The organism is Synechococcus sp. CS-1333 (assembly GCF_025128015.1).
Lineage (GTDB): Bacteria > Cyanobacteriota > Cyanobacteriia > PCC-6307 > Cyanobiaceae > MW101C3.
The window spans coordinates 1-49,718 of record NZ_JAHLYO010000030.1; the positions used below are offsets into that span (position 1 = coordinate 1).

The window sequence follows — 49,718 nt, forward strand, 5'->3', positions numbered from 1 at the left end:
CGCTGCTGAGGATCCTGAATTCGAAACCTTCTACACGAAGAACATTCTTCTGAATGAAGGTCTGCGTGCCTGGATGGCACCGGCTGACCAGCCGCATGAAAACTTCGTCTTCCCTGAAGAGGTTCTGCCCCGTGGTAACGCTCTCTAGTCCTTCTCTTACGGCCGTCGGCGGCAAAGACCTGGACTCCACCGGTTATGCCTGGTGGGCCGGCAATGCACGCCTGATCAACCTGTCCGGTCGTCTGCTCGGGGCCCACGTGGCCCACGCTGGCCTGATGGTGTTCTGGGCCGGCGCCATGATGCTGTTTGAGGTGAGCCACTTCACCTTCGACAAACCGATGTACGAACAGGGTCTGATCCTGTTCCCGCACGTGGCCACTCTTGGCTATGGCGTCGGTCCCGGTGGTGAGGTCACCAGCCTCTACCCCTTCTTCGTTGTCGGTGTTCTGCACCTGATCAGCTCGGCCGTTCTCGGCCTGGGCGGTCTGTACCACGCCCTGCGCGGCCCTGAGATCCTGGAGAACTACTCCTCGTTTTTCTCCCAGGACTGGCGGGATAAGAACCAGATGACCAACATCATTGGCTACCACCTCATCCTGTTGGGTGTGGGGTGTCTGCTGCTGGTGTTCAAGGCGATGTTCTTCGGCGGTGTCTATGACACCTGGGCCCCCGGCGGCGGCGATGTGCGCATCATCACCAACCCCACCCTCAGCCCTGGTGTGATCTTCGGTTATCTGTTCCGCGCCCCCTTCGGTGGCGAGGGCTGGATCATCGGGGTGAACTCGATGGAAGACATCATCGGCGGCCACATCTGGCTCGGCCTCATCTGCATCTTCGGTGGCATCTGGCACGTCATCACCAAGCCGTTCGGCTGGGTGCGTCGCGCCTTCATCTGGAACGGTGAGGCCTACCTGAGCTACAGCCTTGGCGCCTTGAGCTTCATGAGCTTCATCGCCTCGGCCTTCATCTGGTTCAACAACACCGCTTACCCCTCTGAGTTCTACGGCCCCACCAACGCCGAGTCCTCGCAGGCCCAGAGCTTCACCTTCCTGGTGCGTGACCAACGCCTGGGTGCCAACATCGGTTCAGCCATGGGTCCCACCGGCCTTGGCAAATACTTGATGCGCTCCCCAACCGGCGAGATCATCTTCGGTGGAGAAACCATGCGCTTCTGGGACTTCCGCGGCCCTTGGCTGGAGCCCCTGCGTGGTCCCAACGGGCTCAGCCTCGACAAGCTCCAGAACGACATTCAGCCCTGGCAAGTGCGCCGGGCCGCTGAATACATGACCCACGCTCCGAATGCGTCCCTCAACTCCGTGGGCGGCATCATCACCGAACCCAACTCGGTGAACTTCGTGAACGTGCGTCAGTGGCTCTCTGCCACCCAGTTCGTGCTCGCCTTCTTCTTCCTGGTGGGTCACCTCTGGCATGCAGGCCGAGCCCGCGCCGCGGCGGCCGGCTTCGAGAAAGGCATCGACCGCAAGGCTGAGCCCACCCTGGCCATGCCCGACCTCGACTGAGCTCCACGTCTTGTCCGAGCACCACTGGTTGCTCTCTCTGCCCCCGGCTTCCACGGGGGCTTTTTCATGGGCTGCCTGACCAGAAAGACTTGGTGATGCTTTCCGGCCAGGCGGACACATTCGAGAGATGCCGGCTTACCCAGCTCTTCGTAGCTTTGGGGACCACCGGGAGGTTCCCTTGTCCATCCGCCTAGCCGCCGGCCGCATGGTTGCCGCAGCAGCCCTTCCCCTTGCGCTTCTGCCGTTCGTGGCTGTTCAGCCTGCAGCCGCCAAGAGTGCCTCCATCGACTACCCCCGCCAGGGCGTGGTCTGCGACCGGGCCACAAAAATGTGCTTCGACAGCACCGGGGTGTCTGTGACCCTCACCAGGGAGTATTTCGGCCGCAGCGCCGAACGGGAGCTGATCCGCAAGCTGTCGGGCAGCAACCGCCCCACCCAGTTCCAGTTGAGCAACGGCGATGTCTGCGATGTGCGGCGGCAGACCTGCTGGGACGACGGCTGGGATGGCAAGAACATCAGCAGGGCTCTGAGCAAGCAGCTGTTTGGCAACAACGGCGCTTGGCGCAACCCGGGATCAGGCAACACCAGCAACAACTGGAACAACAACAGCGGCTGGAACAACAGCGGTGGCGGTGGCTGGAACAACAACAGTGGCAATAACGGCAGCTGGAACAACGGCAATAACTGGAACAACAACAACTGGCAGCAAGGCCAGGGCAACACCGCCTGCGAGCTGCGTCAGGGAAACCGCCGCCTCTTCAACGGCAGCTGCGTCCTCAATCGGCGTGAATCGTCGAACGGCATGGCCTACAACGTGGAGCTTGGGGATGGGCGCCGTTACAGCTTCTTCAACCGGCAGGGCAACCTGGTTCTCCGAGACGCCACTGGTGTCTGGCCGGTGCAGGTGAGCAACAGCAACGGCAACGTGAGCTTCCGCTGGGCCGACCTGCGGCTGGAAGCCCAGGACAGCCGTTGGAACAACCAGGGGCAGCAAGGTGGTTTTGAGGACGTCAACCCCACAGGGGTATTCCTTCAGAACCTGTTCAACAACCTGTTCCGCTGACCCGCGAGGCTGCTTCATCCTTCAACCAGCGGCGCAATAGCGGCAGGCTGAGGCCGATCACATTGCTGACGCAGCCCTCGATCGTCTCCACCAGCAGGCCGCCGCGGCCTTCAAGAGCAAACCCACCCGCGCAACCGAGCGGCTCACCGCTGGCCACATAGGCCTCGATCTCAGCGGCCTCAAGCTGAGCAAAGCGCACGCGGGTGGTGACAGCCGCCAGGCGGGGGGCTCCGCTGCCCAGCAGGCAATGGCCCGTGTGCAGCTCCCCCCAGCCTCCGGACATGCGCTGCCAGCGCTCGATCGCCTGCAGGGCATCCCTGGGTTTGCCCTGGATCTCGCCCTCAAACACGAACAACGAATCGCAGCCCAGCACGAGCTCCGGGCAGGGGTCGGCCGGGGCGCTGTCGGCCAGGACGGTGGCCACGGCCTCAGCCTTGGCCCTGGCCAGGCAGACGGCCAGCTCGCAGGGATCCGTCGCCTTGATCGTGGCTTCATCGAAGCCACTCGCCAAGACGCGATGGGGGATCTGGGCCCGATCCAGTAGCAGGCGGCGGGCCGGAGAGGCGGAAGCAAGCACCAACGGAACGGTGGACACGGCGGCAGCGCAGGACAACAGGAGGGCGAACCAGGGGTACGGCGCCGGCCTTCGGCTGGAACCGCCGCAGGCTGGAGCAGGGATTGGAGAGAATCAACGCATGGACCTCATCCTGGACAACCCTCGCTCCCTGGCTCGCGCTGCCAGCGCCATGCGCTGCCTGCCATTTCGCCTCGGTCTGTACCGCTTGCTGGAGCAGGAGGCGATCAGCAGCGTGGCGCTGTGGGCCCGCACCGACGCGGAAACGCTCTGCAGCACCAGGCTGACACCCGACGACACTGAAACCCTGTTCATCTGGCTGATCCGGCTCGGCGTGCTGCGCCGCGAAGTCGATGGTCAGGGCCTCACCGAACGGGTAAGGCTCACTCCCATGGGTCGTCAGTTGCTGGCGGGCTGGAGCCAGGAGATTCCGCGAGCCGGCTGGAAGGAACAGCTGCGCCATGCGATCAGCCGCTACCGGCCGCGCCTGTGACAGCACCGGCTGCGGGTTCCGGCCCTGTGCCGCCGGCGTTGATGGTGCTGGGCACCAGCAGCGGCGCCGGCAAATCCCTCATGACGGCGGCGCTCTGCCGGGTGCTGCGGCGTCGCGGCGAAACACCGGTGCCCTTCAAGGGGCAGAACATGAGTCTCAACGCCTGGGTGGATGAGGACGGCGGCGAAATGGCCTACAGCCAGGCGCTGCAGGCCTGGGCCGCGGGCCTGGAACCGCGGGTGGCGATGAATCCGGTGCTGCTCAAGCCGCAGGGCGACAGCACCAGCGAGGTGATCCACATGGGCCGCGCGGTGGGCACGGCCCGCGCCGAGCACTACTACCGCGACTGGTTCCGCCCCGGTTGGCAGGCGATTCGCCAGGGGCTGGAAGACCTGCGCTTCAGCCATCCCGGCGGGCGGTTGGTGCTGGAGGGGGCCGGCAGCCCGGTGGAGGTGAACCTGCAGGCGCGGGATCTCACCAATCTGCGCCTGGCGCAGTTCCTGCGCGCCCGCTGCCTGCTGGTGGCCGACATCGAGCGCGGCGGTGTGTTCGCCCAGATCGTCGGCACTCTGGCCCTGCTCAGACCGGTGGAGCGCCCGCTGATCCGGGGCATCCTGATCAACCGCTTCCGCGGGCGGCGACAGCTGTTCGACGCAGGCCGCCAGTGGCTGGAACAGGAAACGGGGATTCCGGTGCTGGGCGTGATGCCCTGGCTCGATGAACTCTTCCCACCGGAAGATTCGCTCGATCTGCTGGAACGGCGGGCCCGCAAACCCGAGGCGGAGCTGGAGATCGCCGTGGTGCGGCTGCCGTCGATCAGCAACTTCTCCGACTTCGATCCGCTGGAGGCCGAACCGAGTGTGCGCCTGCGCTGGGTGCGGCCGGGGGATCCGCTCGGCCAGCCCGCTGCGGTGATCCTGCCCGGCAGCAAGCAGACCCTGCGGGATCTGGCCGCGCTCAAGGAGAGCCCGCTGGCCGACGCGCTGCTGCGCTTCGTAGCTGGCGGCGGCCACCTGTTCGGGCTCTGCGGCGGCCTGCAGATGCTGGGAGAACGACTGGAGGATCCGCACAGGCTGGAGGGAAGCGCCAGCGCGGATGGCGAGGAGGGACTCAGGGGGCTGGGGCTGCTGCCGCTGGCCACCTACTTCATGGCAGGGAAAACCCTGCGACAGCGTCGCGAGTTCGCCTGTTGGCCCGCAGCGGGAACACCGCTGGAAGGCTTCGAGCTGCATCAGGGCCGTACCCACTGCCTCGATCCGGCCAACTGTGAGCCGCTGGCGGCTGGTGAATCAGGTGCCGGGTTGGGCTGGTGGTCGGGCAGGGTCGCCGGCTCCTACCTGCACGGTCTGTTCGAGAACGGCCGCTGGCGGCGGCAGTGGCTCAATCAGCTGCGCGAGGCGCGCGGCTTCTCCGCCCTGCCGCTGGATGTGCCGCACCACGGCCTGCAGCGCGAAGACTTGCTCGATCGCCTGGCGGAGGCCTTCGAAGCGGAGGTGAACCTGGCCCCGCTGCTGGTCTAGGGAAACTCTGGCCAACAGGGATTTGACAAGCAGCCGTGCCCAGAGATCCCCGGTAGTGGCCCCTCTCTGCGATGAGGGGCGGTCGATACTCGTTGAAGCGGCTTGACTCCTTCTGGTGGTCTGGAAATATCCCTATGAGCGGCTCCTTTTGACGCCCGAATTCCCTTGTTCATGGTGTCGCGAGCAACTGGCGCCGTGCCAGGAACGGGTTAGTCAGTGCAGCCAGCACATTGCTCTTGCAGCTGTTCTTGGTCATTCCCCGCAGCCGGGTCTTCTGAAAGCCAAACGGCTGCATCAGGTGAATCCGCAACACGTCGCCAGCAGATACGGCGGGCGGCTTCCATTCATGCCGCTCTTGGGGTAGCGGGGCTCAACCAGATGGATCAGCGCCTGCCAGGGCACGACCGGCTCAATGTCGGCCAGAAACTTCTCGCCTTAGGCGCGCTTCTTTGCCGTGATCTGCTCGCAGTCTCCGTAGGCGAAGCCTTCCGCGAAGAGGTGGCCAAGCGGCTTGCCGCCCGTGAACCCAGTGCTTACCTGCAATCAGAGGGTCATCCTCCTGTGAATGGGGCGGATTTTTCTGAGTCTCCTTAGGCGTAGGCCTTGATGCACAACAATGGACAGCGCTAACGATGAGCAAACAACGGCATTGACGAACGGGAATGACATCGGGTGATCTGCAGCGGAGCGCTGGATAGAACACACAGTTGCACATAGCCGATCGCAGATATACACAGCCATCAATGCCGATTGGCTCTAAAATCAAAGCCTCATCACAGTCCAGACATGACAGCCAAACCCAAGCAGGATTTCTTCCTGTTTCTAGTTGGCGGTGCCTTTTTCGCCGCCGGCATCTTTCTGTTCACCAATCAGGTGATGGTGGGATCGGCGTTGCGGTTCTCCGGCAGCGGTTTCGGAGGTCGCACCTTCGGCGGGGGATTCGGTGGCGGCTTCAGTGGGGTGGTGGCCCAGGGGGTGGGTGAGGGCTTCGGTCTGCTGGTGTTGCTGCTGGGCATCGGCGTCTGTCTGCTGTTCTCCGGCACCTACCGCCGGGCCGGCTGGTTTCTGGTCTGGGCGTCTTCAGCGGCCGTGGGGGTGGGGGTGCTGCACAGCCTGTTCATCAGCTTCCGCCCCACCACGCTCTGGAGCCTGGCCACGATGGTGGTGATGATCGCCGCCGGCGGTGGTCTGATGTTCCGCTCCCTCTCCAGCTATGCCGGCGAGGGGAGCAGCCGCAGAACCCACGCCGATGGGCTCGGTGCTTCTGGTGATTCCAGCTCCAGCGCCGAAGAACTTGCCGCCGCCGAACGGGAACTGGAACGTCTGCGCCGGGAGCTGGAGCGTGCTGGCAAGCGCTGAATGCCAGCACGGCTATGGGTCGACCACCCCGACAGGAATCCTGCTGCCAAGCCGCATCCACTGGAGGCCGGATCAACTGGTGGCACGATCAACTCGAAGCAGAGGTGTAGAAGCGCAGGGCATAGCGCCAGATGGCGCGGCTGATCATGAGGCAGGCGGCGGCCACCGCCACGCTGGCGACCATCCAGCTGCCGGACGCCCGCCCCAGCACCGCCTCGGCCGGCACCGTGGTGAGGAAGGCCACGGGCAGCACGAAGGTGAAGAAGGCCCTCAGGCCTGCCGGGTACACGCTCACCGGATAGCGGCCGGCCACCAGGGTGCTGCGCAGCACTTCGGTGGCGTTCCAGACCTTCACGAACCAGATGCTGGTGGCGGCGATCACGAACCAGAGGCTGTAAAGGATGGCGGCGCTGGCCAGCAGCAGCACCGCAGCGGCGGCGACCGTGTCCGGCCCCAGCACCGCACCGGCGCGCAGGGCGGCCACCAGGATCAGGCCGGCACCCATCACCATGCCCGGAAGCCCCCAGGGGGAGAAGGTGCGCAGGGACAACCAGAACTGGCTGTCGATGGGTTTGAGCAGCACGAAATCGAGGGTGCCGTTCTGCACGTGGGTGACGATCGTGGACAGGTTGGGCTGGAACAGTGTGCTGGTGAGGCCTTCCAGCAGGGTGTAGAAACCCAGCACCACCAGCGCCGCCTCCCAGCTCCAGCCGCCCAGGTTCTGGCCTGGCCCGTATAGCAGCGAGAGCACGAACAGGCTGCCGGCCAGGTTGCCCACCTCGGCGAGCAGCTCCAGCACGAAGTTGGCCGGATATTCCATTTCCGCCGCCAGCGAGGCGCTCCAGAACTGGGCCAGGGTGCGCAGGTAGCGGTGCATCAGGCCCCCATGGCCGAATACCGCCGGATGCCGAAGCGCCAGAGCAGCAGAAACAGCAGCAGGAACAGGCCGCTCCAAAGTGCCAGTCCCAGGAAGCCCGCCGCCAGGTTGACCTCAGCTCCCATCAGCACGCGGGCGGGGAAGGCGATCGTGTAGGGGAAAGGGGTGGCCAGCGCGAAGGCGCGCACGCCCGGCGGAAAGGTTTCCAGCGGCGCCACCAGGCCCGAGAGGAACAGATAGGGAATCAGCAGCAGTCGCTCCAGCGCCAGCGCCCGTTCGCTCCAGAAACAGGCCATGGCGATCACCCCCTGCAGCAGAAATCGCAGGATGAACGCCGACACGGTGGCCAGTACCCCCCAGAACACATCCGCGGGATGGGGCCACCACAACAGGCTCGGCTGCAGCAGGAACAGCAGCGCCAACAGGGCCGCCACGAACGGCACACGGGTGACCTGCTCGGCCACGTGGGCGGCCAGGTAGCGCCAGAACGGATGCAGCGGTTGGAGCAGGTAGGGCGAGAGGCGACCCTGCAGGTTGTCTTCCTCGAAGACATGAATCACCCACACCACCGTGAACTGGCGCACGACGAAGGCCGCCAGGAAATAGCGGGTGAGCATCGCCGGCGTGAAGCCTGCCGCCGCGCCGGCTCCTGAGCCGGTCCAGACGCCGAGCATGATCAGCGGCAGCACCCCGGAAAGCGCCCACAAGGCGATTTCGGCGCGGTATTCGAGCATGTACGCGTACTGCGTGCTGAGCAGCACCCGCGCCAGCGGCAGCACAGGCCTGGCGCGGGGTTCAGGCGGCACTGTCATCAACCCGCCCCCGCTCGAACAGCCCGCCGATGATCTGCTCGATCGGCGGGTCGCTCACTTCCAGATCCACCACGGCGAACCGCTCCAGCAGCTGGGCCACGCTGCCGGTGAGCTGGGCCGCCGGCACCCGTAGGCAGACCTGATTCCCCTGCAGGGATTCCACGGTTCCATGGGCGGCGAAGGCGGAGGCGGGCTGGGGCACGTTCAGCTCCAGCCGCACCAGCCGGTAGGGCGCCAGCTGCTCGCTCAACCCCTCCAGGCGGCCGTCATAGAAGAGCCGGCCCTGATGAATCAGCAACACCCGCTCGCACAGGGCGGTGATGTCGCCCATGTAGTGGCTGGTGAGCAGCACGGTGGCGCCGGTGCGCCGGTTGTAGTCGGCGAGGAAATCCCGCACCCGAGCCTGGGCGTTCACATCGAGCCCGAGCGTGGGTTCATCGAGGAACAGCACGGCGGGACGGTGCAGCAGGGCCGCCAGCAGCTCGGCCTTCATGCGCTGGCCCAGTGACAGCTTGCGCACCGGGCGGGTCAGCTCCTCCCCCAGTTCGAGCATGTCGGCCAGTTCGGCGATGCGGCGGCGCGCTTCGGGCGGGGTGAGGCCGTAGACCGCTGCGTTGACCCGAAACGAGTCCAGCGGCGGCAGATCCCAGATCAGCTGCTGCTTCTGGCCCATCACCAGGGTGATCTGGTGCAGGAAGGCGGCCTGGCGCCGTTTCGGCTCATGCCCCGCCACCCGCACCGTGCCGGCGGTGGGATGGATCAGGCCGGTGAGCATCTTCAAGGTGGTGGTCTTGCCGGCGCCGTTCGGCCCCAGAAACCCGACCATCTCCCCGGGCGCGATCGCGAACGACACCCCGCTCACGGCGGGCACATCACGATGGCGGCGGCGCACGAAGTGGCGCAGGGTGCCGGCCATGCCGGGTTGCTTGTCGGCCACCCGGTAGGTCTTGCTGAGCTGCTGTACCTCGATGATCACCGGCAGGCTCCGATCACTGGCCGACTCCAGCGGCTGGCTGAGGGGCCGCGTGCCGCTGGGATCGGCACTGCAGAACAGATGGCCGCCAGCGTGGGAGTGGCAGGCGTTGACGCCACGGAGGTGAGAGCGGCAGCGGAGGTTTCACTGCAGGGTCAGGCGTCTTCGGGCAGCAGCACCGTGGTGTGCAGGCTGTCCTTGCCCAGATCACTGGTGATCACCCACACCTGCAGCCCACGGCCGAGGTTGAACACGCTGCGCAGCCCCCCCTGCTGGCGATAAGCGGCCAGGGTGTTGTCGCGGGCATCGCGGGCGTCCACATCGCCCCAGTCACCGCGGCGGTGGCGAGCCACCAGGCGCTGCAGGGTTTCGGCATCCACCCATTCGCGCACGACGGGGTCGACATCGACAGGACCGATGGCGAGACGGGCGGACAAGGGCGGATCCACAGGAGGGCGAAGGCTGTTCAGCGTAAGGGGGCTGGAGGGGCTACCAAGGGGGGAGTGCGGCAGATTGGGGCTGGGGTGTGGCCTGGCGGACTGGCAGGATCCTTCCTCGCAGCTGGACTGCCGGCAACAGGAGAGGGCCACCAAGAGGTGGTGGACAGAGGATCGGGAGGCCAGCGGGGCACTTGGCTGAAGATGAAGGCATCTTTCGTTTGTTTACGGGATCAGAAGTTGGCCGTCTTTTTTTGTTCTGCTCTTAAAGTTGTGCGAGCCAACAGGTGCTGATTCAGGGATTCTGACACCAAAGATTCCGACCCAGAGCTTCTGCCTGAAGAAGTCTGAGCCAGGAGTTCTGATTGAAGAATTCTCATCAATGGCGTCGGGTCCAGGGATTCGGATCTGTTGCTTTCTCCCTTCGCTGACCGTTTCACCATGGCACTGCTTCAGGCGCCCTCGCTGGGAATCGAGAGGTTCGAGAACGACAGGAACAAACAGAGTTGGTCACAGGCCTCCGACGACGACAACACCACGATCATCCGGGCGGTGTATCAGCAGGTGCTTGGTCACCAGTATGTGATGGCCAATGAGCGGCTCACCGGGGCCGAATCCCTGTTTCGCAATGGTTTCCTGAGTGTTCGCGAGCTGGTGCGCACCGTGGCGAAGAGCGGGCTGTACCGCGAGCGCTTCTTCGAGAACTGCAACCCCTACCGCTTCATCGAGCTGAACCACAAGCACCTGCTCGGCCGCGCGCCGCAGAACCGCGCCGAGATGCTTCACCACTTCACAATCCTGCAGGAGGAGGGTTTCGATGCCGAAATCGACTCCTACATCGATGGCGATGAATACCAGCAACGCTTCGGGCAGGACACGGTTCCCTACCTGCACGGCTGGGATTATTCGACAGGGCATGAAGGCCGGCAGTTCTCCTGGCTGATGCAGCTGGCCCGTGGCGCTGCGGCCTCAGTGAAGGGCGATCCCTCCGGCACCCAGTTCCGCCTCGGCAAGGCACTGCACCAGGACCGGGCCGTGCCGGTGCGCGGCTCCATGGGCCGGGTGGTGATCGTGTCCACCGAAGGCCCCTTCAAGGCACAGGTGAGCTCCGCCACCAACCTGTTCAACGACGACGACTGGGGCAGCGCGCGCCGGGCACCGTCGCAGGAGCACCGGGCGGAAGCACTGCGGGTGTCAGCCGGGGACCGCTCCACCAGCGGCAGCGGTGCCCGGGTGGTGACCATCTCCGCCACCGGCATCGCCGACAACGGTTATGTGCGCACCAGCGCCTACGTGCTGCGGGTGCCCTACTCCCGCATGAACGAAGCCCTGCGACGGGTGCAGCGCCTCGGTGGCCGCGTCACCGATGTGACTGTGAGCTGAGGCCCCAGCCCCGGGCCGCTGCCGGGAGCGGGTGGGGCTGCGGCCCTGCCCGCCCCCGGCAGCTCATGGGGCACCCCGGCCAGGCATCGCCGGCGCAGCCGCCGGTGTTGGAGCTGGCATGGCTGCCGGTGATGGGGCTTCAGGTGATGCCGGTTCCGGAAACACCCTCGAAGCACCGGCGGGCCGGCGGGGCTGGGGGCTGCCCACCCCGAGCGATTCCAGCAACTGGTTGATACGACGGGTCAGCAGACGCACTTCCTCGAGCGTGTCCACGAGCGGAGGGTGGGCTTCACGCATCAAGCCCAGGGCTTCCTCGGTGGCCTGGCGGGCCGCGCTGCCAGTGGTGTCAATGCGCCGGGCGGTGCTCTCGTACACCTGCAGGGTCTGGCGAGTGGTGGCAGCGGTACGGCCTGTCTCCAGTTCCAGCCGCCGGCTCAGGCGCTGGAGGTCGAGCAACGTGCTGCGGAAGCTGCCCACGGCCCCGGGCACATCACGCTCCGCCATCCTCGCCGTGCCTTCGAGGGCGCGATTGAGCTTGATCCGGGTGGTGCCGATCTCCTCCAGCAGCTGGGCCAGATCGGCCGACGGACGGAAAGGAATCAGCAGGTCGCGCCGCGGCGTTTCTTCTCCAGGGGAGAGGACGTCGGGGGTGAGGGCGATCTGGCTGGCACCGATCAAGCCCTCCTGGTAACGCTCGGCGTGGCTGCCAGGGCCGATCAACCGCCGGTAGCGGTCGGCGATGCGCAGGTCGACGGCCACCGTGCCATCGCCGGCCAGCGTGACCCGTTCCACCCGCCCCACCCGGTAGCCCGCCACCGTGACATTCACCCCCGGCCAGATGCCGCTGGCATCGGTGGTGCGGAAGCGCACCCCGAAGCTGCTGGTGAGCCAGCTCTGCTGCTGGACGGCGGCTCCCACCATCCACACGCCCAGCACCACCGCCCCCACGGGCACGGCCCAGCTCAGCGCTGTGGCCAGCCCCTCCAGCGGTCCATCGAACCGCCGGCGGGGTGGGGCGGTATCGCTCGCCGGCGGTTCGGCTGGCGGCTGAACCTGTGGCTGCAGTGGCACCTGTGGCGGCAACGGGGTCTGGGGTGGCTCCTGTGATGCCGGCTGGGGGGTGGATGAACTCATGGCAAGCCCAGGGCCGCGGGGGGGAGGACTGTCAGCCAGAGGGCTTCCAGCGCCACCACGCCGAGCGCGCAGCACACGATCGCCAGACTGATCAGGTTGGGCAGGCGCTCCGGATGGCGGCGGCTCTGCTTGCCGATGGCATGGGCCAGGCAGGCGGAAGCGGCCGCGAACAAGGCCGTCCGAACCATGGCGGACCCCAGTCGCTCCGGCGTGAGCGTGCCCAGGAAGAGCGGCAATTGTTCGCTCAGATCCGGCCGGGGAGAGAGCATCACACTGGCCAGCACGACCGCCAGCAGGAAGTAGGGCAGCAGCAGCAGAGAACCCAGCATCGCCGTGGCCACACGGGCCCCGAGCAGGTGGCGGCCCACGGAGGGCTGGATCCGGCCGGCGAGCTGCACCCGCTGCGGCACGCAGCACCCGATCCAGATCAGGTTGACCACCAGCGGCGCCACGATCTGGACATTGGCCAGCGTGGTGGTTTCGAGCGCGAAGGGCGTGCTGAGGCTCAGCGGCTCCAGCAGCCACTGCGTCACGAAGGCGCCGATGGCGCCGCCCAGCACCACCGCCAGCGGCGCCGCCCCCACCACATCCCGCCGTAATTGCTGCAGCATCCAGGGGCGCAAGCGTCTGGGAGCCTAGGCACAGCTGGCGGATCGGCTCAGCCTCGCCCATGCTTTCGACACCGTCTCCCGGTTGATGCCATGCCCCCCTCGCTCAACCGCCGCCAGTTCCTGGCCCTGGGCGGCCTGGGGCTGGCTGGTCTGGCCTGCGGCGCCCTGCGCGGCGTGGCCGCGGATACAGCCAGCCGCCTGCCGGCCGGGCTGAGCCTGCCGCCCCGCGGTGATCTGCGCGTGGTGCTGATCGGCGATCTGAACGCCAGCTACGGCTCCACCACCTACATCGAGCAGGTGCACCGGGGGGTGGCCCTGATCCCGGCGCTGCAGGCCGATCTGGTGCTCTGCGCCGGCGACATGGTGGCGGGCCAGAAGGCCAGCTTGAGCAGCGCGCAGCTGCAGGCGATGTGGGCCGGCTTCGATCGCTCCGTGCTGGTGCCGTTGCGCCGCGCCGGCCTGCCCTTTGCGCCGGCGATGGGCAACCACGATGCCTCCAGCCTGCGCCAGGGGGACGGCTACCTGTTCGCCCGCGATCGGGCCGAGGCAGAACGGTTCTGGACGCGTCAGAAACAGGCGCTCGGTCTGACGTTCGTGGACGGCAGTGGCTTTCCGTTCTTCTATTCGTTCCGTCAGCAGGATCTGTTCGTGCTGGTGTGGGACGCCTCTTCGGCGGTGGTGCCGGCGGAACAGGTGCGTTGGGCCGACCGCAGCCTCGGTTCCGCGGCGGCCCGTGCGGCGCAGCGGCGGCTGGTGGTGGGGCACCTGCCCCTGCAGGCGGTGGCCCAGGGGCGCGACAGCGCCGGCAACGTGCTGCGTGATGCCACCAGCCTGCGTCAGCTGATGGAACGCCACGACGTGGAGGCCTACATCAGCGGTCACCACCATGCGTTTTTCCCCGGCCGGTTGGGGGAGCTGGATGTGATCGCCCTGGGGGCGCTGGGCAGCGGTCCACGCCGCCTGCTGCAGAGCAGCGCCGCTCCCTTTCAGACGCTCACTGTGCTCGATCTGCCGCGCCGCGGCGGCCGGCCGCTGAGCACCACGATCAACCTGCGCACGCTGCGGGTGGTGGCGCCACAGACGCTGCCGCGTCAGCTGGTGGACCGCCAGGGGCGGGTGCTGCCTCGAGCAAGTTGATGCGGTAGAGCACGTCTTCGAGCGCATCGGCGGCGCTGATCGCGGCGTAGCGCTGGGGGGTGTCGGGTCCGCAGCAGCAGGGCAACGGCTGCAACACCGTGCTGGGCCGGGCATGGCAGAACTGCACCACGCTCAGGCGGCCTGCGGCAGCCACTGCTGGGGCTTCGGCGGCAGCGGCCGGCAGGGCGGGGGCGATCACCCGGTGCCAGCCGGCCGGGATGTGGCCGTTGCTGAGCCGCTCCAGCATCAGGCCGCTGTTGATGATCACCCGGCCATCCGGCGGCAGGGCCTCGACCCACTCCCCCTCCACCAGCACCTGCAGCCCCGGGGCAGTGGCGCGCGGCAGGGCCGTGATCAGGTTGATGTCGGCATGGGGGGCGGCCCAGAGGTGGGGGCCTGAAGGCGCTTCGGCCATCGGCGGATAGCGGATGGCGCGGGTGAGGGTGGGAGCGTCTTCGACCACGGCATCGAAGAAACCTTCGGCGGCACCCAGACCCACGGCGATCACCCGCAGGAAGCGGCGTTGCAGCTCCGCAATTGCCGCATGGAACTCCTGCAGCACCACGCTCAGCCCCGGCACCACCGCTTCGGGCAGCAACGGCTCCGGATAGTGCAGCGGAAAGCGACGCCGCAACGGGTGCGCCAGCGGCAGCGGTGCCGCCCAGTTGAGCATCTCCTTCCAATCGGCATGGCTGTGGCCGGCGGCGGTTTCCACCAGCAGCCCCGTGTAGCCCGTCTGGCCGCTGGCGCCGCTGGCCACGAAGCGCTGCTTGACCGCCGGCTCGAGCGCGAAGAAGCGGCCCAGCAGGCCGTAGGCGGCATCGAGCAGATCGGCGGAGAGATCGGCGCGGGCATAGACAAAGCCGGTGGCCAGGCTGCACCGCACTCCCTCCACCACCGCTGCTCGGGCGGCACGGCTGCCCTGTTCAAAGGCCAGCAGATCGACGTCGAGGATGGCGCTGCTCATCACACGGATTGTGATGGCCCTGGTGGTGTCATGCCGCCGCCGCTTCCTGGCCGGCGTCCGGTCCGCTCGCCAGTGCCAGGCCCTGGGCGCGGGCCAGCCCCACATCGACGCCGATGTGCTGATCGGGGCGGCCGGTGATCAGCAGCGCGCGCCGCTGGCGGGTGGCGATCTGCCACAGCCAGCGGCTCAGCAGGGTGAGGCGGTTTTCGGTGTCGGGGATGAAAGCCAGGTGGGCCAGCCCCCACAGCAGCCAGCCCGGAAAGCCCGTGACCCGCACGCCGCGCAGGTCCGCCACTGCATACATCGGCCCGATCACGGCCATGCTGCCCAGATCCATCCAGCGGAACGGGGCGCTGGCCTGGCCCGCCAGCTGGTTGAGGATGTCCTTCGCCACCCAGGCGCCCATCTGCACCGCCGGACCGGCCATGCCAGGCAGGGGGGCGCCGTCGCTGGTGTGGCTGTAATGGCAGAGATCACCAATCACCCGCACCTCCGGGTGGCCGGGCAGGCTGAAATCAGGCTCCACCTGCACCCGCCCGCCCCGGTCCACACTGCAGCCGCTCTTCTCGGCCAGCAGGGCACCGAGGCGGGAGGCGCGTACACCGGCGGTCCAGCAGATCGTGGCCGCCTCCAGCGGTTCGTTGCCCTCTTCTCCTTTGAGCCGTACCTTGCCCGGCTCGATCGCCGCCACCATCGTGTTCAGCCGCAGCTCCACGCCCTGGCGGCGCAGATAGCCGGCTGCCGCGGCTGACAGGCTCGGATGCATCACCGGCAGCACCCGGTCGACCGCATCCACCAGCAGCACGCGGCAGGCCTCGGGTCGCAACTGCTTGAAATCGCGGCGGATGGCGGAATGCATCAGCTCGATCAAGGAGCCGGCCAGCTCACAGCCGGCCGGGCCGGCCCCCACCACCACGGCGGTCTGCAGGAAGCGGCGGCGCTGGGGATCGGGGGTCTGCTCCGCCTCCTCCAGGGCCATCAGCAGGCGCCGGCGGATCTCCTGGGCGTGCTCAAGGATCTTCATCGGCGGCGCCAGCGGCCGCCACTCCTCATGGCCGAAGTAGGCGGAACCTGAGCCGCAGGCCAGCACCAACTGGTCGTAGGCGTAGTGATGGCCGTTGAACAGCAGCGTGCGGGCGTCGAGGTCCACATCGGTGACCTCCCCCAGCAGCACCTGCACGTTGGGCGCCTGGCCCACCATTTGGCGCAGCGGTGACGCCACATCCGCCGCCGACACCAGGCCCGAAGCCACCTGATAGAGCAGCGGCTGGAACAGGTTGAAATTGCGCTTGTCGATCAGGGTGACCCGCACCGGCCGGTTGGCCAGCGCCTGGCACACCCTCAGACCGGCAAAGCCACCACCCACCACCACCACATGGGGGACCCCGGCGAGTCGGGCGGCAGGGGGATCGAGTTCGAGGAAGAAGCGTTCCGGCGCCATGGATCCGGCCGCTCCAAAGAGATGTCAAGTTTCTTGTAGCGGGGCTGCAGGGCCATGGCTGTGCTCGTTGCTGCATCGGACCCGTGCCGTTGGCGGCGACGGGACAGCGGGGAGAAGTTGCGGCAGGGTGGAGGCATGATCCGCACACTGCTCAACATCCTCTGGTTCGTGCTGGGGGGCTTCCTGATGGGGGTCGGCTGGTGGCTGGCCGGCCTGGTGGCGGCGATCACGATCGTGGGGCTGCCCTGGGCGCGCGCCTGCTTCGTGATCGGCAACTTCTCCTTCTGGCCGTTCGGCCAGGAGGCCGTGAGCCGCCGCGAGCTCACCGGTCGCACGGATTTCGGCACCGGCCCGCTGGGCCTGGTGGGCAACATCGTGTGGTTCGTGCTGGCGGGCTGGTGGCTGGCTCTCGGCCACCTCAGCTCAGCGCTGGCCTGCTTCGTGACGATCATCGGCATTCCCTTCGGCATCCAGCACATCAAGCTGGCTCTGATCGCCCTGGCGCCGATCGGCATGCAGGTGGTGCCGAGCGGCTCCAGGCATTGAGGGAGCTGCGATCAGGCAGCTGGCGGCTATTGCCCCTGCGCTGGCGACCGAGCTGGCGGCGCAGGCCATCTGAGACGTATCAGCGCAGGGCGTCCAGTTCGCCGCGCAGGTGCAGGTCGGCGAGGGCGTCGTAGCCGCCGATGCAGGCCCCATCGATGAACACGAGCGGAAGAGTGTTGATGCCGGTGTGCTCCAGCAGGGCCTGGCGCTGGTCGTCGCTGGTGACGATGTGGACCCGGTGGGCGATGCCGAGCGTGCGCAGCATGCGCTGGGCGCGGGCGGAATAGGGGCAGCCGGGCAGAACGGCGATCTCCACCCGGGAGTCGCCCTGTAGGTGGGGATCTGATGCAGGCGGCGCGGCGGCTGGGGGCACCTCCGCTGCGTATGGGGCTGGCGCAGGGGCAGCCATGGCCGCTGGCGCCGGGGCGGCCGCTCGGGACATTGCCTCGGCCACGGCGATGGCATGGGCGGCGGCGGCTGGCTCCGGCTCCGGCGCGCCGGCCAGGAAGCCCACCAGCAGATCAGCGCCTTTGAGCACCACCGTGCCGTGCTCCAGGTGGCCGCCCCACACCTGGCAATCGGAATCGGACAGGCTCAGGTGCAGGTGCACTCCCTGGGGCGAGAGCGTGCCCTGCAGGGTGATGATCTCCAGATCGCCTTCCAGCACCGACGGTTGCGAGCGGCCCGGACACTGAAAGGCCACACGCGAGAGGTTGCCAACCACCCCCAGCACGAAGCCGGCGGCGTTCTGCTCCACGGCCAGCTGCTCGAGGCTGGCACGCAGATCGCTGCCGGGTTCGAGGTGCAGCGGCAACGGATGCATGGGCAAAGACGACGGCTCAGGGGGTCAGGTTACGGGTGAGCCCGACAGCTCAGCTGCCTGGCAGCACCTGGCGGTAGCCGTTGGCGCTCACCACCCGCAGCGGCGTGTCGAACAGGGCGCTGAGCGGAGCATCCTGCAGCAGCGTGGCGGCTGGGCCATCGCCCACCACCGTCCCCTGGCGAAGCAGCACGCAGCGGCTGATCTCCGGAATGATCGCGTCGATCTGGTGGGTGACGAGCAGCAGGGTGGTGCCGGCCCGGGCCAGGCCACGCAGGATCTCCAGCAACTGGTGGCGGGCCTGGAGATCGAGGCCGTTGGTGGGCTCATCGAGCACCAGCACCTCCGGTTCATGCACCAGCGCGCGGGCCAGCAGCAGCCGGCGGCGCTGGCCATCGGAGAGCTGGGCGTAGGGACGCTCCTCCAGATCTGCCAGCCCCAGCTGCTCCATCAGCGTGCGCACGCGCTCGCACTGGGCGGCGTTGGCCACCTGGCTGCGGCCGATGCCAACCGAACCGAAGAAACCGGAGAGCACCACATCAGCGGCAGGCACCCGGCCCACGTAGCCGGCCTGCAGGTCTTGCGACACCAGGCCGATGCGACGACGCAGCTGCCACAGGTTCACCGTTTCGCTGCCGAACAGCCGCAGCCGCGAGCCCGGCTTCACCACCGGATAGAGCTCACGGCTGAGCAGCTTGATCAGGGAGCTCTTACCGGAGCCGTTGGGCCCCATCACCACGGCATGCTCGCCGCGATGGAACTGCACGCTGAGGTTCTCGAACACCTTGCGCGGACCAAGCCAGGCCTCCACCGCCTGGACCTCGAAGTAAGGGACGGGAGTGGCAGAACTGGCCATCGCTGCAAGGTAAGGCCAGGCAGAGGGGGCTTGGTCTGGGCCTGAACGCACTGTGCCGACTGGGGGCGAGGTGGCCATCAGGTGTGGAAGTCATGAACACCTTGTGATGGCTGCGCGGCCTTGCGCTCCGGCAGCCTCCAGAGTGGTGAGTGATGCATCACCCCACGCCCCACACCATTGCCGCCCTGATATGGGCAGGAATGCTGGCAGTCAAGGCTGTGGGCATGGCGCGCCGCTGGCAGCGGCACAGGGAACAGGCGCTCAGCCACGCATTTTGGCGGGAGTTGCGGCGGCGGGAGCTGGTGGCAGCAGCAGGTCGGAGCCAGAATTCACACAGCTGAGTGGCGAGGTGCGGCCATTGGCGCTGAGCCGTGCTGATTGAGACCGCTGCAGGCAGCTGCAGGGATTGCTGACGGGCCCCCTGGCGCTCCCAGCGTGCCCGATCACAAGGCCGATCTGACGGCGGCCGACCGGAATGTCGTGAGGCCCACAATGGTTGGAACGAGGGATCGGATGGTGGCTTCAGCAGTAGCCGCAGCACTTTCTGATGAATGCTGCACCGCATTGCGCGCGGTCTAGGCGATCACCTTTGATGTGCAGGGCACCTGCGTTGATTTCTACCGCCCGCTGCTTCGCCTGGGAGACAGCATCAACCAGGCGAAGTCACTCTCGATCGACTGGGCAGTGATGTCGTCGGGATGGCGCGCGCTCTACCGAGATGTGCTCGATGCCGTGATCTGCGGGCATCGGCCCTGGCTTCCGGTCGTGGAGATCTACCGCGAAACACTCGATGTGCTGTTGGAGGATCGCGGCCTTGCCAGCCACTTTTCCGCTGCGGAGCGCGATCAACTCAATGGGATCTGGTCGAGGTTGGAACCCTGGCCGGACTCGGTTGAAGGATTACGCCGCCTTCGTCAGAGCTACGTCACCTCCACGTTGTCGAATGCGGGCATGGCCACGATGGTGTCGATCGTGAAGCGGGCAGGGCTTCCTTTCGATGCCGTGCTGACAGCAGAACTGGTGCAGGCCTACAAGCCCGCTGCCGCTGTTTATCAGCTGGCGGTCGATTCTCTCGGCTACAGGCCCGGTCAGATCCTCATGGTGGCTTGCCACAAATACGACCTCAAAGCAGCACGTGCCTTCGGCATGCGCACAGCCTTCATTGCCCGCCCGCTTGAATTCGGTCCCGGTGTTGACACCGACCTGACCCCCGAGAGCTGGATCGATGTGCCTGTCAGCAGCCTGACCGAGCTCGCAGACGTGCTGGAGATCGTGACCGCTCCCGGTGATGGGGTCGCGTCCCCTTGAGAACGGATTAGTCGTGAGGAGGTGGCTGAATCCGCCGCCCCTGCGAGCTGCAATCCTTGCCTCAGGAGGGCGGAAGTCGCCCACGCGGATGGGGGAAAACCAGCACGGGCGTGGGCTCAACCGGCCCGCCACGCACCTCTGTTGAGCCGGCCCCACGCACCGCCGCTCCGCCGGCTCCGCGCTCAGTCCAGCTGCGCCAGCACTGCCGCCGCCGCTTCCTCGCCGCTGCGCACGGCTCCGTCGAAGAAGCCGGGCCAACGCTCGGCCACTTCGGTGCCGGCCCAGAACACCGCTCCGTGGGGCCGGCGCATGGCATCGCCGCAACGGCTCCAGAGCCCCGGAGGCATCCAGGCGGCGTAGGCACCGCCCACAAAGGGCACGGCAGGCCAGTCTTTTTCCACATAGGCCACGGGTTCGAGCGCCTGTGGGCCGAGATAGGTGGCCAGATCGCCCAGCACCGCCTGCCTTCGCGCCTCAGCATCCAGCGGTGCCCAGCGCGCATAGCGGTGACCCACCACGAAGGCCGCCAGCACGCCGGTGCCGCTTTCAGGGTCGGAGCTGTCGGCGCAGAGCTCCACCCAGGGGCGATCACCGATCGCGATGCCCGACAGCCCCTGCTGGCGCCACCACGGCGTGCGGTACACCACCAACACCTTGGCGCAGGCGCCCATCTCCATGCGCTGCTGCAGCTCCAGCCGATCAGCGGGCAGCTCCGGGCTGAAGCGCAGCTGGGCGGCCTGGGCCGGTGGCATCGCCACGATCGCCGCACGGCAGGGATACACCGCCTTGTCGGTGTGGACCACGACGGGGTGGGCGGCCGTGGGGCCGCTGCCTGCCGCATCGGCTTGATCCGGGACTCCGCTCGCCGCCTGCACAGGGCCGCCTGGCTCCAGCTGGCTCACGGCCCGCACCGGTTCCCCCAGCCGCACAATGCCTTCCCCTAAGTCCGCCGCCAGCAGCGCTGGCAGCTGACCGGCTCCGCCATGCAGCAGCTCTTCCTCCGGGTGCTCGCCCTGGGCGGCGGTGCGCTGGCCCCAGAGCACGTGCAGCAGCGACACCTGCTCCGGTTCCGCCGGACCAAGGAAGCCCACGGCCCGGCAGAAGTAGGCGAAATACCAGGCGGCGAAGGGGGTATGGGTATTGGCGTCGATCCACTCCTGGAAGCTGAGCTGATCGAGCTCGGCGGCGGCCGGATGGTGGTGCGGGTGGCCTTCGGGAAGCTCCTCCACCAGCGCCTGGAAGCGCTCCAGTGCCGCCATGGCGTCGTCCCAGTCGGCGCTGGGCACGGCTGGCGGCTGGCCTTCCGGGAACCCCTGGAAGAAGCCGGCGAAGGTGCAGCGCGTGCTGCCGAACACCAGCACCGTCTCACCGTCGTGGGGGGACTCGAAGCGGCGGATGCCGTGGCGCTCCAGAAGCGCCAGGAAGCGGGTCTGGGTGGGCCCGACCCACTGGCCGCCCAGATCGATCCAGGGGCTGGAGGCCGGCGCCGCCACTGCGGAACCCGGGCCGGAGAGGTCCACCCGTTGGCCGGTCATGCGGCCACCCAGTTCCGCTGCGGCCTCGATCAGATGAACGGAGCGGCCGGCCGCCTGCAGTTCCCGAGCCGCCACCAGCCCCGACAGGCCACCGCCCACCACCACCACATCGACGGGATCGAACGTGTTCAAGCTCATCTGTTCAACATCGCAACGGGGCGCAGGGGACGCCGGTGCGGCGGGTACCACCAGCGCTCTTGTAGCCGATAGTCTCCAGAGCCCGCGGTGCCGCTCGACGCGCCCATGGCCACCTTCCTCGTCACCGGTGCCAACCGCGGCATCGGCACCGAATACTGCCGCCAGCTGAAGGCCCGCGGTGACACGGTGATCGCCGCCTGCCGCACAGCTTCGGCCGAGCTCGCGGCCCTAGGGGTGCGGATCGAGCAGGACGTGGACATCACCTCCGATGCCGCCGTGGCCGGCTTGCTGCAACGGCTCGACGGGCTGGCGATCGATGGACTGATCCACAACGCCGGCATCCTGGAGCGCACGAGCCTGGAGGATCTCGATCCGATCAGCCTGCGCCGTCAGTTCGAGGTGAATGCGGTGGCACCGCTGCGTCTCACCCGCGCCCTTCTGCCCCAGCTGCCCGCCGGCGCCAAGGTGATCCTGATGACCAGCCGCATGGGCTCGATCGCCGACAACAGCTCCGGCGGTTCCTACGGCTACCGGATGTCGAAGGTGGCGCTCTGCATGGCGGGCAAGTCGCTGGCGATTGACCTGGCGCCACGCGGCATCGCCGTGGCCATCCTTCATCCCGGCCTGGTGCGCACGCGCATGACGGGCTTCACGGCGCAGGGCATCAGCGTCGAGCAGTCGGTGCAGGGGCTGCTGGCCCGCATCGATGCGCTCAACCTCGCCACCTCCGGCAGCTTCTGGCACGCCAACGGCGAGCTGCTGCCCTGGTGAGCGGCTGTGGAGTAAGCGGCTTTGGGGTGAGCTGCTGGCGCTGACGGCCTGTGGGACAGTGAAGGGCCCTTCGATCCAGCGCGTGCCGAACGACAGCGGCTCTTCCAAATCGGTGCTGGCCAGCCTGCTGGTGGTGCTCGCGGTTATCGGTGGCCTGGCCCTGCTGGGGTGGTTCGCGGTGGTGCTGCTGGATCTCAAGCACCTGAACACCTCGGGCTTCACCCTGCCCTGAGGCGGAGCCAGATCGCCGCAGGGACCACTTGCCCCGAGCGAGCGCTGGCGGATCCGCTCAGAACTTGCGCAGCTCTCGCCGCACCTTGAGCGGGTCGCCCGACTGCTGCACGTTGGTGAGCAGCAGCGGCAGGGTGAACAGCACCACGGCAATGGCGATCGCCACCCCCGGGGAGATCGTGGACGCGCGGACTGGCGGAACCTCGCTGGAGTGGGTCGGGCTGTGGCGATGCCGCCGCCGCAATGGCCTGGTGGACCTTCCCATCGCTGGAACCTGCCGGCCTGCTGGGGATTCAGTGTGACGGGGTACCGCAAGGCGCGCTGGTGGGGGTGCCGGCCAGCCAGCCACCGGTGAACCGGCCTGAGGCCCACGATCGCGGTCTGCCCATGGCGAGCCCGATCACTCAGCAGAGATGAAAGGATGCCCGCCACACCGCGGAGCGCCTGCCATGGACCTTCCAGCCCTGTTGCTCGCCACCGGGGGGCATCAGATCGAAGCGGCCGAAACGCTCATCCAGGCGGGTCGCTTCATCGTGATCCTGTTCGCCGCCCGCGCTCTGGCCGAGCTGATGGTGCGGTTCGGCCTGCCGGCCATCCTCGGTGAGCTGGTGGCCGGGGTGCTGATCGGCGTGTCGGGGTTGCATCTGATCCTGGCGCCGGAGCTGGCCAGTGCGCTCAACGGCACCGCCCAGGGGGCGATCGCCTCGCTGGCCCACGTGGAGCCGGTCCAGGTGCAGGAGATCTACGACCACAGCTTCAGCAACCTGCAGTCGGTGGGCAAGATCGGCCTGTTCGCCCTGCTGTTCCTCACCGGCCTCGAGAGCGAGCTGGAGGAGCTGATGGCCGTGGGGGTGCAAGCCATCACCGTGGCGCTCACCGGGGTGGTGCTGCCTTTTGTGCTGGGCACCTTCGGGCTCCATGCCCTGTTCGGGGTGCCCCTGCTGCCGGCGATCTTCGCCGGCGCCGCCATGACCGCCACCAGCATCGGCATCACCGCCAGCGTGCTGGGCGAGCTGAAGTTTCTGCGCACCCGCGACGGCCAGACCGTGATCGGCGCGGCCGTGCTCGATGACATCCTCGGCATCGTGATCCTGGCGGTGGTGGTGGCGCTGGCCGGCGGCGAAGGCTTCGCCCTGGCGCCGGTGCTCAAGCTGGTGGCAGCAGCTGCGGTGTTCGTGGCGGTGGCCCTGCTGCTGAGCCGCACCGCCGCGCCCGCCTTCGACTGGCTGCTCGACCGCCTGCGCGCCCCGGGTGAAGTGGTGGTGGCGGCCTTCCTGGTGCTTTCGTTGGCCTGTTTCGCGGCCCAGGCCTTCGGGCTGGAGGCCGCCCTCGGCGCCTTCGCCGGCGGGCTGATCCTGAGTTCCTCCCGCCACCGGCATGCGATCGAGGAGGCGGTGAAGCCCCTGGTGGCGCTGTTCGCCACCGTGTTCTTCGTGCTGATCGGCAGCGGCCTCGATCTGGCCGTGCTCAACCCCTTCGATGCGGCTAACCATGAGGGGCTGGTGATGGCCGGCTTCCTGCTGGTGGCGGCGGTGGTGAGCAAGGTGGCGGCGGGCTGGAGCTACCTCAGCAAGGAGCCCACCAACCGGCTGGCGGTGGGGCTGGGCATGATGCCGCGCGGCGAAGTGGGCCTGATCTTCCTCGGCCTCGGCACCCAGACCGGAGTGCTGGGTCCGTCGCTGGAGGCGGCGATCCTGCTGATGGTGATGGGCACCACCTTCCTGGCGCCGGTGCTGCTGCGCCTGGTGCTGGCCACTCCCCCAGAGGCCGTGGAGCTCACCCCCTGAGGCCGGGGCCTGGCTGCACGCCTATGGCGGATGGGCGCGGCAGCGGGCGTGGACGCGCACCAGGCTGGCCGTGAGCGGTTCGCTCTTGAGCGGCTTGCCGAGCACTTCGTTCATGCCGGCCTGCAGGGCCGCCGCCCGATCTTCCACGGTGGTGAAGGCGGTGACGGCAACGATCCAGGGCCGCTCCGCGCCACCGGTGGCGGAGCGGATGCGGCGGGTGGCCTCCAGGCCATCCAGCCGCGGCATCTGCACATCCATCAGGATCAGGTCCGGGTCGAACTGGCGCTGACGTTCGAGCGCCTCCTGGCCATCGACGGCGGACTCGGGTTCATAGCCCAGGCGCCGCAGCATCAGCTCACAGAGCCGCCGGTTCACGGCGCTGTCGTCGGCCAGCAGGATGCGCAGGGGATGGCAGGCCGCGAAGCTGCTGCCCTCCGGCTGGGCCGGCGGCGAAGACGAGGGACCTGACGGAGGTGTGGCGGCCGGGGGTTCCAGGGCGGTTGCAGAGGCCACAGCTTCCTGGGCAGACCCAGCGGCCAGGGGTTCCAGCGCAGACGCGGAGGCCGCCGCTTCCAGAGCAAACCCAGCAACCTCCGCCTCCGGAGCTGGCGTTGAGGCCACCGTTTCCACCGGCAGGCTGAAGCTCACGGCGGTGCCCTGGCCGGGGTGGCTCTCCACCTGGATCGTGCCGCCAAGGGCCTCCACCAGCTGCCGGCTGATGGCCAGGCCCAGACCGGTGCCGGCATGGGGCGTGTGGGTGGAGGTGGTGAGCTGGGAAAACGGCCGGAACAGGAGCTCGATCTGATCGGCGGCCATGCCGACGCCGGTGTCCACGATGGAGAAGGTCAAGGCGGTTGCCGGTTGCTCTCCTTTGGGGGCGGTGCCCTTTGCCCTGGCCTCCGCAGTGACCTCCGTGGTGCCCTCAGCCGCCTGAACCGAGACCACCACACGGCCGGCGTCGGTGAACTTGATCGCATTGCCGATCAGGTTGAGCAGGATCTGGCGCAGGCGCTGGCCGTCGGTGCGGATCAGCGGCGGCACTTCTGCGCCCACCACCAACGACAGGTCGATCGCCTTGGCTCTGGCCAGGCTCAGGCAGGTGGCGATCACCTCCTCCATCAGCGCAGGCAGTGCGCACGGCGCCAGCTCGACCACCAGATCTCCCGCTTCGATCAGGGCAAAGTCGAGTGCCTGATTGAGCAGGGCGAGCAGGGATTCGCCCGAGCTGCTCACAACCTCCAGGCACTCCCGCTGCTGGCTGGACAGGTCCGTGTCCAGCACAAGGCCCGTCATGCCGATGACGCCATTGAGCGGGGTGCGGATCTCGTGGCTGAGGGTGGCGAGAAAGGTGCGCTTGGCCCGATCGGCGGAAGCCATGGCTTCAAACGCTCGGGCACGGGCCTTGAGGGAACGGCGATGGAAGCCGGCCGCCAGCAGCGAAAAGCCAGCGCTGCCCAGCAGACCAAGCCCGAAGGTGAGCTGCAGCGGAAGTTCCTTGCGCTGCAGTTGCGCCAGCGAGAAATCGATGCCCACCAGGCCCACCTGCTCCCCATCACTCCTGCGGATGGGGGCATAGCCGCTCATGAAGGTGCCGAATTGATCCGTGTAGGGCCTGGCGCTGATCTGGATCAAGCCGGTTCGGGCCGCCTGCAGCGCATCTGCCGAGGGGTCGAGGTAGAGCTCACCAACGGTGAGAGGGCTGACGAAGTCCCTCGGATTCTTGATGTAATAGGTAGTGTCAAGCGTGAAGCGCAGGCCTTCCGGCGAGTTGACCAACACATAGGCGTAGAAGATCTCGGGCACCAGCCGGCGCAGCTTCAGCAGCGGAGCACTGGCGCGGCGGTAATCGGCGTTGCCCGTCTGCTCGGGACTGGTGATCGCAGCCACCAGGGCTGGATCCATCTCGGCCGCAGCGATGCTCACCAGATGGCGCAGGCTTTCGCGCACCTCCTGGCGCTGCAGCCTGGTGGCATTCCAGTAGTTGAAGCTGAGTGCAACCGCCGCCACACCGAAAATCGTGGCGGCCGGTAGAACACTCTCGCGGCGAATGCGCTGACGGCTCCAGCCGGATGTGGCGAGCTCAGGCTGGCGTTGAGCCGACCGGAAAACACCGGACATGCGGGAGAACCAGCCAGCCAGATGCCCTCACGGCCCGTCGTCTCTCTGGTCTACAACGGCGGCCCCTCAGGCGCGCCTGCGCGAGGGCATGGCGTTGCGCCATGAGGAGATGTGAACCCTCTCTAGGCCCACGATCCCTGTTCCCTACGTTTGCAGTGGTGCTCAGGCTGTCCATGCGCGCGAATGTGGCTCCCCGCGAAGCAGCCCGCCTGGAGGCCTTGAAGAAGTACCGCATCCTGGATACGGAGGCTGAATCGTCGTACGACGCGATCACCTATCTGGCCGCCCAGCTTTGCGACGTGCCGATCGCCTTGATCAGCCTGGTGGATGAGGAACGCCAGTGGTTCAAATCCAAAGTGGGCCTGGAGGTGAGCGAAACGAGCCGCGATGTGTCGTTCTGCGCGCACGCCATTCTCGGCGAGCAAACCCTCGTCGTGCGCGATGCCCGCGAAGATGAGCGCTTCCGCGATAACCCGCTCGTATGCAGCGAACCGAACATCGTGTTTTACATGGGGGTGCCGCTGAGCACACCGGAAGGCGCCAAGATCGGCACCCTCTGCGTGATCGACCGCCAACCCCGTGAACTCAGCGCAGCACAGGTGCACGCGCTTGAAGTGCTGGCCCATCAGGTGGTGTTGCAGCTGGAGCTCAAACGGGTGTCCGACCAGCTGGCAGCGGCCCTCGAGCGCATCAATGTGATGGAGGAGCTGATCCCGATCTGCTCCTATTGCAAGGGCATTCGCAACGACAGGGGCTACTGGCAGAGCGTGGAGGCCTTCATCAAGAGCCACGACAACGTGGAGTTCTCCCATGGCGTCTGCAACGCCTGTATGGCCCGCTTCTTTCCGGAGGTGGAGCCCATCCCGGGGGATCCTGGCGGGGATGCACCGGAACGCTGAATGTGGGTGAGCCGAACCTGCGGCGCGGTTCAGGCGGCCTGTAGGGCGCCGGCGGCGGCGAGCTCCAGCTGGGCAAGCCCGCGGCGGTGGATCTCACTGGCGTAGTCGGTCCAGATGCCTTGCCCCCAGTAGCGGAAGCAGCTGGTTTCCAGCAGCAACAGGTGCAGCAGCGCCTGCTGATAGGGCTCGGTGGCGGTGACACCAGGATCCTGCGCCAGCTGGGGGTCAAACAGCTGGTGGAACTGAGCGCTCAGGCTGGTCATTGGTTCGAGCACATTGGCGTAGCCCTCCACCCAGCTGAGGTTGTTGGTCCAGGAGGCGCCGGCCATCGAAAAGGAGGGATCCCGGGCCTGGAGCTCGGCGATCGCCGCTTCAGTGGCAGCGGGGCTGGGCGGGCCGCTCAGCTGTTGCCAGAGCTTGTGTTGCTGCACCGCCTGAATCTGGGGAAACTGCTCGGGGGTCACCCCAGCCGCCTCCAGCAACTCCAGGTATTCCGTGCCGTTGATGGCCACCGTGTCCGCCTCGCTGCCCTTGGCACTGATGGTGCGGTGGGCCTGAAGGAAGGCGGGCGGGAACTCATTCATCATCACGCCACCGTTCTCGCCATCGGCGATCTGTGACACCAACGACGGCACCGTGCTGCCTCCCAGCACCTGCCGGCCCAGCCCCATCGCTTCGTAGCAGGGCTGCATCTGACCCACCAGCTTCGTATCGGAGCCCTGGGTCTTGATCAATGCCGTGATTGACAGTTCCTCCCCGCTGGAGTTGCGCGCCACCAGCAGATTGGGAAGCATCTTCTGCTCCTGGCTCAGGCCGCTGCCATCGCGCCGTTCCACACTGTGCTCCTGCACCAGCAGCCAGCGGTAGCCGCATTCCTTGAGCGCCTTCACCAGCTCATAGAGGGTGTCGGGGTGGTTGGGCAGGTGCATTTCCGGAGGGGAGAATCCCTTCACCCGCTGCAGCGCCTCAGGACCGAACAGGGCCTTGAACTGGTGCTGCCAGGCGAGGATCTGCAGCCTGAGATCGGGAATCGGGGTGGAGGGCGCCACTGCGTGGCTCCAGAAGGTGCCGAGCCACTCCACATGGGGCTGGAGGCTGGAGTCGCAGGCGAGCTTCTGCAGCGCCTCGATCACATCGACGCGGCCCATCTGGCCCAGGCCCCAGAGCAGATTGCCGGAATAATCCAACATGATCCGTGGGTTGCAGCCCTCTGCAATCAGCTGGGGGAGGATGTCTGCCAGACGCCTGTAGCACTGGGCAAAGGGTTCGGCGTTGTGGTTATCCCCTTCGCCCGGATGCTCCAGCATGTATTGAAGGTGGGAGATCAGCTCACCACCGGCACCCGCTGGAATCGTGGGTTGGTGCATGTGCAAGGCGCAGGCGAAGCCTGAGCGGATCTGCGCCAGGTTCAGGTTGCTGCGTGGCAGGAACACCGGGCCGGAATCCTGCACCAGGGCAAGGATCTCGGCTTCTGAGCCGGCGATCGGCGGCAGGGTTGGGTGGCTCATTGTGATGGCTGCCGGCAGGCTCATCATCGTCACGGCGGCCCGGGCTGGCCCCGGATGGCTCACGAATTGGTCGGGCACTGTCCTTCCGCTGGTCTTGCGCTGTTCTTCCCCTGCTCACGCACTGGTCGGTCGCCAGCTGGTTCCTCGCCCCCCGCGCCAAGCTGGATCCGTCTGCGGCCGGCAATAGCGATGAGCGTGGAGGTGGCCCTGGCGATGGCGGAGCAGCAGGGCCGCTGGCTGCTGCAGCTGCGCGACGACATCGAGGGCATCGTGTACCCCGGCACCTGGGGATTGTTCGGCGGCCACCTGGATCCGGGTGAGAGCCCGGAGCAGGCCCTGCGGCGCGAGCTGCGCGAGGAGATCCGCTGGGAGGCGCAAGACCTTGCTTTCTGGTTTCTGCACCGCAACCCCCAACGCGACGCCCACTTCTTCCGCACCACCATCACGCTGCCACTGGATGCGCTCGATCTGCGTGAGGGGCAGGATCTGACGCTGGCCTCCCTGGAGGAGCTGCGCACCGGTTCGATCTGGAGCCCCCGCCGCAGGGAAACGCGCCCGCTGGCCCCCTCGCTGCAGCGGGCGGTGGAGAAGCTGGTGGAGGAGGGCTGGGTGCCATGAAGCGACCTGGCCCTGAGCGGCTGCGTTGGGTGGGTGCTTCGTGGTTCAAAACTGCCAGGGCCAGAGCGGCATTGGCTGTGGCTCTGGTCACCGCTGTGGCGGGCTTGTCGCTGCATCGCTCGGATGAAGGCAGTGGCAGAGGCACCTCCAGCTCCACCGATCAGGAACTGGCGGCCGAAGTGCAGCGCCGTTATGACGAGATGAAGCTGCAGCAGTTTCCCGGCCAGCCGGAGATCTCCGTGGGCGAATGGGTGACCCGCCCGAACGACCGGCCTGCGGTGCTGGTGGATGTGCGCGAACCGCACGAACGGCGCATTTCGATGTTGCCGGGGGCGATCACCAGCGAAGAGTTCGAGCGCAACAGCGCCCGCTATCGTTCCTGGCTTGTAGTGCCGTATTGCACCATCGGCGTGCGCAGCGGCCATTACACCAGAACGCTCAGAGAGCGAGGGTTCGAGGCCCGCAACCTGGCTGGCAGTGCGCTGGCCTGGGCCCATGCGGGCCTGCCGTTCGAGGCCGATGGCAAGGCCACCCGCAGGGTGCATGTGTATGACGCTGGCTGGAATTTGCTGCCGCGTGGATATGAGCCCGTCGTCTACGGATTCCTAGCACTGCCGGGCGATGTTAGGCGTCCTGGTCTGCCTAAAGAGATGACGCGCTGATGCGCTCGTCTAGGGCAACCACAGCATCTGCCCTTTTGCCCAGGCAGAGAGGGAGCGGCAGGTGCCCCTGCCAAACACTGGGTGTGTCGCTCAAGCCATGCATGGGCGCTGCTGTGTCCTAAAGCTGGGACCAAGAGCCTGACCCTTTGCGTGCCGCTGACGTGGTTTCTCCTCGCTTGCCCAAGGTGCCCACGGGATCATGATGCCTACGGGAGAGCACTGGTCGGCCCCGCAGTGCTGAAACTTGCTCGGAATTCTCGATCCAACTCAACGAGTGCTGGGGAGCGCCAGAGTCGAAGTCAAGCCTCGCGATCCCAATGAAACCATGCTCTGCGTGAACGATCACCGCCAACCTGATGGCAGCTAGAAATGCATCGGATGAACGGAAGAAGTGAGAGAATGCCCGGCACTGGCACTGGGCATTTGGATTGTCAGACAGAACTGCAATTGAGAGCCTTTCTGATCATCTTCGAGCCATATTCGAGTGCAACCGAGTTGAGATAATGGCACTTGAAAGGAATTCAGGTAGAATCGAAATGCCTCAAGGCTTCCAAGCAAGTCAACTGAAGCCACCATGGCATCAGTCATGAAAAAGACCGAGCTCAAACGCCCTGCCTAAGTTCCTGACCGCAGGTGATAGTTTTTGGAATTCTGCCGACAGCTCACTCGGAACAGCCATCACCTCCTCCTCAGGGGCGCCAATGTCCTGATTGTGTTGATACACGAGCTGGCAGTTTGCAAAAAAGCCGTCTACAAGTGAAAGACATGAAGGAAAATGCAGAGAGGATGCGCTTGAATGTGAACCATGTTTTCCTGAAGTCATGGCCTGCGGATGTAAACTATGGAACTAGATGCAAGCCCAATCTTAGGGCTTTACTGGCTTGAAAGCCAGGCTGATACAGCTCTTCATGCAAGTAGCAATCGCCACAATTGCAACGCTGACTCAATACTGCTCCTTCGCCTGTATCAAGAAGGAAGGAACTATATCAGGGAAGTTGTGGTCAAAAAGTGGCAACCGATACCTAAGTACCCTTAGCAGGTTCGCGTTGGTCCTTCTCGGTTCAGATTCAGCAAGGTTCGGTCTAATTCCAGCTCTTTGGGGCCATTTACCCTGCTTGATTCGGTTCTCCATTGTCGCCCAGAGGAGCACACCCTTCGCTGGTCATGTCCTATCCAACAACTGATGATGGGCCAAGAACAGTATCGCCGAGCAGCGAACACGTTCACCTTGCAGCTTTCTTGGTCATTCCCCGCAGCCGGGTCTTCTGAAAGCCAAACGGCGGCCTACTTTCATGCCGCTCTTGGGGTCGTGGGGCTCAACCAGATGGATCAGCGCCTGCCAGGGAACGACCGGCTCCATGTCGGCCAGAAACGTCTCGCCTTCGGTGCGCTTCTTTGCCGTGATCTGCTCGTAGTCTCCGTAGGCGAAGCCTTCCGCGAAGAGGTGGCCAAGCGGCTTGCCGCCCGTGAACCCAGTGCTTACCTGCAATCACAGGGTCACCCTCCTGTGAATGGCGCGGATTTTCCTGAGTCTCTCTGTAGCAATCCACGTCCCGATTGCTCCTCCTCCCCCTCGCCACGCCATGCCTGAGGCCCCGCCGAATTCAGAGCCCGTGGTAGCGATTCAGTGGCCAGATGGCAGCACTACCAGCGCACCGGTGGGCAGTGATTGGCTGCAGGCAGCCGCCGCGGCCGGGGTGGTGATTCCTACCGGCTGTCTGGGTGGTAGCTGCGGGGCCTGCGAAATCGATGTCAACGGCGAGGTGCTGAGGGCCTGCATCGCCACCGTTCACGACTGCGGCAACGGCGTCCTGCAGGTGGAGCTGGCAGTCGATCCCTATTGGTGATCTTCTGCGGCAATCAAGCCGCCGCCCAGCAGCACTTCTCCGGCGTAGAACACCGCCGCCTGGCCGGGGGTGATCGAAAACTGCTCCTCGGCGAACTCCAGACGGGCACGGCTGGGCCGGCCGGCGGCCGTGTCGGCGGCGGTGGCAGCCAGGGGAGTGAGCCGGGCCGCCACCGGAGCACTGCGGTAGCGCACCTGCACCTCCAGATTCAGCGGCGCCTGGGGCGAATCGATTGACACCCAGTTGATCGCCCCGACCACACAGCCACCCCGGCCGGCCTCAGCCCGCGGCGCCACCACAACCCGGTTCATGGCGGCATCGAGGCGCACCACATGCAGCGGTTCGCTCCAGGCCACCCCCAGTCCTTTGCGCTGGCCGATGGTGAAGTGCTCGATGCCGTCATGCTGGCCCAGCACCCGCCCATCGCTCAGCACAATCTCTCCTTGGCGCGGCGGCAGATAGGCATCCAGAAACGCCTTCATCGAGCCATGGTGATCGGCAAGGCAGAGGTCCTGGGATTCAGGCTTCCTGGCCGTGCGCAGCCCGTACCGCTCCGCCTCCAGCCGCGTGTCCGCCTTGGTGAGCTCCCCGAGCGGGAACACCAGCCGGCTGAGCACCTGCTGGGGCAGGTCGTAGAGGAAGTAGCTCTGATCCTTGCGCGCATCCAGGCCGCGCAGCAGCTGGGTACGGCCGCTCGGTTCGGGAGCGTGCCGCAGGCGGGCGTAGTGGCCGGTGGCGATCCGGGCAATGCCGCGTTCGCGCTCCGCCCACTCCAGCATCGGCGAGAACTTCACCTCGCGGTTGCAGCGGGAGCAGGGCAGGGGCGTGACCCCAGCGGCATAGCCCTCCACCAGAAACCCGACGATCTGCTCCTCAAAGCGGGCGCGCGAATCCACCACGTGATGCGGAATCGCCAGCTGTTCGCAGATCCCGGCCGCGTCCACCAGCCCTTCGGCACAGCAGGCTCCCTTGCCGCTCATCAACCAGAGGGTGAGCCCCTCCACCTGCCAGCCGGCCTCCACCAGCAGCGCCGCGGTGAGCGAGCTGTCGACGCCACCGGAGAGCCCCACGGCCACCCGATGTTCCCCGGGCCAGCCGCGCAGGCGGCCGATCACAGCAGCGGCAGGGGCGGCAGGGGTGGCAGCAAGAGCGGCTGCGGTGGCAGAAGGCCCGTCAGGGGCGCCGGAGGTGGCGGGGGGAGGAAAGGCCAAGGGGAGCGGTGCCGCCGTCGCGAGTGCGCAGCGTCGGGGCCTCTCCATCATGAAGCGACGCGCCCAGCACGGTTGGGCTCCCCCCTTCGAGTGCTGCCATGAGCTGCTGGCCCGCCCGTGACGCCGCCCACCTGCTGGTGGAATCCGCGCCGATGGCGGCGTTGGAGGAATGCCTGTTCGCCAGCGGGCTGCCGGTGGAGGCGTTGATGGAGAAAGCCGCCCTGGCGATCAGCCGGGCGCTGCTGGCGCGGCCCGAGCTGCTGCGGGATGGCGTGCTCGTGCTGGCAGGGCCGGGCCACAACGGCGGCGATGCGCTGGTGGTGGCACGGGAGCTGTACCTGGCCGGTGTCGCCGTGCGGATCTGGAGCCCGTTTGAGCGCCACAAACCCCTTACTGAAGCCCATCTGCGCCATGCGGCCTGGCTGGGCCTCGAGCGCCTCGCGGCGCCACCCGATCCGGCAGCGACCGAGCTGTGGGTCGATGGCCTGTTCGGCATCGGCCAGCACCGGCCGCCGGAGCCCCGCATCGCCACCTTGCTGGAGCAGCGCCAGCGGCTGATGGGCGGTCGGCTGGTGGCGATCGATGTGCCCACCGGCCTCTGCGCCGACAGCGGCCGGCCCCTGGGCCCGGTGGCCGCCTGCGCCGCCATCACGTACTGCCTGGGCTTGCTCAAGCAGGGGCTGGTGCAGGACACGGCCCTGGCCTGGGTGGGCCAGCTGGAGCGCCTCGATCTCGGCCTGCCGGCGGCACTGCTGGCGGACCTGCCCGCCGATCAACCACTGGCGCTGCTCGGCAGCGACCGGGCCACCGCTCCCTGGCCCCAGCGGCCCCAGGCGGCCGGCAAGTACGCCCGAGGGCGCCTGCTGGTGGTGAGCGGCAGCGCCGCCTACCCCGGAGCAGGCCAGCTCAGCCTGCTGGGGGCCAGTGCCAGCGGCTGCGGGAGCCTGCGGGCAGCCCTGCCCCGCGCCCTGGCGGAGCAGATCTGGCTGATGCAGCCCCACGTCGTGATCAGCGCCGCACTTGAGGAGCGGGTCGGCGGCGGGCTGGCACTGGCGGGTCTGGCGAATCCCGGGCTGCTGGAGCGGCTGGATACTGTGCTGGTGGGGCCCGGCATCGGGGGCGATCACTGGGGCGACAGCGGGGCTGGTGGCGAAGCAGGCCTGAGGATGGAGCACGGCTCTGCTGCAACGGCGGGCGGCGAGGAGAAGGGCTGGGAGGCGCTGGGTCGCTTTCCCGGGCTGGTGGTGCTCGACGCCGACGGGCTCAACCGCCTGGCGGCCGGCGCCGCCGGTGCGCCGGAGGAGTGGCTGCGGGGCCGGGCCGGAACCACCTGGCTCACGCCCCACCAGGGCGAGTTCGCCCGGCTGTTCCCCGACCTGGCCGGTGAAACGCCGCTGCGGGCCGCCGCCACCGCCGCGCAGCGGTGCGGCGTGAGCCTGGCCCTCAAGGGGGCCCGCACCGTGGTGGCCGCTGCCGATGGGCGGCGCTGGCAAGTGCTCCAGGCGGCCACCGCCGCCGCCCGGGCCGGCCTGGGGGATGTGCTGGCGGGGTACGCCGCCGGGCGAGGCGCATGCGCCGCCGCCGGGGACGGGGTGCTGTTGGCAGCGGCGGTGCTGGAGCATGCCGAGGCGGGCCTGACCTGTGCCCGGCAGCGAGGGGCAGGGCAGACCACGCCCCAGGAAGTGGCCGCCGCCTTGGGATCTGCCGCTTGAATCAGGCGACAAATGAACGAATCGATCAATCAAACCGGCCCAATGTTTCCTTTTGCACGCAGAAAGTTGAAAGGTTGCTGAAATCACAGCCCCTTTCAAAAAACTGAGCGGATAGTGACGCCAATCAGCGGGCACAGGCTCCTCCATGACAGCCTCCAGCCTCCAGGGCGAAAAAAGCAGTCGGAGCCGCGGTGGGGATCCGATCAGCTGGTATCTCACCTCCATCGGCCGAGAACCTCTGCTCACCCCTGCCGAAGAGATCGAACTGGGCAATCAGGTGCAGGCGATGATGCAGCTCACCCAATCCGGTGAGCCCGACCATCCCACCGACCAGGAACGTCAGCTGATCCGGATCGGTCGCCGCTCCAAGCAGCGGATGATGAAAGCCAACCTGAGGCTCGTGGTCAGCGTGGCCAAGAAATATCAGGGCAAAGGGCTGGAGCTGCTCGATCTGATCCAGGAAGGCTCGCTCGGTCTGGAGCGGGCGGTGGAGAAGTTCGATCCCACCCGCGGCTACAAGTTCTCCACCTATGCCTTCTGGTGGATCCGCCAGAGCATGACCCGCGCGATCGCCTGCCAGTCGCGCACGATCCGCCTGCCAGTGCATCTCAGCGAACGGCTCACCGCCATCCGCCGCGTGAGCCTTGATCTGGCCCACAAGCTCGGCGCCATGCCCAGCCGCCGCGAAATCGCCGAGGCCATGGCGATGCCGCTCGAAGAGCTTGATGCCCTGCTGGGCCAGGCCCTCACCACCTCCAGCCTGGATGCGCCCGTGAACGGCGAAGAGGGCCGCAGTTTCCTCGGGGATCTGATCGCCGATCCCGCCAACGAGCAACCGCTCGATGTGGTGGAGCGTGGCATGCACCACGAACAGCTCAACCGCTGGCTCAGCCATCTCTCTGAACAGGAGCGCCAGGTACTCGAACTCCGGTTCGGACTGCATGGCGACGAGCGCCACACCCTCGCCGAGATCGGCCGTCAGCTCGACGTGTCCCGTGAACGGGTGCGGCAGGTGGAACTGAAGGCGCTGCGCAAGCTACGCAGCCTCACCCACCGGCTGCCCAGCCGCCTCTGAGGGCCAGCCCCTGCGGCCTCCCCTCGTTTACCACCCGGCCTACTCCGCGCCGCTGCCGAGCAGCCATCGTTTTCCGATGGCCAAATTCCGGTTGCTGCACGACCTGCTGCGCGCACGGGATCTGGCCCGGGACAGCCAGCTGCACCAGCCGCTGCCAGCGCCGCGTCGCTGGATCGAACAGGTGCATCCCCGCACGTATCACCAGGCGTTTGCCCGCAATCAGCTGAGTGCGGCCCAGCAGCGGCGCATCGGCCTGCCGGCCACGGCACCACTGGTGCGCCGCACATGGTTGGCGGTAGGAGGCACCGTGCTCACCGCCCGGCTGGCCCTGCGCCATGGCGTGGCCTGCCATCTGGCCGGCGGCACCCACCACGCCTTCGCCGCCCAGGGCAGTGGCTTCTGCATCTTCAACGACTGCGCCGTCGCTGCCCGGGTGCTCCTGGCGGAAGGGGCGGTACGTCAGCTGCTGGTGGTGGATCTGGACGTGCATCAGGGCGATGCCACGGCGGCGCTGTTCGCCGAAGAGCCACGCGTGTTCACCTTCTCGGTGCACTGCGCCAGCAACTTTCCCCTGCACAAGCAAGCCAGCGACCTGGATCTGCCACTCACTGACGGCCTCGAGGATCAGGCCTACCTGGAGACGGTGGGGGAGCACCTGCCCGTCCTGATCGAGCGGCTCCGGCCGGATCTCGTGCTCTACAACGCCGGTGTGGACCCGCACCGCGACGATCGGCTGGGCAGGCTTTGTCTCAGCAGCGAGGGCTTGCTGCAGCGCGACCGCCTGGTGTTCGACGCCTGCCTCAGGCGAGGGGTCCCCGTGGCCAGCGTGATCGGCGGCGGCTACGACAGCCTGCCGGAGCTGGTGGAGCGCCATGGGCTGGTGTTCCGCGCCGCTGCTGAGCAGGCCCGCCTGCACGGGCTGTGAGCCCAGCAGGCCGCCAATGCACCTCTGTGTTGGGGCTGGCGAGCCCTCAGCGCCTCAGTCTTCAGCCCAGATGTAGCGGGTGAGTTCGGCGGGATCGGGCTCGGGCGCCGCGAGGGCGAAGCTGACCGCATCGGCCACCTCCGCGTCGATCTCCTTCTCGATCTCCTTCAGCTCATCGGCGCTGGCGAGGCCATGGGACGTGAGGTGAGCGGCGAGGGCCTTGATCGGATCGCGCTGCGCCCAGAAGTCCTTCTCCGCCTCGCTGCGGAGCTCGTCGGGGTCGGCCAGGGAGTGGCCGCGGAAGCGATAGGTGAGGCACTCCAGCAGGGTGGGACCTTCGCCCGCCCTGGCCCGCTCCACCGCCCGCTGAGCCGCAGCGCGAACCGCCAGCACATCCATGCCGTCGACTTCCTCGCCAGCCATGCCGAAGGCGGCGGCTTTGCGCCAGATCTCCGGATCGCTGGTGGCACGGTCGTGGGCCATGCCGATCGCCCACTTGTTGTTCTCAACCACGAACAGGATCGGCAGCTTCCAGAGCGCCGCCATGTTCAGGCACTCGAAGAACTGGCCGTTGTTGCAGGTGCCATCGCCGAAGAAGGCGGCGGTGACCGCATCGCTGCTGGCATCACCGAGCGCGTCGCGCTTGTAGCGGCTGGTGAACGCCGCCCCCAGGGCCACCGGGATGCCTTCGCCGATGAAGGCATAGCCGCCCAGCAGGTGATGCTCCCTGGAGAACAGGTGCATGGAGCCACCCCGGCCCTTGCTGCAGCCGGTGGCCTTGCCGAACAGCTCACTCATCACCTCACGGGCCGGCACGCCGCAGCTGAGCGCATGAACGTGATCCCGATAGGTGCTGCAGAACCAGTCGTGCTGGGCACGCATCGCCTTGATCACGCCCGTGCTCACGGCCTCCTGGCCGTTGTAGAGGTGCACGAAGCCGAACATCTTGCCGCGGTAGTACATCTCCGCGCACTTGTCTTCGAACCGTCGACCCAGGGTCATGTCCCGGTAGAGGACCAGACCGTCGGTACGGCTGACCGATGTGGGGCCAGCCGTGTAAAGGGACGCGAGCCTTTCCGAATGGCTGCTGACAGGCTCGGCCGCCGGCGGGGCCGGGACAGCGATCTCCTGGGTCATGGCAGGGACAGCGGAACTTCTGACCGCTGACTGTACGGGGTCTGTTCCGCCCGCAGAGTCAAATTGGTTGCCTCTGCCTACACTCGCTGCCAAGCCCGTGCCGCGGGATTGCGAGTCGCCAGGGTTGGAACTGCCGATCGACCATTTCCAACTTCTGGGGGTGAGACCGGCCACTGATGCCCAGACGGTCTTGCACACCTTGCAGCAGCGGCTCGACCGGCCGCCGGAGCAGGGTTTCACCGCCGGAGCCCTGGAGGCCCGTGCCGTGCTACTGCGCGAAAGCGCTGATGTGCTCAGCGATCCGGAGCGACGCCAGGCCTACGAAGCCGAGCTCATGGCGCTCGACACCGAGGACGGCGCCCTGACACCGGGCCTGGACGTGCCGCCTTCCCGCGAGATGGGGGCCTTGCTGCTGCTCTGGGAAGCGGGGCTGGCCATCGATGCTTTCGATGCAGCCCGTCGCTGCCTGCAACCGCCGCAGGCGCCGGCACTGGGCAGCCACCGCGAGGCCGATCTCACCCTGCTGGCGGGGGAAGCCTGCCGCATGGGTGCCAGAGAGCTGCAGGGGCGCCGTCAGTTCGAGCGGGCGGCCCAGCTGCTTCAGGAGGGCATCACCTTGATGCGGCGCACGGGCCGCCAACCGGAGCAGCAACGGCAGATGGAACACGACGTGGCCGATCTGCTGCCGTTTCGGGTGCTCGATCTGCTGCGGCGTGATCTGAGCGCCACCGACGAGCGCGCCGAAGGTCTGAACCTGCTGGAGATGCTGGTGGAGCGGCGCGGCGGACTGGAGGGTGACGGAGATCCAGCCCTACCCAGGAAAGACTTCCAGGACTTCTTCAAGCAGATCCGCCACTACCTGACGGTCCAGGAGCAGGTCGACCTGTTCAGCCGCTGGGCCAGCGGCAACGCCACCACCCCCGGCTCCGCCACCGCCGAATTCCTGGCCTGCCTGGCGCTCACCGCCTCCGGCTTCGCCCAGCGCAAGCCAGAACGCATCGCCGCCGCTCAGCTGCGGCTGGAGGCCAGCGGTCAGCCGGGCCTGCAGCCCTTCCTGGCCTGCCAGCATCTGCTGCTGGGGCGGGTGGCCACGGCGGAGGCCTGCTTCAGCCAGGGCGCCGATCCCGCCCTGCGCGCCTGGGCGGCCGAGCATGGGAGCGAACCGCTGGCTCAGCTCTGCGCCTACTGCTGCGACTGGCTGCGGCGCGATGTTCTCGCCGGATACCGCGACATCGAAATCGACCCTGATCTGGAGGCTTACTTCGCCGATCGCGACGTGCAGGCCTATGTGGAGCAGCTCGACCGCCGCCAGAACCGGGAGCTGCAGGGCCGGAGCCATGCCGGCACGGAAGCCATGTCTGCTGCTCCGCTCACCACAGCTCCGGTCCTCGACTCTCTGACGTCCCGTGGCACGGCAGCTTCTTCTGAAGACCCGATGCGCTGGCCGGATCCACTGGAGCCCGCCGCTGACCCGGCCAGCCCGCCGCTCGAGAGCTCAGACCCCTTCCGCACAGTGACAACCACCCCGGCGCGGTCCACTGCCGCCCCCCGCCCCAGGCGCGCTCCCCTTGGCGCCGCCGGCTGGAAAGCTCTGCCCGGCTGGGGCCGCATGGCCGCGGCCGCCGTTCTGGTCAGCGCCTTCGTCGCCGCTGGCCTGGCAGGAATGATGGCCCTGCGGCCCTTGTCGCCCGCCAGCCCCGACAAGCAGCCCAAACCAGGAGTGGGCGCCACCGGCACCTCCCCCCCGCCAGCAGACACCCCCGCCAAGAGCCCCCCCGCGGCCAAGCCCCAGCCAGCCCGGGCGGCTGGCCCAGTGCCGCTCACCAGCGCCGAGCCGGATGAAAGCCAGCTGCGCGCCCTGCTGGAAGCCTGGCTGCAGACCAAAGCCGCAGCGCTCGATGGCCGAACCCCCGCCATCCCGCCCGCAGACCTGGCCCGGGAAAGGCTGGTGCGCGAACTGGCCGCCGAGCTACGCCGCAACCGTGCCCGGGGCGTGAGCCGTGAGCAGGTGACGACCGAGATCCAGGGCCTCCGCATCGACACCCGCACCCCCCGCCGGATCGCCGCCGCCGTGGACATCCGCTACAGCGACAGGGCGCTCGACGCCCAGGGCAAGGTGGTCGATCGCACCCCTGCCACCAACTTTCGCAACCTCTACATCTTCGGCCGCGAGGGTGAGGTGTGGAAGGTGGTGGGCTTCCGCCCGCTCTCCTGAGCCGCAGCTGAGCCCTTGAGCCTGAGCTGAGGCTGGGGGCTCCAAGCGGCGCCGCCGAAGCAGCGGCGGAAGGCCGGCCGGCATGTTTTTACGATCGGGTCACGATCCGCCGGTGCTTCGCCCCATGTTCGACGAACTTTCCCAGCGTTTCGAAGACGCGGTCAAGAGCCTGCGGGGCCAGGACAAGATCACCGAGAGCAACGTGGATGGGGCGCTGCAGCAGGTGCGCCGGGCCCTGCTGGAGGCCGATGTCAGCCTCGATGTGGTCAAGGGCTTCATCGCCGATGTGCGCGAGCGCGCCATCGGTGCCGAGGTGGTGCGGGGGGTGAGCCCGGATCAGCAGTTCATCCAGCTGGTGCATCAGGCACTGGTGGAGGTGATGGGCGGGGAGAACGCACCGCTGGCCCGTGCCGATCAGGCCCCCACGGTGGTGCTGATGGCCGGTCTGCAGGGGGCGGGCAAGACCACCGCCACCGCCAAGCTGGGCCTCCACCTCAAGGAACAAGGCCGGCGCGCGCTGCTGGTGGCCGCCGACGTCTACCGGCCCGCCGCCATCGATCAGCTGCAGACCCTCGGCAAGCAGATCGGCGTGGAGGTGTTCAGCCTGGGGGCCGACGCCCGGCCGGAGGACATCGCTGCCGCCGGTTTGGCCAAGGCGCGTGCCGAAGGCTTCGACACCGTGCTGGTGGACACCGCCGGCCGGCTGCAGATCGACACCGCGATGATGGAGGAGATGGTGCGGATCCGCACCGTGGCAGCGCCCGATGAGGTGCTGCTGGTGGTGGATTCGATGATCGGCCAGGAGGCCGCCGACCTCACCCGCGCCTTTCACGAGCAGGTGGGCATCACCGGAGCCGTGCTCACCAAACTCGACGGCGACTCCCGCGGGGGTGCGGCGCTCTCGATCCGCAAGGTGAGCGGCGCGCCGATCAAGTTCATCGGCACCGGCGAAAAGGTGGAAGCCCTGCAGCCGTTCCACCCGGAGCGGATGGCCAGCCGCATCCTCGGTATGGGCGATGTGCTCACCCTGGTGGAGAAAGCCCAGAAGGAGGTGGAGATCGCCGATGTGGAGCGTATGCAGAAGAAGCTGCAGGAAGCCTCCTTCGACTTCAGCGACTTCGTTCAGCAGATGCGCATGATCAAGCGCATGGGATCTCTGGGCGGCCTGATGAAGCTGATCCCGGGAATGAACAAGATCGACGACGGCATGCTCAAGCAGGGCGAGGCCCAGCTCAAGCGGATCGAGGCGATGATCGGCTCAATGACCGAGGACGAACGCAAGCAACCCCAATTGCTGGCGGCCCAACCCTCACGGCGGCGGCGCATCGCCGCAGGCAGCGGTCACACCCCGGCGGATGTCGACAAGGTGCTGGCTGATTTCCAGAAGATGCGCGGCTTCATGCAGCAGATGACCCGCGGCGGAGGCATGCCGGGCATGCCAGGCATGGGCGGCGGCATGCCCGGATTCCCCGGAATGGGGGGCGGCATGCCAGGAATGGGGGGCTTCCCCGGCATGGGCGGAGGGATGCCGGCCGCTGCCGGTGGGGGCACTGCTGGGGGGGCGCGCAAAGCCAACCGGCCGCCGAAAAAGCGCAAAGGCTTCGGCCAGCTGTGAGCAGCAGCCGGCCGCGCCTATGAGCCGTGAGGGCTGTTGTACCGTTATGGACTGCCATCTTCACGACTGCGCCACGATGATCAAGCTCCGCCTGAAGCGGTTCGGCAAGAAGCGGGAAGCGAGCTTCCGCTTGGTTGCCACCAACAGCACATCACGTCGTGATGGGCGGCCGCTCGAGGAACTGGGCTTCTACAACCCCCGCACGAAAGAAACCCGCCTCGACACCGAAGCGATCCGTGTGCGTCTGGGCCAGGGCGCCCAACCCACCGACACGGTGCGTTCGCTGCTGGAGAAAGGCGGCCTGATCGAGAAAACGATCCGTCCGGGCGAAACCGTCGGCAAGGCCAACCAGGCCGCTGCCCGCGAAGCTGCAGCCAAGCAGGCTGAGAAGGAAGCGGCAGAAGCCAAGGCCGCCGCTGCAGAAGCTGCCGCCAAGGAAGCCGCTGAAGCTGCTGCCAAAGCGGCAGAGGCTGCTGAAGCCGCTGCCGCCGCCGCCGCCGAACCTGAACCCACTGCTGCTTCTGCGGCCGCTTGAGGGCGCGCCCCATGACCGGGGCCGACACCTCCTCTTCGCGCACGCTCATCGCGCTGCCGAATCCATCGTCAGCCCTTGCTCTGGCTGGCGAAGCAGAAGCCACCCTGCACCACATCGAGGCGCTCACCGGCGTCTCCATGGTGTTGCGGGGTCTTGATCTGTCGATTCAGGGGCGCAGCAGCCAGCGCGAGCGGGCCGCCGCCCTCGTTGATTTGCTTCGGCCACTCTGGCAAGAGGGCCAGGCCGTCGGCGCCGTGGATGTGCAAACCGCACTGGTGGCCCTCGACACCGGCCGCAGCGCCGAACATCGCGACCTGGGCAATGTGGTGCTGGCCCGCAGTCAGGCCGGCAAGCTGCTGCGTCCACGCACCCTGCGCCAGCGAAGCTATGTCGAGGCGATGGAGCGCCACGACCTCACCTTGGCGCTCGGTCCAGCGGGCACCGGCAAAACGTTCCTGGCCACCGTCCAGGCGGTGCGGATGCTGACTGAGCGGCGGGTGGAACGGCTGATCCTCACCCGGCCTGCCGTGGAAGCAGGCGAACGGCTGGGCTTCCTCCCCGGCGATCTGCAGCAGAAGGTGGACCCCTACCTCCGTCCCCTCTACGACGCGCTGCACAGCCTGCTGGGGGCGGAACGCACCAGCGCGCTTCTGGAAAAAGGGGTGATCGAGGTGGCTCCGCTGGCCTACATGCGAGGCCGCACGCTGGCCGACGCCTTCGTGATCCTCGATGAAGCCCAGAACACCACAACAGCCCAGATGCGCATGGTGCTGACGCGGCTGGGGGAGAACTCCCGCATGGTGGTCACGGGTGATCCCACCCAGATGGATCTGCCGGTGGGCCAGCTCAGCGGCCTGATCGAGGCGGCCCAGGTGCTTCAGGGGGTCGAAGGCGTGGCGATCTGCGAGCTCACAGCGGCCGATGTGGTGCGCCACCCCCTGGTGCAGCGGCTGGTGACCGCCTATGCCAACCGCGATGCCAACGGGCCGGCACCCACAGCGCAACAGCGATTCGACGGCCAGCAACGCCGCCGGGGACCATGAACAGCACAGAACGGCTCCGCATTCCCGCCGAAATCGCATTGGCGGCCCTTGTGGCCTATGTGCTCGGCTTCTGGTTCACCAGCCTGTTCCCTGGCTATCTGCCCAAGATCGGCGGCCTCTGGTCGGCCATCTCGGCGATCGTGGTCACCCAGTCCACCCGCAGGGAAACGACCTCCTCCGCCTCCCTGCGTAATCTTGGATCGGCAATCGGCAGCCTGGATCCGAAGCTGAGCCCGGGCCTGAACGCCCTGCTGCGCTTCGTTGAATCCAGCATCGGCACGGGCGTGGCGATGCTGGACGTCCGGCTCTGGCCAGGTCCCGTCGACAAAGACTGAAGCGACCGTTCAGACGGCATGGGGAGATCCGCACCCCTCAGCAGGCGTGGACGCTCCCAATGACCGAAACCCGCTGGCAGGATGGATGGAGTTTCGTTCCACTGGAGCGCAATGCCGGCCAGCAGCAATTTTCAGCAAGCCATTCGTGAGGCCCAGTCGAGCGCCTTGGTGGGCCCCAATGTGGTCAACAAGGCTCTCCCCTTTGTGGGCGGCGGCATGGTGCTCACCGCCGGGGGTGTGGTGGGTGGCCTGTCGATGATCGGCACCCCGCTGTTCATGCCCCTGTTCTGGGTGGCCCTGATCGGCAACTTCATCCTGTTCTTCGTCGCCCAGAACGTGGCGATGAAGGGCAACAACAGCACGGCGCTGCCGATCCTGGCGATCTACAGCCTGATCACGGGGTTCACGCTCAGCGGCATCGTGGCCATGGCCATCGGCACCGCCGGGATCGGCGCCATCGGCACGGCCGCCCTGGCCACCGGCATCACCTTCGTGGTGGCCTCAATGGTGGGCCGCCGCATGAGCGACAACCTGGGCCAGGCCCTGGGCGGTGTGGTGGGCCTGGGCATCCTCGGCCTGATCATCGCCATGGTGGTGCAGATCGTGGGCGGGATCTTCATTCCGGGCTTCGGTGGCAACGGCTTCGAGCTGCTGATAGCCGGCTTCGGCACCGTGCTGTTCGTGGGAGCCGCCTTCCTCGACTTCTACACGATGCCCCGCACCTACAACGACGACCAGTACCTGGCCGGCGCCCTGGGGATGTACCTCACCTATATCAACCTGTTCATCTTCATTCTGCGCCTGATCATTGCCCTCAACGGCGGCGGCCGGCGCGACTGAACACTGCACAGTGGTGTGATCTGCCAGGGGGTTACCCCTGGCTTTTTCATGCTGACTTGCTCCGGACGAACCAACAAGGCGAGCCAAGACATCTTCTATCACTGACAATCACCAGCCATCCACTCAACACGCGTCCATCTGCATTTTTTGCAATGCACCTTGACTTGATCAATGGAATCGGACAAGCCAGCATTCCACAGGCCAAGACCTCCTCTAGGGGTGCGAGTTTCTGCGCGAGAACGAGTATGCATTGCATCAAGCGAATCCAATAGCATGAGCTACAATCCCATGAACTAGCTGCACAGAATCCACACCGTGTGCTGATCTGATGAATTCTCACCCTGCTAGAAATCCGATCCTCGTCATTCAGCAGGTGAAACCTGATGCGATGCATCCGCCAATCAGAGATACCTTTGCCCAGAAGCTACGCACACATCGACAGAAAGCCAACCCGCAGTTTCTTGTCGTGGTCAAGAAGAAGCGCCCTCGCATCAGCAGAATGCAAAAGGCGATCAAGCAGCAGCTTGGCCATCTGGAGCGTAACCTTGCCAGCATTGATTCCCTGATCGCATGGTGTGGCAACCTTCAGGCCGGCAGTCATTCATTGATCCCCAGAGGAAGCGGCGCTTTGGGATGGGACTGATTCGTGAGAAGCTGGCCGCTACCCAAGGATCAGCCATTGCACTGGCTGAGCTGGTGATGAACCTCGAGAAGCGGCTGGAGCTTCATTTTGTCATTTACGCCTCTGGCTACAGCTGATGATCGGCGATGAAGCCATGCAAAGAGGCGAGGAGCAACTCCAGGGCCTTCAACCAGCCGCAGACTGAGGATCAATCAGAAATGAGCCAGGCGTCCCCAGCTTGTTGCTCTGAAGCTTGCTTTCGCTCTCTCAGCAGGCCCCAATGGCTGGTGACAAGTTGAAGGCAAGATTATGCCAGAATCACGAGATAATGGCCATTTTGCTACGCGCTACGCACGAAACCGTTCAATTTGCACACGTCCCTACCGCTCCTGCTTGGCTGTTCGGTGTTGCCCAGAGCTTCCCTAGCAGCAGAAACCACTGGGGATAGCAGAACCCTGGGCCAGTAGCGACAATCTGGCCTGGCCTTGAGACAGCCAGAAAGATCCTCAAGGAACAATCTGATCCGTGGCGTGGACTTGGACTTCCATCGCGGAGGTGTCCCTAGGTCTCGGCAACAGAAATCCATGAGGACCAGATTGCCAACGTTTACGCCGACAAACATGTGTGAGGTTGTGTGATGTGGGGGAATCGCAGGTTGTAACTGGATCGTGTTCGTATGTGAGGGACAGTGTAGGTTGCTTCCCGGATCAAACAGTGAGCCCATCTGCTAACCATGCCTATCGGCATCCGAATAGCAACCATTCTCAGGCCAGCGATTTTTCAGCACCATGCCTTCCCGTAAGCCAGGTTCCTTGCCACATCGTTTTCTGATGGTGGCCGCTGCCTCTGTGCTATTGGCTCCAGCAGCCTTGCCTGCAGGATCAGCGACACAGGCCATGCAGATTCAAACGGAGTTCCTGCAACACTGCGGCGAGCCCATACAGGTGGAAGGCTACATCCTCGCCCCCGGGGATGTACTGGAGCTGAGAATGCTCCATTCCTCGGCACAGCCCCTAGGTGGCAGCCTGGAAATACTCAGCGATGGCACTGCCTCGCTGGCCCTCATTGGCTCAGCCAAGCTCAGCGGCCTCACTCTGAGTCAAGCAGAGAGGTGGTTAACCCAACTCTATAAACAGGTGCTATTGCGGCCCGAGCTCACGCTGCGAATTGTTCGGATGAGCCCGTGCTTGCGTCGGGGTTAGGAGAGATTCAGAATCCAATCAGGGTCATTGGCGCCAAGCGGGAGATGTTGCGAAAGAAAACGACTCACTATGATCGAACCGAGCCTTTCCTTCGTGATCTCAACGATTGAGAAGCCCGGCGGCATTCACCCCATGAAGCGCGGATCTGCGCCAGGTGGCTTTTCACCTCCGCCTCAGAACGCCGAGCATAGGCGCAGAGGTCAAGCCGATCTAGCTCAACTTCGTTGAAATCCCACGCATCAACAGTCAGTATCAGGACAATCTCTGTTCTACAGGAACACCTTCCTGACCGCTCGAATCTTCACGCCATCAGCGGATGATGAGCCGATGATTGACGATGGCAACCTTTGCGCCGAGACAATCACCATGACTGCGAGCTTGGCGGTCCGAGCTATGGGGTACGTCCCGCTGCAGGGAAGCAACCACCCTCTGATGGACATCACTCGAATCGCAAAGGGACCTAAGCACTGGTGCACCGAGGAGCGACGCTCAGATCATTCACATCCGCCTCAGTAGCTCTCTGTAGCGCCAAACCCCCGCCATCGGCTACAACCAATGGGTGTGGTGTCCACTACCTTCAACTCAATTTTGCGTGAGGGTGACACCATGGTACAGAATCAAAAACCCTCAGACAACGCGGTAGACATCCGGAACTAGGCAAGCCTGCCCAGAGGGCAGTTCATGGTGATCCATTCTTCTAATGACAAATCAACCCACGGTTCTGACAAGCGCTCAACCAGCGTCTCCTACCTAGGGTTGTCTGTAAGGCAGAGGTCATGATGCAAAGCAATGCGTTGGCTACTTTGCGGGTCATCTGTGTCACGACGCTCTTCCCGTTGGTCTGGATCACCCTGGCCATGATCAACGGCAGTGAGCGCCATGGGGTGAGCCAATTGGTTGACGTTCCCGCTAGGCCATTACCCGCAAAGCGCAAGCTCGTTGCAGATCATGCTGCGGCTATTGACGATCCGGTGCTTTCAGCACTGCTGCTGAATTCGTCCAGTTCCTCTCTCCCCAAGGAGCCAGCGTCGAATCGAAAGGAGGGCCCTTTCCTTCAATCATCAAGCCCGAAAGAAGGCCTTGGACATAATCCATCCTCAAGCCCAGCGGCCGTGCCATCTGAACGAAGCGGCAACGTCCTGGTTGCGTCTTCAAGAGCAAGGGAAGAAGGGTTCCGTGAACAGATTGGAGTTCCTCGGCCGGGCGTATCGATCGGATTCAGCAAGGCTGATCTGCTGGGCGGTCCGCTCACCCTCGCCTCCTCACGCGAAGTCGTGATGCCGGTTCTTGCTAGGGCTCAACGTGCACACTGGGCAAGCAGCGGTGATCCACTAGCGCCGCTGCCCGCCGAGTGGCGCACTCCCATGCGCCAGGCGGTAAACCAGCTCGTTTCTACCAGCAAACAGAAACTCACCGAACTCACTGCACAAGTTGTTCATCTTCCCTCAACCAGAGTTACCCTGATAGAACAGGTGCCTGTGGTAATCCACCACGACGGTACTGCCACTTTGCTGCGTGCGCCCCACAGTCGTGCAGCAATCAAAGACATTGAAGACTGGGCTGCACAACAGCCTGTACCGAATCAAGGCGCTTTATCCATCGCATTGGTAACCATCCACCCGTTGCTGCAATCGCTGCCATCCCCACCAAAGGCAGTGAATTCCCGGATTGATTCAAGGCTGCCACCTCCAGTCTCAGCGACCCAGGGCAGCTCTGTCAGGCCGCTCCAAGGGGCTAGCTTTCCCATACCACCGCCCCTCCCAACAGAGGGCCAACGGCTGGCAAAATGAATTGGGGCCCGCCAAGTGGCCGTGCGAAGCCGCCGCCGACAAGCTTCCCAGCAGCGCCTTTTCGCTCCATCACGCAGTTCCCAACCCCACGCCAGAACTCGACCCATTCACCACTTCATCAATGGGAAAAAGCTTGGCAGCCTGCTTGTGCTTTCCTAGCGGTGATCCCTCACGAGGTGGTTCATTCCTGCGGCCAAACAACACGCTATTGGGGGAGGGAGTCACCGGGATGTGGCCTGCTCGAAATCACCAAACCCGAGCTAACTGTTGCCCATGAGCCCCACCCATCCATCCCTGCTATCACAGGACCCTTGCTTCGCAGTCGGAGTGGCTTTCCAGAGTTTCAACCAATCAATGATCCAAAGGACATCATTATCCGCAGATGTCCACAAGGGCGGAACGAGCGCCGTCCGCAGATTCAGAAACCACTGCGGTTCTCAGTGCCAGGCGAATAGCTCCTCAACCGCCTGCTCCGCGGCAATGAAACGCCCAAGCAAGGCCGAGGCGAAGCGAGGCCGTGGGGCAAGACTTGATCAAGGCAGTGGAACAGCCAGGGGAACGGCCACTGTGGCGACCCCCTGCCCCCGGCATCGCCTGTCGCAGGGCGATGCAGAGGTCGTCCTCGGGGCCAGATGACGCTGCTGCGCGGCGTCGACGGCTGCCGGGCCGGCTGGTTGTGCGTGGAGCTGGGGCAGCAAGAACGGCTGGTGCGGGTGCGGCTCTGCCGCAGCGCCGTCGAGCTGTTCAAGGGGGCTGAGCCAGCCATCACCGCCATCGATATGCCGATCGGACTGGGCGACAACGGGCCGCGTCCCTGCGACCGGGCGGCACGGCGCTTCCTGCGCCAGCGGGGTAGCAGTGTGTTTCCTGCACCGGTGCGGGCCGTGCTCGCGGCCACCACCTACGTACAGGCCTGTGAACTCTCGCTGGCCGCGCAGGGGCGCAAGCTCAGCAAGCAGAGCTTTTTCCTGCTGCCGAAGATCCGCGAGCTCGATGAGGTGTTGCGGGCGAATGCGCAGCTGGCCGCTGCCACGGTGGAGGCGCACCCTGAGGTGTGCTTCGCTCGCTGGAACGGCGACACGCCGATGCTCCATGCCAAGAAGACGGCTGCCGGCCGCGCCGAGCGGCTCGCCCTGGTGGAGGGTTGCTTCCCTGGCACCGCCAGCCGCGTGCGGAGCCGATTTCTGAAGCGGGAGGTGGCAGACGACGACATCCTTGATGCCCTAGCCACTCTGCACACCGCCAGCCGTCTCGCCGACGGGTCAGCCGTGGCCTTTGGTGACGCTGACGTCAGAGACAGTGCCGGCCTGCCGATGCGGATCTGGGGATGAGCCAGGCCCACAACCCCATACCCACCCCGCAGACCTGCGCCTAACCCCATCCACCTCTCGCTGCTTCCTGCCAAAAAAAAAGCCCCCGCAATCTGCGGGGGCTGCTGATCAATCGATGCTCCTCAACCTGTCTTCGATGAAAACCTGTTGAAGAACGTAGGGGATCAGCCGATCGCCGGAGCGGA

The 49,718-nt window shown here is 66.2% G+C and carries 47 protein-coding genes and 2 pseudogenes; 31 read left to right on the top strand and 18 right to left on the bottom strand.

All coding sequences use genetic code 11. From position 1 onward, the window contains the following. The 3 genes and pseudogenes from KQ303_RS11560 to KQ303_RS11570 all read left to right on the top strand — a co-directional run. Positions 1 to 148 (top strand): annotated as a pseudogene (locus tag KQ303_RS11560) (photosystem II D2 protein (photosystem q(a) protein)); the annotation flags it as partial. Further along, the gene (gene psbC, locus KQ303_RS11565) at positions 132 to 1,520 is read left to right on the top strand and encodes a photosystem II reaction center protein CP43 (RefSeq protein WP_094514715.1); all 1,389 of its coding nucleotides are present in this window, start codon (positions 132 to 134) and stop codon (positions 1,518 to 1,520) included. The pseudogene KQ303_RS11560 and the gene psbC, both read left to right, overlap by 17 nt. Positions 1,521 to 1,698: 178 nt before the next feature. Then, entirely contained in the window at positions 1,699 to 2,583 is an 885-nt protein-coding gene (locus KQ303_RS11570; RefSeq protein WP_259730403.1) for a YcgJ family protein, read from the top strand. Here KQ303_RS11570 and KQ303_RS11575 read toward each other — a convergent pair. After that, positions 2,564 to 3,178, bottom strand: coding sequence for a nucleoside triphosphate pyrophosphatase (locus KQ303_RS11575; RefSeq protein ID WP_259730404.1), 615 nt, complete (start codon positions 3,176 to 3,178; stop codon positions 2,564 to 2,566). The two genes, KQ303_RS11570 and KQ303_RS11575, sit on opposite strands and share 20 nt — an antisense overlap. Positions 3,179 to 3,278: 100 nt before the next feature. On the opposite strand from KQ303_RS11575, the gene KQ303_RS11580 reads away from it, so the two are divergent. Both KQ303_RS11580 and KQ303_RS11585 read left to right on the top strand, forming a co-directional pair. Then, positions 3,279 to 3,650: an Npun_F0494 family protein gene (locus KQ303_RS11580; protein WP_259730405.1), complete on the top strand. Its 372-nt coding sequence runs from the start codon at positions 3,279 to 3,281 to the stop codon at positions 3,648 to 3,650. A gap of 41 nt (positions 3,651 to 3,691) precedes the next feature. After that, entirely contained in the window at positions 3,692 to 5,170 is a 1,479-nt protein-coding gene (locus KQ303_RS11585; protein ID WP_259730435.1) for a cobyric acid synthase, read from the top strand. Between the two features lie 289 nt (positions 5,171 to 5,459). On the opposite strand, the pseudogene KQ303_RS14800 reads toward KQ303_RS11585, so the two are convergent. Beyond that, positions 5,460 to 5,639 (bottom strand): annotated as a pseudogene (locus KQ303_RS14800) (IS5/IS1182 family transposase); the annotation flags it as partial. A 317-nt stretch (positions 5,640 to 5,956) separates the two neighbouring features. On the opposite strand from KQ303_RS14800, the gene KQ303_RS11590 reads away from it, so the two are divergent. Next, positions 5,957 to 6,529 (top strand): hypothetical protein, encoded by a 573-nt coding sequence (locus tag KQ303_RS11590; protein ID WP_259730406.1) that lies wholly within the window; start codon positions 5,957 to 5,959, stop codon positions 6,527 to 6,529. An 88-nt stretch (positions 6,530 to 6,617) separates the two neighbouring features. Here the strand turns inward: KQ303_RS11590 and KQ303_RS11595 are convergent, their stop codons facing one another. The 4 genes from KQ303_RS11595 to KQ303_RS11610 all read right to left on the bottom strand — a co-directional run bounded on the left by KQ303_RS11595 (position 6,618) and on the right by KQ303_RS11610 (position 9,628). Further along, positions 6,618 to 7,406: an ABC transporter permease gene (locus KQ303_RS11595; RefSeq protein ID WP_259730407.1), complete on the bottom strand. Its 789-nt coding sequence runs from the start codon at positions 7,404 to 7,406 to the stop codon at positions 6,618 to 6,620. Then, the gene (locus tag KQ303_RS11600) at positions 7,406 to 8,218 is read right to left on the bottom strand and encodes an ABC-2 family transporter protein (protein ID WP_259730408.1); all 813 of its coding nucleotides are present in this window, start codon (positions 8,216 to 8,218) and stop codon (positions 7,406 to 7,408) included. The genes KQ303_RS11595 and KQ303_RS11600 overlap by 1 nt, the downstream gene beginning before the upstream one ends. After that, on the bottom strand, positions 8,202 to 9,191 hold the full coding sequence (locus KQ303_RS11605) for an ATP-binding cassette domain-containing protein (protein WP_259730436.1): 990 nt from the start codon (positions 9,189 to 9,191) through the stop codon (positions 8,202 to 8,204). Before KQ303_RS11605 ends, KQ303_RS11600 begins: the two co-directional genes overlap by 17 nt. A gap of 155 nt (positions 9,192 to 9,346) precedes the next feature. Next, on the bottom strand, positions 9,347 to 9,628 hold the full coding sequence (locus KQ303_RS11610; RefSeq protein ID WP_094514707.1) for a hypothetical protein: 282 nt from the start codon (positions 9,626 to 9,628) through the stop codon (positions 9,347 to 9,349). 441 nt (positions 9,629 to 10,069) lie between these two features. On the opposite strand from KQ303_RS11610, the gene KQ303_RS11615 reads away from it, so the two are divergent. Next, entirely contained in the window at positions 10,070 to 11,011 is a 942-nt protein-coding gene (locus KQ303_RS11615) for a phycobilisome rod-core linker polypeptide (protein WP_259730409.1), read from the top strand. A gap of 63 nt (positions 11,012 to 11,074) precedes the next feature. Here KQ303_RS11615 and KQ303_RS11620 read toward each other — a convergent pair whose 3' ends face one another. Together KQ303_RS11620 and KQ303_RS11625 are read right to left on the bottom strand one after the other, a co-directional pair. Further along, complete coding sequence (locus KQ303_RS11620) at positions 11,075 to 12,145, bottom strand: MlaD family protein (protein WP_259730410.1); 1,071 nt, start codon at positions 12,143 to 12,145, stop codon at positions 11,075 to 11,077. Next, a complete protein-coding gene (locus tag KQ303_RS11625) occupies positions 12,142 to 12,756 on the bottom strand; it encodes a hypothetical protein (RefSeq protein ID WP_259730411.1) in 615 nt (204 codons plus the stop codon). Before KQ303_RS11625 ends, KQ303_RS11620 begins: the two co-directional genes overlap by 4 nt. A 90-nt stretch (positions 12,757 to 12,846) precedes the next feature. Here KQ303_RS11625 and KQ303_RS11630 point away from each other — a divergent pair, with 90 nt between their 5' ends. After that, positions 12,847 to 13,893, top strand: coding sequence for a metallophosphoesterase (locus tag KQ303_RS11630; protein WP_259730412.1), 1,047 nt, complete (start codon positions 12,847 to 12,849; stop codon positions 13,891 to 13,893). On the opposite strand, the gene KQ303_RS11635 is transcribed toward KQ303_RS11630, so the two are convergent. Both KQ303_RS11635 and KQ303_RS11640 read right to left on the bottom strand, forming a co-directional pair. After that, a complete protein-coding gene (locus KQ303_RS11635; RefSeq protein ID WP_259730413.1) occupies positions 13,802 to 14,860 on the bottom strand; it encodes an isopenicillin N synthase family oxygenase in 1,059 nt (352 codons plus the stop codon). The genes KQ303_RS11630 and KQ303_RS11635 overlap by 92 nt on opposite strands. Positions 14,861 to 14,888: 28 nt before the next feature. After that, positions 14,889 to 16,301, bottom strand: coding sequence for an NAD(P)/FAD-dependent oxidoreductase (locus KQ303_RS11640; RefSeq protein ID WP_259730414.1), 1,413 nt, complete (start codon positions 16,299 to 16,301; stop codon positions 14,889 to 14,891). A 135-nt stretch (positions 16,302 to 16,436) separates the two neighbouring features. On the opposite strand from KQ303_RS11640, the gene KQ303_RS11645 reads away from it, so the two are divergent. Further along, positions 16,437 to 16,847, top strand: a complete 411-nt coding sequence (locus tag KQ303_RS11645; protein WP_094514698.1) for a YccF domain-containing protein — start codon at positions 16,437 to 16,439, stop codon at positions 16,845 to 16,847. A 79-nt stretch (positions 16,848 to 16,926) separates the two neighbouring features. Here KQ303_RS11645 and KQ303_RS11650 read toward each other — a convergent pair whose 3' ends face one another. Then, complete coding sequence (locus KQ303_RS11650; protein WP_259730415.1) at positions 16,927 to 17,670, bottom strand: PCC domain-containing protein; 744 nt, start codon at positions 17,668 to 17,670, stop codon at positions 16,927 to 16,929. Positions 17,671 to 17,719: 49 nt separating this feature from the next. Continuing rightward, the gene (locus KQ303_RS11655; protein ID WP_259730416.1) at positions 17,720 to 18,523 is read right to left on the bottom strand and encodes an ABC transporter ATP-binding protein; all 804 of its coding nucleotides are present in this window, start codon (positions 18,521 to 18,523) and stop codon (positions 17,720 to 17,722) included. A gap of 582 nt (positions 18,524 to 19,105) precedes the next feature. Here KQ303_RS11655 and KQ303_RS11660 point away from each other — a divergent pair. Next, positions 19,106 to 19,831 (top strand): haloacid dehalogenase type II, encoded by a 726-nt coding sequence (locus tag KQ303_RS11660; RefSeq protein ID WP_311134157.1) that lies wholly within the window; start codon positions 19,106 to 19,108, stop codon positions 19,829 to 19,831. A 182-nt stretch (positions 19,832 to 20,013) separates the two neighbouring features. Here KQ303_RS11660 and KQ303_RS11665 read toward each other — a convergent pair whose 3' ends face one another. Next, positions 20,014 to 21,498 (bottom strand): FAD-dependent oxidoreductase, encoded by a 1,485-nt coding sequence (locus KQ303_RS11665; protein ID WP_259730418.1) that lies wholly within the window; start codon positions 21,496 to 21,498, stop codon positions 20,014 to 20,016. A 111-nt stretch (positions 21,499 to 21,609) separates the two neighbouring features. Here KQ303_RS11665 and KQ303_RS11670 point away from each other — a divergent pair, with 111 nt between their 5' ends. The 3 genes from KQ303_RS11670 (at position 21,610) to KQ303_RS11680 (ending at position 24,293) form a co-directional block, all read left to right on the top strand. Beyond that, positions 21,610 to 22,275 carry an SDR family oxidoreductase gene (locus tag KQ303_RS11670; RefSeq protein WP_255140383.1) on the top strand — a complete coding sequence of 222 codons (666 nt, stop codon included), beginning with the start codon at positions 21,610 to 21,612 and terminating at the stop codon, positions 22,273 to 22,275. Between the two features lie 82 nt (positions 22,276 to 22,357). Then, positions 22,358 to 22,507 carry a hypothetical protein gene (locus tag KQ303_RS11675; RefSeq protein WP_158217491.1) on the top strand — a complete coding sequence of 50 codons (150 nt, stop codon included), beginning with the start codon at positions 22,358 to 22,360 and terminating at the stop codon, positions 22,505 to 22,507. A gap of 448 nt (positions 22,508 to 22,955) precedes the next feature. Continuing rightward, entirely contained in the window at positions 22,956 to 24,293 is a 1,338-nt protein-coding gene (locus KQ303_RS11680) for a cation:proton antiporter (protein ID WP_259730419.1), read from the top strand. A 21-nt stretch (positions 24,294 to 24,314) separates the two neighbouring features. Here the strand turns inward: KQ303_RS11680 and KQ303_RS11685 are convergent, their stop codons facing one another. Continuing rightward, the gene (locus KQ303_RS11685) at positions 24,315 to 26,411 is read right to left on the bottom strand and encodes an ATP-binding protein (RefSeq protein ID WP_259730420.1); all 2,097 of its coding nucleotides are present in this window, start codon (positions 26,409 to 26,411) and stop codon (positions 24,315 to 24,317) included. A 173-nt stretch (positions 26,412 to 26,584) separates the two neighbouring features. On the opposite strand from KQ303_RS11685, the gene KQ303_RS11690 reads away from it, so the two are divergent. Then, on the top strand, positions 26,585 to 27,310 hold the full coding sequence (locus KQ303_RS11690; RefSeq protein ID WP_259730421.1) for a GAF domain-containing protein: 726 nt from the start codon (positions 26,585 to 26,587) through the stop codon (positions 27,308 to 27,310). 29 nt (positions 27,311 to 27,339) lie between these two features. Here the strand turns inward: KQ303_RS11690 and KQ303_RS11695 are convergent, their stop codons facing one another. Further along, a complete protein-coding gene (locus tag KQ303_RS11695; protein ID WP_259730422.1) occupies positions 27,340 to 28,818 on the bottom strand; it encodes a glycosyl hydrolase family 57 in 1,479 nt (492 codons plus the stop codon). Between the two features lie 189 nt (positions 28,819 to 29,007). On the opposite strand from KQ303_RS11695, the gene KQ303_RS11700 reads away from it, so the two are divergent. Both KQ303_RS11700 and KQ303_RS11705 read left to right on the top strand, forming a co-directional pair. Then, on the top strand, positions 29,008 to 29,436 hold the full coding sequence (locus tag KQ303_RS11700) for an NUDIX domain-containing protein (RefSeq protein ID WP_259730423.1): 429 nt from the start codon (positions 29,008 to 29,010) through the stop codon (positions 29,434 to 29,436). A 77-nt stretch (positions 29,437 to 29,513) separates the two neighbouring features. After that, positions 29,514 to 30,098 carry a rhodanese-like domain-containing protein gene (locus KQ303_RS11705; protein WP_259730437.1) on the top strand — a complete coding sequence of 195 codons (585 nt, stop codon included), beginning with the start codon at positions 29,514 to 29,516 and terminating at the stop codon, positions 30,096 to 30,098. 1,243 nt (positions 30,099 to 31,341) lie between these two features. Here the strand turns inward: KQ303_RS11705 and KQ303_RS14805 are convergent. Beyond that, positions 31,342 to 31,587 carry a hypothetical protein gene (locus tag KQ303_RS14805; RefSeq protein WP_399233619.1) on the bottom strand — a complete coding sequence of 82 codons (246 nt, stop codon included), beginning with the start codon at positions 31,585 to 31,587 and terminating at the stop codon, positions 31,342 to 31,344. Between the two features lie 94 nt (positions 31,588 to 31,681). Here KQ303_RS14805 and KQ303_RS11715 point away from each other — a divergent pair, with 94 nt between their 5' ends. Further along, complete coding sequence (locus KQ303_RS11715; RefSeq protein ID WP_259730424.1) at positions 31,682 to 31,945, top strand: 2Fe-2S iron-sulfur cluster-binding protein; 264 nt, start codon at positions 31,682 to 31,684, stop codon at positions 31,943 to 31,945. Here KQ303_RS11715 and mnmA read toward each other — a convergent pair. Beyond that, positions 31,936 to 33,048: a tRNA 2-thiouridine(34) synthase MnmA gene (mnmA, locus tag KQ303_RS11720; protein WP_399233634.1), complete on the bottom strand. Its 1,113-nt coding sequence runs from the start codon at positions 33,046 to 33,048 to the stop codon at positions 31,936 to 31,938. The genes KQ303_RS11715 and mnmA overlap by 10 nt on opposite strands. Positions 33,049 to 33,254: 206 nt before the next feature. On the opposite strand from mnmA, the gene KQ303_RS11725 reads away from it, so the two are divergent. The 3 genes from KQ303_RS11725 (at position 33,255) to KQ303_RS11735 (ending at position 36,868) form a co-directional block, all read left to right on the top strand. Continuing rightward, a complete protein-coding gene (locus KQ303_RS11725) occupies positions 33,255 to 34,868 on the top strand; it encodes an NAD(P)H-hydrate epimerase (RefSeq protein WP_259730425.1) in 1,614 nt (537 codons plus the stop codon). Positions 34,869 to 35,013: 145 nt separating this feature from the next. Further along, positions 35,014 to 35,943 carry a sigma-70 family RNA polymerase sigma factor gene (locus KQ303_RS11730; RefSeq protein ID WP_094514664.1) on the top strand — a complete coding sequence of 310 codons (930 nt, stop codon included), beginning with the start codon at positions 35,014 to 35,016 and terminating at the stop codon, positions 35,941 to 35,943. A 10-nt stretch (positions 35,944 to 35,953) separates the two neighbouring features. Continuing rightward, positions 35,954 to 36,868, top strand: coding sequence for a histone deacetylase (locus KQ303_RS11735; protein ID WP_259730439.1), 915 nt, complete (start codon positions 35,954 to 35,956; stop codon positions 36,866 to 36,868). Between the two features lie 54 nt (positions 36,869 to 36,922). Here the strand turns inward: KQ303_RS11735 and pdhA are convergent, their stop codons facing one another. After that, a complete protein-coding gene (gene pdhA / locus KQ303_RS11740; protein WP_259730426.1) occupies positions 36,923 to 38,005 on the bottom strand; it encodes a pyruvate dehydrogenase (acetyl-transferring) E1 component subunit alpha in 1,083 nt (360 codons plus the stop codon). A gap of 160 nt (positions 38,006 to 38,165) precedes the next feature. On the opposite strand from pdhA, the gene KQ303_RS11745 reads away from it, so the two are divergent. The 11 genes from KQ303_RS11745 to KQ303_RS11790 all read left to right on the top strand — a co-directional run bounded on the left by KQ303_RS11745 (position 38,166) and on the right by KQ303_RS11790 (position 49,533). After that, a complete protein-coding gene (locus KQ303_RS11745) occupies positions 38,166 to 40,220 on the top strand; it encodes an IMS domain-containing protein (RefSeq protein ID WP_259730427.1) in 2,055 nt (684 codons plus the stop codon). A 124-nt stretch (positions 40,221 to 40,344) separates the two neighbouring features. Further along, entirely contained in the window at positions 40,345 to 41,835 is a 1,491-nt protein-coding gene (gene ffh, locus KQ303_RS11750) for a signal recognition particle protein (RefSeq protein WP_259730428.1), read from the top strand. 76 nt (positions 41,836 to 41,911) lie between these two features. Next, a complete protein-coding gene (rpsP, locus tag KQ303_RS11755; protein WP_094514717.1) occupies positions 41,912 to 42,370 on the top strand; it encodes a 30S ribosomal protein S16 in 459 nt (152 codons plus the stop codon). A gap of 11 nt (positions 42,371 to 42,381) precedes the next feature. Beyond that, the gene (locus KQ303_RS11760; RefSeq protein ID WP_259730429.1) at positions 42,382 to 43,413 is read left to right on the top strand and encodes a PhoH family protein; all 1,032 of its coding nucleotides are present in this window, start codon (positions 42,382 to 42,384) and stop codon (positions 43,411 to 43,413) included. Then, the gene (locus tag KQ303_RS11765; protein WP_259730430.1) at positions 43,410 to 43,748 is read left to right on the top strand and encodes a hypothetical protein; all 339 of its coding nucleotides are present in this window, start codon (positions 43,410 to 43,412) and stop codon (positions 43,746 to 43,748) included. Before KQ303_RS11760 ends, KQ303_RS11765 begins: the two co-directional genes overlap by 4 nt. Before the next feature lie 111 nt (positions 43,749 to 43,859). Next, positions 43,860 to 44,588 (top strand): Bax inhibitor-1 family protein, encoded by a 729-nt coding sequence (locus tag KQ303_RS11770; protein ID WP_259730431.1) that lies wholly within the window; start codon positions 43,860 to 43,862, stop codon positions 44,586 to 44,588. 328 nt (positions 44,589 to 44,916) lie between these two features. Beyond that, positions 44,917 to 45,231, top strand: coding sequence for a hypothetical protein (locus KQ303_RS14810; RefSeq protein ID WP_399233628.1), 315 nt, complete (start codon positions 44,917 to 44,919; stop codon positions 45,229 to 45,231). Beyond that, the gene (locus KQ303_RS11780) at positions 45,222 to 45,347 is read left to right on the top strand and encodes a hypothetical protein (RefSeq protein WP_259730432.1); all 126 of its coding nucleotides are present in this window, start codon (positions 45,222 to 45,224) and stop codon (positions 45,345 to 45,347) included. Before KQ303_RS14810 ends, KQ303_RS11780 begins: the two co-directional genes overlap by 10 nt. A 759-nt stretch (positions 45,348 to 46,106) precedes the next feature. Next, positions 46,107 to 46,412 carry a polysaccharide biosynthesis/export family protein gene (locus tag KQ303_RS14815; RefSeq protein ID WP_399233638.1) on the top strand — a complete coding sequence of 102 codons (306 nt, stop codon included), beginning with the start codon at positions 46,107 to 46,109 and terminating at the stop codon, positions 46,410 to 46,412. 776 nt (positions 46,413 to 47,188) lie between these two features. Beyond that, on the top strand, positions 47,189 to 48,202 hold the full coding sequence (locus tag KQ303_RS11785; protein ID WP_259730433.1) for a hypothetical protein: 1,014 nt from the start codon (positions 47,189 to 47,191) through the stop codon (positions 48,200 to 48,202). Between the two features lie 632 nt (positions 48,203 to 48,834). Further along, on the top strand, positions 48,835 to 49,533 hold the full coding sequence (locus tag KQ303_RS11790; protein ID WP_259730434.1) for a DUF429 domain-containing protein: 699 nt from the start codon (positions 48,835 to 48,837) through the stop codon (positions 49,531 to 49,533). Positions 49,534 to 49,718: the final 185 nt, after the last annotated feature.

Excerpts from the sequence above, each read along its gene's own strand:
- KQ303_RS11580 (WP_259730405.1), top strand. The coding sequence starts at position 3,279 with ATGGACCTCATCCTGGACAACCCTCGCTCCCTGGCTCGCGCTGCCAGC.
- KQ303_RS11585 (WP_259730435.1), top strand. The coding sequence starts at position 3,692 with ATGGTGCTGGGCACCAGCAGCGGCGCCGGCAAATCCCTCATGACGGCG.
- KQ303_RS11590 (WP_259730406.1), top strand. The coding sequence starts at position 5,957 with ATGACAGCCAAACCCAAGCAGGATTTCTTCCTGTTTCTAGTTGGCGGT.
- KQ303_RS11595 (WP_259730407.1), bottom strand. The coding sequence starts at position 7,406 with ATGCACCGCTACCTGCGCACCCTGGCCCAGTTCTGGAGCGCCTCGCTG.
- KQ303_RS11600 (WP_259730408.1), bottom strand. The coding sequence starts at position 8,218 with ATGACAGTGCCGCCTGAACCCCGCGCCAGGCCTGTGCTGCCGCTGGCG.
- KQ303_RS11615 (WP_259730409.1), top strand. The coding sequence starts at position 10,070 with ATGGCACTGCTTCAGGCGCCCTCGCTGGGAATCGAGAGGTTCGAGAAC.
- KQ303_RS11620 (WP_259730410.1), bottom strand. The coding sequence starts at position 12,145 with ATGAGTTCATCCACCCCCCAGCCGGCATCACAGGAGCCACCCCAGACC.
- KQ303_RS11625 (WP_259730411.1), bottom strand. The coding sequence starts at position 12,756 with ATGCTGCAGCAATTACGGCGGGATGTGGTGGGGGCGGCGCCGCTGGCG.
- KQ303_RS11630 (WP_259730412.1), top strand. The coding sequence starts at position 12,847 with ATGCCCCCCTCGCTCAACCGCCGCCAGTTCCTGGCCCTGGGCGGCCTG.
- KQ303_RS11635 (WP_259730413.1), bottom strand. The coding sequence starts at position 14,860 with ATGAGCAGCGCCATCCTCGACGTCGATCTGCTGGCCTTTGAACAGGGC.
- KQ303_RS11640 (WP_259730414.1), bottom strand. The coding sequence starts at position 16,301 with ATGGCGCCGGAACGCTTCTTCCTCGAACTCGATCCCCCTGCCGCCCGA.
- KQ303_RS11645 (WP_094514698.1), top strand. The coding sequence starts at position 16,437 with ATGATCCGCACACTGCTCAACATCCTCTGGTTCGTGCTGGGGGGCTTC.
- KQ303_RS11650 (WP_259730415.1), bottom strand. The coding sequence starts at position 17,670 with ATGCATCCGTTGCCGCTGCACCTCGAACCCGGCAGCGATCTGCGTGCC.
- KQ303_RS11655 (WP_259730416.1), bottom strand. The coding sequence starts at position 18,523 with ATGGCCAGTTCTGCCACTCCCGTCCCTTACTTCGAGGTCCAGGCGGTG.
- KQ303_RS11670 (WP_255140383.1), top strand. The coding sequence starts at position 21,610 with ATGGCCACCTTCCTCGTCACCGGTGCCAACCGCGGCATCGGCACCGAA.
- KQ303_RS11680 (WP_259730419.1), top strand. The coding sequence starts at position 22,956 with ATGGACCTTCCAGCCCTGTTGCTCGCCACCGGGGGGCATCAGATCGAA.
- KQ303_RS11685 (WP_259730420.1), bottom strand. The coding sequence starts at position 26,411 with ATGTCCGGTGTTTTCCGGTCGGCTCAACGCCAGCCTGAGCTCGCCACA.
- KQ303_RS11690 (WP_259730421.1), top strand. The coding sequence starts at position 26,585 with ATGCGCGCGAATGTGGCTCCCCGCGAAGCAGCCCGCCTGGAGGCCTTG.
- KQ303_RS11695 (WP_259730422.1), bottom strand. The coding sequence starts at position 28,818 with ATGAGCCACCCAACCCTGCCGCCGATCGCCGGCTCAGAAGCCGAGATC.
- KQ303_RS11700 (WP_259730423.1), top strand. The coding sequence starts at position 29,008 with ATGAGCGTGGAGGTGGCCCTGGCGATGGCGGAGCAGCAGGGCCGCTGG.
- KQ303_RS11715 (WP_259730424.1), top strand. The coding sequence starts at position 31,682 with ATGCCTGAGGCCCCGCCGAATTCAGAGCCCGTGGTAGCGATTCAGTGG.
- KQ303_RS11725 (WP_259730425.1), top strand. The coding sequence starts at position 33,255 with ATGAGCTGCTGGCCCGCCCGTGACGCCGCCCACCTGCTGGTGGAATCC.
- KQ303_RS11730 (WP_094514664.1), top strand. The coding sequence starts at position 35,014 with ATGACAGCCTCCAGCCTCCAGGGCGAAAAAAGCAGTCGGAGCCGCGGT.
- pdhA (WP_259730426.1), bottom strand. The coding sequence starts at position 38,005 with ATGACCCAGGAGATCGCTGTCCCGGCCCCGCCGGCGGCCGAGCCTGTC.
- ffh (WP_259730428.1), top strand. The coding sequence starts at position 40,345 with ATGTTCGACGAACTTTCCCAGCGTTTCGAAGACGCGGTCAAGAGCCTG.
- rpsP (WP_094514717.1), top strand. The coding sequence starts at position 41,912 with ATGATCAAGCTCCGCCTGAAGCGGTTCGGCAAGAAGCGGGAAGCGAGC.
- KQ303_RS11760 (WP_259730429.1), top strand. The coding sequence starts at position 42,382 with ATGACCGGGGCCGACACCTCCTCTTCGCGCACGCTCATCGCGCTGCCG.
- KQ303_RS11765 (WP_259730430.1), top strand. The coding sequence starts at position 43,410 with ATGAACAGCACAGAACGGCTCCGCATTCCCGCCGAAATCGCATTGGCG.
- KQ303_RS11770 (WP_259730431.1), top strand. The coding sequence starts at position 43,860 with ATGCCGGCCAGCAGCAATTTTCAGCAAGCCATTCGTGAGGCCCAGTCG.
- KQ303_RS14810 (WP_399233628.1), top strand. The coding sequence starts at position 44,917 with ATGAATTCTCACCCTGCTAGAAATCCGATCCTCGTCATTCAGCAGGTG.
- KQ303_RS11780 (WP_259730432.1), top strand. The coding sequence starts at position 45,222 with ATGGGACTGATTCGTGAGAAGCTGGCCGCTACCCAAGGATCAGCCATT.
- KQ303_RS14815 (WP_399233638.1), top strand. The coding sequence starts at position 46,107 with ATGCAGATTCAAACGGAGTTCCTGCAACACTGCGGCGAGCCCATACAG.
- KQ303_RS11785 (WP_259730433.1), top strand. The coding sequence starts at position 47,189 with ATGATGCAAAGCAATGCGTTGGCTACTTTGCGGGTCATCTGTGTCACG.
- KQ303_RS11790 (WP_259730434.1), top strand. The coding sequence starts at position 48,835 with ATGACGCTGCTGCGCGGCGTCGACGGCTGCCGGGCCGGCTGGTTGTGC.